This window comes from Pseudorhodoferax aquiterrae (genome assembly GCF_014652235.1).
GTDB lineage: Bacteria > Pseudomonadota > Gammaproteobacteria > Burkholderiales > Burkholderiaceae_C > Pseudorhodoferax > Pseudorhodoferax aquiterrae.
Genome location: NZ_BMYK01000003.1, coordinates 333989 through 389807 on the forward strand (window position 1 = coordinate 333989; position 55819 = coordinate 389807).

53 protein-coding genes (2 of these 53 cut by a window edge) are annotated in these 55819 nt (G+C 69.6%); 19 read left to right on the forward strand and 34 right to left on the reverse strand.

Annotation, left to right across the window (positions count from 1 at the left end):
• The 8 genes from IE209_RS06880 to IE209_RS06915 form a co-directional block, all read left to right on the forward strand.
• Nucleotides 1–422, forward strand: partial view of a cytochrome C assembly family protein gene (locus tag IE209_RS06880; RefSeq protein WP_189686216.1) — the 3' portion only. Its footprint begins 391 nt before the window's first position; 422 of the gene's 813 nt are visible here — the last part of the coding sequence; its start codon lies off the left edge, out of view; it ends in the stop codon at nucleotides 420–422.
• Nucleotides 419–640, forward strand: coding sequence for a PP0621 family protein (locus IE209_RS06885; RefSeq protein WP_189686217.1), 222 nt, complete (start codon nucleotides 419–421; stop codon nucleotides 638–640). Before IE209_RS06880 ends, IE209_RS06885 begins: the two co-directional genes overlap by 4 nt.
• 23 nt (nucleotides 641–663) lie before the next feature.
• The gene (locus IE209_RS06890; protein ID WP_229882717.1) at nucleotides 664–2364 is read left to right on the forward strand and encodes a sensor histidine kinase; all 1701 of its coding nucleotides are present in this window, start codon (nucleotides 664–666) and stop codon (nucleotides 2362–2364) included.
• Nucleotides 2365–2367: 3 nt separating this feature from the next.
• Nucleotides 2368–3804, forward strand: a complete 1437-nt coding sequence (locus IE209_RS06895; protein WP_189686218.1) for a sigma-54-dependent transcriptional regulator — start codon at nucleotides 2368–2370, stop codon at nucleotides 3802–3804.
• A complete protein-coding gene (gene ampD / locus IE209_RS06900) occupies nucleotides 3794–4387 on the forward strand; it encodes a 1,6-anhydro-N-acetylmuramyl-L-alanine amidase AmpD (protein WP_189686219.1) in 594 nt (197 codons plus the stop codon). The genes IE209_RS06895 and ampD overlap by 11 nt, the downstream gene beginning before the upstream one ends.
• Nucleotides 4388–4668: 281 nt before the next feature.
• Entirely contained in the window at nucleotides 4669–7608 is a 2940-nt protein-coding gene (locus tag IE209_RS06905; protein ID WP_189686220.1) for a ribonucleoside-diphosphate reductase subunit alpha, read from the forward strand.
• 162 nt (nucleotides 7609–7770) lie between these two features.
• Nucleotides 7771–9015: a ribonucleotide-diphosphate reductase subunit beta gene (locus tag IE209_RS06910; RefSeq protein WP_189686221.1), complete on the forward strand. Its 1245-nt coding sequence runs from the start codon at nucleotides 7771–7773 to the stop codon at nucleotides 9013–9015.
• Nucleotides 9016–9198: 183 nt separating this feature from the next.
• Nucleotides 9199–9720, forward strand: coding sequence for a histone (locus IE209_RS06915; protein ID WP_189686417.1), 522 nt, complete (start codon nucleotides 9199–9201; stop codon nucleotides 9718–9720).
• A 69-nt stretch (nucleotides 9721–9789) separates the two neighbouring features.
• Here IE209_RS06915 and IE209_RS06920 read toward each other — a convergent pair whose 3' ends face one another.
• The 7 genes from IE209_RS06920 to IE209_RS06950 form a co-directional block, all read right to left on the reverse strand.
• The gene (locus IE209_RS06920) at nucleotides 9790–10692 is read right to left on the reverse strand and encodes a carbohydrate kinase family protein (protein ID WP_189686222.1); all 903 of its coding nucleotides are present in this window, start codon (nucleotides 10690–10692) and stop codon (nucleotides 9790–9792) included.
• A 23-nt stretch (nucleotides 10693–10715) separates the two neighbouring features.
• Nucleotides 10716–11864: a zinc-ribbon and DUF3426 domain-containing protein gene (locus tag IE209_RS06925; protein ID WP_229882718.1), complete on the reverse strand. Its 1149-nt coding sequence runs from the start codon at nucleotides 11862–11864 to the stop codon at nucleotides 10716–10718.
• Nucleotides 11865–11923: 59 nt separating this feature from the next.
• On the reverse strand, nucleotides 11924–12823 hold the full coding sequence (gene prmA, locus IE209_RS06930; RefSeq protein ID WP_189686224.1) for a 50S ribosomal protein L11 methyltransferase: 900 nt from the start codon (nucleotides 12821–12823) through the stop codon (nucleotides 11924–11926).
• A gap of 5 nt (nucleotides 12824–12828) precedes the next feature.
• Complete coding sequence (gene accC, locus IE209_RS06935; protein ID WP_189686225.1) at nucleotides 12829–14178, reverse strand: acetyl-CoA carboxylase biotin carboxylase subunit; 1350 nt, start codon at nucleotides 14176–14178, stop codon at nucleotides 12829–12831.
• 8 nt (nucleotides 14179–14186) lie between these two features.
• On the reverse strand, nucleotides 14187–14651 hold the full coding sequence (gene accB, locus IE209_RS06940; RefSeq protein ID WP_189686226.1) for an acetyl-CoA carboxylase biotin carboxyl carrier protein: 465 nt from the start codon (nucleotides 14649–14651) through the stop codon (nucleotides 14187–14189).
• 123 nt (nucleotides 14652–14774) lie between these two features.
• Nucleotides 14775–15323 (reverse strand): TlpA family protein disulfide reductase, encoded by a 549-nt coding sequence (locus IE209_RS06945; protein ID WP_189686227.1) that lies wholly within the window; start codon nucleotides 15321–15323, stop codon nucleotides 14775–14777.
• Nucleotides 15320–15916 carry a hypothetical protein gene (locus IE209_RS06950; RefSeq protein WP_189686228.1) on the reverse strand — a complete coding sequence of 199 codons (597 nt, stop codon included), beginning with the start codon at nucleotides 15914–15916 and terminating at the stop codon, nucleotides 15320–15322. The genes IE209_RS06945 and IE209_RS06950 overlap by 4 nt, the downstream gene beginning before the upstream one ends.
• A 55-nt stretch (nucleotides 15917–15971) precedes the next feature.
• Here IE209_RS06950 and mpl point away from each other — a divergent pair, with 55 nt between their 5' ends.
• The gene (mpl, locus tag IE209_RS06955) at nucleotides 15972–17369 is read left to right on the forward strand and encodes a UDP-N-acetylmuramate:L-alanyl-gamma-D-glutamyl-meso-diaminopimelate ligase (protein ID WP_189686229.1); all 1398 of its coding nucleotides are present in this window, start codon (nucleotides 15972–15974) and stop codon (nucleotides 17367–17369) included.
• Here mpl and IE209_RS06960 read toward each other — a convergent pair.
• The 6 genes from IE209_RS06960 to IE209_RS06985 all read right to left on the reverse strand — a co-directional run bounded on the left by IE209_RS06960 (nucleotide 17363) and on the right by IE209_RS06985 (nucleotide 24438).
• Nucleotides 17363–17674, reverse strand: a complete 312-nt coding sequence (locus tag IE209_RS06960) for a hypothetical protein (RefSeq protein WP_189686230.1) — start codon at nucleotides 17672–17674, stop codon at nucleotides 17363–17365. The genes mpl and IE209_RS06960 overlap by 7 nt on opposite strands.
• A gap of 68 nt (nucleotides 17675–17742) precedes the next feature.
• On the reverse strand, nucleotides 17743–18861 hold the full coding sequence (locus tag IE209_RS06965; RefSeq protein WP_189686231.1) for a 3-deoxy-7-phosphoheptulonate synthase: 1119 nt from the start codon (nucleotides 18859–18861) through the stop codon (nucleotides 17743–17745).
• Between the two features lie 197 nt (nucleotides 18862–19058).
• Nucleotides 19059–20531 (reverse strand): metalloprotease TldD, encoded by a 1473-nt coding sequence (gene tldD / locus IE209_RS06970; RefSeq protein ID WP_189686232.1) that lies wholly within the window; start codon nucleotides 20529–20531, stop codon nucleotides 19059–19061.
• A 23-nt stretch (nucleotides 20532–20554) separates the two neighbouring features.
• Entirely contained in the window at nucleotides 20555–21709 is a 1155-nt protein-coding gene (gene rodA, locus IE209_RS06975; RefSeq protein ID WP_189686233.1) for a rod shape-determining protein RodA, read from the reverse strand.
• Between the two features lie 66 nt (nucleotides 21710–21775).
• Nucleotides 21776–23308, reverse strand: a complete 1533-nt coding sequence (locus IE209_RS06980; protein ID WP_189686234.1) for a GGDEF domain-containing protein — start codon at nucleotides 23306–23308, stop codon at nucleotides 21776–21778.
• 170 nt (nucleotides 23309–23478) lie between these two features.
• Nucleotides 23479–24438: a cyclase family protein gene (locus tag IE209_RS06985; RefSeq protein WP_189686235.1), complete on the reverse strand. Its 960-nt coding sequence runs from the start codon at nucleotides 24436–24438 to the stop codon at nucleotides 23479–23481.
• Between the two features lie 206 nt (nucleotides 24439–24644).
• Between IE209_RS06985 and IE209_RS06990 the strand changes: the two genes are divergently transcribed.
• From IE209_RS06990 to IE209_RS07035, 10 genes are all read left to right on the forward strand, one after another.
• A complete protein-coding gene (locus tag IE209_RS06990; RefSeq protein ID WP_189686236.1) occupies nucleotides 24645–25232 on the forward strand; it encodes a YqiA/YcfP family alpha/beta fold hydrolase in 588 nt (195 codons plus the stop codon).
• A 31-nt stretch (nucleotides 25233–25263) separates the two neighbouring features.
• Entirely contained in the window at nucleotides 25264–27321 is a 2058-nt protein-coding gene (locus tag IE209_RS06995; protein WP_189686237.1) for a ribonuclease catalytic domain-containing protein, read from the forward strand.
• The gene (locus IE209_RS07000) at nucleotides 27318–28187 is read left to right on the forward strand and encodes an energy transducer TonB (protein ID WP_189686238.1); all 870 of its coding nucleotides are present in this window, start codon (nucleotides 27318–27320) and stop codon (nucleotides 28185–28187) included. The genes IE209_RS06995 and IE209_RS07000 overlap by 4 nt, the downstream gene beginning before the upstream one ends.
• Nucleotides 28184–29017: a shikimate dehydrogenase gene (gene aroE / locus IE209_RS07005; protein ID WP_189686239.1), complete on the forward strand. Its 834-nt coding sequence runs from the start codon at nucleotides 28184–28186 to the stop codon at nucleotides 29015–29017. The genes IE209_RS07000 and aroE overlap by 4 nt, the downstream gene beginning before the upstream one ends.
• Nucleotides 29018–29734, forward strand: coding sequence for a monofunctional biosynthetic peptidoglycan transglycosylase (gene mtgA, locus IE209_RS07010; protein WP_189686240.1), 717 nt, complete (start codon nucleotides 29018–29020; stop codon nucleotides 29732–29734).
• On the forward strand, nucleotides 29731–30354 hold the full coding sequence (locus tag IE209_RS07015; RefSeq protein ID WP_189686241.1) for a lysophospholipid acyltransferase family protein: 624 nt from the start codon (nucleotides 29731–29733) through the stop codon (nucleotides 30352–30354). The genes mtgA and IE209_RS07015 overlap by 4 nt, the downstream gene beginning before the upstream one ends.
• Before the next feature lie 82 nt (nucleotides 30355–30436).
• Entirely contained in the window at nucleotides 30437–31420 is a 984-nt protein-coding gene (locus IE209_RS07020; protein ID WP_189686242.1) for a phosphatidate cytidylyltransferase, read from the forward strand.
• A 7-nt stretch (nucleotides 31421–31427) separates the two neighbouring features.
• Nucleotides 31428–31979 carry a crossover junction endodeoxyribonuclease RuvC gene (ruvC, locus tag IE209_RS07025; protein ID WP_189686243.1) on the forward strand — a complete coding sequence of 184 codons (552 nt, stop codon included), beginning with the start codon at nucleotides 31428–31430 and terminating at the stop codon, nucleotides 31977–31979.
• A 43-nt stretch (nucleotides 31980–32022) separates the two neighbouring features.
• Nucleotides 32023–32274, forward strand: coding sequence for a type II toxin-antitoxin system Phd/YefM family antitoxin (locus IE209_RS07030; RefSeq protein WP_145550798.1), 252 nt, complete (start codon nucleotides 32023–32025; stop codon nucleotides 32272–32274).
• Nucleotides 32271–32525: a Txe/YoeB family addiction module toxin gene (locus IE209_RS07035; protein WP_189686244.1), complete on the forward strand. Its 255-nt coding sequence runs from the start codon at nucleotides 32271–32273 to the stop codon at nucleotides 32523–32525. Before IE209_RS07030 ends, IE209_RS07035 begins: the two co-directional genes overlap by 4 nt.
• Before the next feature lie 266 nt (nucleotides 32526–32791).
• Here the strand turns inward: IE209_RS07035 and IE209_RS07040 are convergent, their stop codons facing one another.
• From IE209_RS07040 to dksA, 21 genes are all read right to left on the reverse strand, one after another.
• Entirely contained in the window at nucleotides 32792–32968 is a 177-nt protein-coding gene (locus tag IE209_RS07040) for a hypothetical protein (RefSeq protein WP_189686245.1), read from the reverse strand.
• A gap of 12 nt (nucleotides 32969–32980) precedes the next feature.
• Complete coding sequence (gene lpxC / locus IE209_RS07045) at nucleotides 32981–33904, reverse strand: UDP-3-O-acyl-N-acetylglucosamine deacetylase (RefSeq protein ID WP_189686246.1); 924 nt, start codon at nucleotides 33902–33904, stop codon at nucleotides 32981–32983.
• A 77-nt stretch (nucleotides 33905–33981) separates the two neighbouring features.
• On the reverse strand, nucleotides 33982–35199 hold the full coding sequence (gene ftsZ, locus IE209_RS07050; protein ID WP_189686247.1) for a cell division protein FtsZ: 1218 nt from the start codon (nucleotides 35197–35199) through the stop codon (nucleotides 33982–33984).
• A 193-nt stretch (nucleotides 35200–35392) separates the two neighbouring features.
• Entirely contained in the window at nucleotides 35393–36622 is a 1230-nt protein-coding gene (gene ftsA, locus IE209_RS07055; RefSeq protein ID WP_189686248.1) for a cell division protein FtsA, read from the reverse strand.
• A gap of 21 nt (nucleotides 36623–36643) precedes the next feature.
• Nucleotides 36644–37432 (reverse strand): cell division protein FtsQ/DivIB, encoded by a 789-nt coding sequence (locus tag IE209_RS07060; protein WP_189686249.1) that lies wholly within the window; start codon nucleotides 37430–37432, stop codon nucleotides 36644–36646.
• Nucleotides 37429–38403, reverse strand: coding sequence for a D-alanine--D-alanine ligase (locus tag IE209_RS07065; protein WP_189686250.1), 975 nt, complete (start codon nucleotides 38401–38403; stop codon nucleotides 37429–37431). Before IE209_RS07065 ends, IE209_RS07060 begins: the two co-directional genes overlap by 4 nt.
• Nucleotides 38400–39806, reverse strand: coding sequence for a UDP-N-acetylmuramate--L-alanine ligase (gene murC, locus IE209_RS07070; protein WP_189686251.1), 1407 nt, complete (start codon nucleotides 39804–39806; stop codon nucleotides 38400–38402). The genes IE209_RS07065 and murC overlap by 4 nt, the downstream gene beginning before the upstream one ends.
• Nucleotides 39807–39888: 82 nt before the next feature.
• On the reverse strand, nucleotides 39889–40962 hold the full coding sequence (gene murG, locus IE209_RS07075) for an undecaprenyldiphospho-muramoylpentapeptide beta-N-acetylglucosaminyltransferase (protein WP_373305297.1): 1074 nt from the start codon (nucleotides 40960–40962) through the stop codon (nucleotides 39889–39891).
• Entirely contained in the window at nucleotides 40959–42218 is a 1260-nt protein-coding gene (ftsW, locus tag IE209_RS07080; RefSeq protein ID WP_229882719.1) for a putative lipid II flippase FtsW, read from the reverse strand. Before ftsW ends, murG begins: the two co-directional genes overlap by 4 nt.
• Nucleotides 42215–43927 (reverse strand): UDP-N-acetylmuramoyl-L-alanine--D-glutamate ligase, encoded by a 1713-nt coding sequence (gene murD / locus IE209_RS07085; protein WP_189686252.1) that lies wholly within the window; start codon nucleotides 43925–43927, stop codon nucleotides 42215–42217. Before murD ends, ftsW begins: the two co-directional genes overlap by 4 nt.
• Nucleotides 43924–45102: a phospho-N-acetylmuramoyl-pentapeptide-transferase gene (gene mraY / locus IE209_RS07090; protein WP_189686253.1), complete on the reverse strand. Its 1179-nt coding sequence runs from the start codon at nucleotides 45100–45102 to the stop codon at nucleotides 43924–43926. Before mraY ends, murD begins: the two co-directional genes overlap by 4 nt.
• Complete coding sequence (locus tag IE209_RS07095) at nucleotides 45092–46474, reverse strand: UDP-N-acetylmuramoyl-tripeptide--D-alanyl-D-alanine ligase (RefSeq protein WP_189686254.1); 1383 nt, start codon at nucleotides 46472–46474, stop codon at nucleotides 45092–45094. The genes mraY and IE209_RS07095 overlap by 11 nt, the downstream gene beginning before the upstream one ends.
• Complete coding sequence (locus tag IE209_RS07100; RefSeq protein WP_189686255.1) at nucleotides 46468–47991, reverse strand: UDP-N-acetylmuramoyl-L-alanyl-D-glutamate--2,6-diaminopimelate ligase; 1524 nt, start codon at nucleotides 47989–47991, stop codon at nucleotides 46468–46470. Before IE209_RS07100 ends, IE209_RS07095 begins: the two co-directional genes overlap by 7 nt.
• Complete coding sequence (locus tag IE209_RS07105; RefSeq protein ID WP_189686256.1) at nucleotides 47991–49733, reverse strand: peptidoglycan D,D-transpeptidase FtsI family protein; 1743 nt, start codon at nucleotides 49731–49733, stop codon at nucleotides 47991–47993. The genes IE209_RS07100 and IE209_RS07105 overlap by 1 nt, the downstream gene beginning before the upstream one ends.
• Entirely contained in the window at nucleotides 49730–50071 is a 342-nt protein-coding gene (gene ftsL / locus IE209_RS07110; RefSeq protein ID WP_189686257.1) for a cell division protein FtsL, read from the reverse strand. The genes IE209_RS07105 and ftsL overlap by 4 nt, the downstream gene beginning before the upstream one ends.
• 94 nt (nucleotides 50072–50165) lie before the next feature.
• Nucleotides 50166–51107: a 16S rRNA (cytosine(1402)-N(4))-methyltransferase RsmH gene (gene rsmH, locus IE209_RS07115; RefSeq protein ID WP_189686258.1), complete on the reverse strand. Its 942-nt coding sequence runs from the start codon at nucleotides 51105–51107 to the stop codon at nucleotides 50166–50168.
• 9 nt (nucleotides 51108–51116) lie between these two features.
• Nucleotides 51117–51551: a division/cell wall cluster transcriptional repressor MraZ gene (gene mraZ / locus IE209_RS07120; RefSeq protein ID WP_189686259.1), complete on the reverse strand. Its 435-nt coding sequence runs from the start codon at nucleotides 51549–51551 to the stop codon at nucleotides 51117–51119.
• 282 nt (nucleotides 51552–51833) lie between these two features.
• Entirely contained in the window at nucleotides 51834–53192 is a 1359-nt protein-coding gene (hslU, locus tag IE209_RS07125) for an ATP-dependent protease ATPase subunit HslU (RefSeq protein WP_189686260.1), read from the reverse strand.
• A 4-nt stretch (nucleotides 53193–53196) separates the two neighbouring features.
• The gene (gene hslV / locus IE209_RS07130) at nucleotides 53197–53742 is read right to left on the reverse strand and encodes an ATP-dependent protease subunit HslV (RefSeq protein ID WP_145550764.1); all 546 of its coding nucleotides are present in this window, start codon (nucleotides 53740–53742) and stop codon (nucleotides 53197–53199) included.
• Between the two features lie 70 nt (nucleotides 53743–53812).
• The gene (locus IE209_RS07135; RefSeq protein WP_189686261.1) at nucleotides 53813–55366 is read right to left on the reverse strand and encodes an STAS domain-containing protein; all 1554 of its coding nucleotides are present in this window, start codon (nucleotides 55364–55366) and stop codon (nucleotides 53813–53815) included.
• A 30-nt stretch (nucleotides 55367–55396) separates the two neighbouring features.
• Nucleotides 55397–55819, reverse strand: the 3' portion of a protein-coding gene (gene dksA, locus IE209_RS07140) for an RNA polymerase-binding protein DksA (protein ID WP_145550905.1). It continues 180 nt past the right edge of the window; only the last 423 of its 603 coding nucleotides appear in the window; its start codon lies off the right edge, out of view; it ends in the stop codon at nucleotides 55397–55399.

Below are 55819 nucleotides of genomic sequence, written 5' to 3' on the forward strand. Positions count from 1 at the left end.
TCGCCTGCTACGGCCTGTTCGCCGCCGCCGTGCTGCACGCCTGGCTGATGCGCCGCAGCGAGCGTGCCATGCGCGACGCCGGCCCCTCGTTCAGCGGCGTGCCGCTGCTGACGCTGGAGCGGTTGACCTTCCGCTTCGTGCAGGCCGGCTTCGTGCTGCTGACGGCCACGCTGGCGGCCGGCTGGCTGTTCGGCGAATCGCTCTACGGTGCGGGCGCCGGCCGCTGGCGCTGGGACCACAAGACGGTGTTCTCGCTGCTGTCGTGGGTCAGCTTCGCGGTGCTGCTGATCGGCCGGGCGCGCTTCGGCTGGCGCGGCCGCACCGCCGTGCGCGTGCTCTATGCGGGCGCAGCGCTGCTGCTGCTGGCCTATGTGGGCTCGCGTTTCGTGCTCGAAGTCTTGATCGGCCGGGGAGCCGCATGAAGTTCCTGATCGTCCTCGCGGTGGTGGCCTTCGGCATCTGGCTGTGGCGCTCGCGCCGGCCACCGCCACCACCGGCCAAACCGCGCAGCCGCGCGAACCAGCCCGCCGAGATGGCGCGCTGCGCCGCCTGCGGCCTGCACCTGCCGCTGGCCGACGCCGAGCGCAGCCCGCGCGGCGTGTACTGCAGCAAAGAGCACCGGCGCCAGATCGAGGGCTGAGAAACTGTGAAGGCGAAGACGGCGTGACCGCCCTCGACGACGCCTGGCCACCGTCCGATTTCGATCCGCGCGCCACCATCCAGGCGCCCGTGGGCGACCTGGCCATGACACGCGCCTGGTACGGTTTCATGACCGCACGCGCCACGATCGCGCTGGCCCTGCTGCTGCTGCAGGCCACGCAGTACGCGTTGACGGGCACCGTGCCGGTCTGGGTGCTGGCCATGTGCGCGCTCTACCTGGCCAGCGCACTGGCCACGCGGCTGCTCGCGCGGCCCCGCCTGCCGCGCCACGCGCTGGAGCCGACCTGGCTGCTGACGGTGGGCATGGACGTGCTGGTCATCGCGCTGCTGCAGCTGTTCCAGTCCGGCACCGTCAGCTACACGCCCCTGCTGGGCGTTCCCGTGCTGCTGACGGCGGTGCTGGGCACGCGACCCATGGCCATCGGCATGGCGCTGGCCATCACCTTGCTGCTGTTGCTGGAAACCTGGTGGACATCCGCGCACGGCCAGGCCGAAAGCACGGGCCGCTACCTGCAGGCCGGCCTGGCCGGCCTGGGCTACCTGCTGCTGGCCTTCCTGGCCAACCAGCTGGCGGCCCGGCTCGTGCGCGAGGAGCAGCTCGCGCTCGCGGGGCTGCACGCCGCGCGGCTGCAAGCCCAGGTGAACCAGCTCGTGATGGAGACGCTGACGGACGGGGTCGTGGTGGTGGACGCGCAGACCCGCCTGCGCAGCGCCAACCCCGCGGCGCGCACGCTGCTGGGCCTGGACGCCGCGCAGCCGCCGGCGCTGGACGCGCAACCCAGCTGGACGCCGCTGCTCGAGCTGGCGCGCGCCACGTTCGACCAGGCCGCGCCGCAGGCGGCCGACCTGACGCTGCGCAGCGCCAGCCGCGGTGCCCGGCGCCTGCGCGTGCGCACGCGCATGACCGAGGCGCCGGGCCGCGCCCACGAACGGCTGTGCGTGATCTTCCTGCACGACCTGCGCGAGGCGGAGGCGCGCACGCGCACCGAGAAGATGGCGGCCATGGGACGCATGTCCGCCGCCGTCGCGCACGAGATCCGCAACCCGCTGGCCGCCATCGCCCAGGCCAATGCCCTGCTGGAGGAGGAGCTGCAGGCCCCCGGCCAGCGTCAGCTCACGCAGATGATCCGGCACAACGCCCAGCGCCTGTCCAAGATCGTCGACGAGGTGCTGGACGTGGCCCGCGTGCCCGAGGCCGGCCGCACGGCGCCGCCCAGCCTGCTGCTCGATGCCAACGTACAGGACATCTGTGCCGACTGGGTCCGGCGCGCGCCGCAACGCCGCCGCGTGCAGCTGGACCTGGCCACCGAGGGCTTGCCGGTGGATTTCGACAGCGAGCACCTGCGCCGCGTGCTGGTCAACCTGCTGGACAACGCGCTGCGCTACGCCAGCGAGCGGCCGGCCGCGATCCAGGTGACGACACGGTTGTCGGCCGAGCGCCAGTCCAGCCTGCAGGTCTGGAGCGACGGCGCACCGCTGGAGGAGTCGGTCGAGCGCCACCTGTTCGAGCCCTTCTTCTCCTCGGAGAGCCGCTCCAGCGGGCTGGGGCTGTACATTTGCCGCGAACTCTGCGAGCGCCACCGCGCCAGCATCGGCTACCAGCGCAGCGCGCGGCAGCTCGATGGCGCCAGCGTCCAGGGCAACGAGTTCTCCGTGCAGTTCCGTCCCCCGAAACCTGCAGACCGCACCACCGCCGCCCATTGAGCCATGCCGCCGCACCAGCCCGCCTCTTCCGCACACCCGCCCGCCAGCGTCCTGGTGGTGGACGACGAGCCTGACCTGCGCACGCTGTACGAACTTACGCTGCTGCGCGAGGGCCACCGCGTGGAGACGGCCGGCACCCTGGCCGAGGCGCAGGCGGCGCTGCAGCGCCAGCGCTTTCGCGCCGTCATCACCGACATGCGGCTGCCCGACGGTCTGGGCCTCGCGCTGCTGCAGGATCTGCGCGCGCAGCAGCGCCCCGAGCGCTGCATCGTGATCACGGCCTACGGCTCGGCCGAGAACGCCGTGGAGGCACTGAAGGCCGGCGCCTTCGACTACCTGACCAAGCCCGTGGACCTCAAGCAGTTCCGCGCGGTGGTCGCGTCGGCGCTGCAGGAGCACGATGCCGCGCCGCCGCGCCCGGTGGCACGCAGCAGCCAGCCCGAGGGCGCGGTCCATGCGGCACCGGCGCTGGACCGGCTGGTCGGCGAATCCGAGCCCATGCGCCAGGTCAAGCAGCGCATCCTCAAGGTGGCGCGCAGCATGGCGCCGGTGCTGGTGCGCGGCGAATCGGGCACCGGCAAGGAGCTCGTGGCCCAGGCCCTGCACGCGGCCAGCCACCGGGCCGCCGCGCCGCTCGTGGCCGTGAACTGCGGCGCCATCCCCGAGAACCTGCTGGAGGCCGAGTTCTTCGGCGCCAAGAAGGGTTCGTACACGGGCGCGCTGGCCGACCGGCTGGGCTACTTCCAGGCCGCGCGCGGCGGCACGCTGTTCCTGGACGAGATCGGCGACCTGCCGCTGGCCATGCAGTCCAAGCTGCTGCGCGCGATCCAGGAGCGCAGCGTGCGTCCGCTGGGCTCCACCCAGGAGGATGCGGTCGACGTGCGCATCGTGAGCGCCACCCACAAGGATCTGGCGGCCGAGGTCAAGGCCGGTCGCTTCCGCCAGGACCTGTACTACCGCCTCAACGTGATCGAGATCGTGGTGCCGCCGCTGCGCGAGCGGCGCGACGACCTGCCGGCGCTGTGCACGGCGCTGCTGGGCCGCATCGCGCACGAATCCGGCATGCCGGTGCCGCCGCCGTCCAGCGCGCTGCTGGCCGAGCTGCAGCTGCATCCGCTGGCCGGCAACGTGCGCGAGCTCGAGAACCTGCTGCACCGCGCCGTGGCCATGAGCGAGGGCGACGAGCTCAGCGCCGATTTCTCCGACAGCGGCAACCAGGCCCTGGCGCCGCTGCCGCCGCCCGAAGAGGCCACGCCCAGCGACCTGCAGGCCTACCTGGACCGGCAGGAGCGCGCCATCCTCGTGCGCGTGCTGCACGAGACGGGCTTCAACCGCACGGCGGCGGCGGCGCGGCTGGGCCTGTCGCTGCGGCAGATCCGCTACCGCATCGCGCGGCTCGCCATCGCCACACCGCAGGACAACGAACCGCATGACGAGTGACGCGCTGTGGCAGGACGGCTGGTACCGCTTCGCGCGGCACCAGCCCTCGCCCAACTTCGGCCCGCGGCCGGCCGGTGCGTACATCGACCTCGTGGTGCTGCACTCCATCAGCCTGCCGCCTGGGCAGTACGGCGGCGACGAGATCCTGGCCCTGTTCGACAACCGGCTGGACTGGGACGCCCATCCCTACTTCGCGCAGATCCGCGGCCTGCAGGTCTCGGCGCACTTCCTGATCCGCCGCGGCGGCGAACTCTGGCAGTTCGTCGACGCGGACGCACGCGCCTGGCACGCCGGACGCTCGCACTGGCGCGGCCGCGACGAGTGCAACGACGACTCCATCGGCATCGAACTCGAAGGCCTGGAGGGCGAGCATTTCGAGCCGGCCCAGTACGACACGCTGACCAGCCTGTGCACCGCGCTGGCCCAACGCTATCCGATCGCCCATGTGGCCGGCCACGAGCATGTGGCGCCCGGCCGCAAGCAGGACCCCGGCCCGGGTTTCGACTGGGCCGCGCTGCGCCAGGGCACGGGCTGGCCAGCCGACTGGTTCCCGCTTGCGGTGCGCGGATCCGCCCCCACCTGAAGACAGGCCCAGCAACCATGCCGCCTGCGGGGCGGAATGCGGCGCGATCCCGCATGAAACCTCATCTTTGCGCGACCATGGCGCACCGCTGCTGGCGTTGCGGCGGGTGTCGAAAAGCAACACACAAAAAGCTGCGCAACACGCTACCTGTAGTGGCTAGAATGCCGCCGGACCCTAGATATGGGGCCCTGCGCAAGACCCGTTCCGGGCGCGCCCGGCCCCGTCCGCGGTGACATCGCACCGCCAGATTTCGATCCCGTACCCAGCACCACAAGGAAGCCATGCAAACTGCAGCTCACCTCCCATCCGCCTCGCAACTGTCTCCCACGGCCGCCACCGCACGCGCCGCCACGGCCGACAGCACGGCGCCGAACGCGCTGGCGCACTACCAGATCATTCGCCGCAACGGCGCCGTCGTGCCGTTCGAGCCGAACAAGATCGCCGTGGCCATGATGAAGGCCTTCCTGGCCGTGCACGGCACCCAGGGTGCGGCCTCGGCCAGCGTGCGCGAGACGGTGGACGGCCTCACGCAGACGGTCACGCGCGCGCTGATGCGCTCGCGTCCGGGCGGCGGCACCTTCCACATCGAGGACGTGCAGGACCAGGTCGAGCTGGGCCTCATGCGCGGCGGCCACCACGAGATCGCCCGCGCCTACGTGCTGTACCGCGAGCGCCGTTCGCAGGAACGCCACCGCCAGGGCGAGCAGGAGCAAGCGGCCGCTGCGCCCACGCTGCATGTGCTGGACGGCGGCGAGCGCGTGGCGCTGAACCTGGCGGACCTGCAGCAGCTGATCGCCGATGCCTGCGCCGGTCTGGGCGCGGACGTCAAGCCCGAGCCCATCGTGGCCGAGACCATGCGCAACCTGTACGACGGCGTGCCGATCGAAGAGGTCTACAAGGCCGCCATCCTGGCCGCCCGCACGCTGATCGAGAAGGACCCGGACTACACCTACGCCACGGCCCGGTTGCTGCTGCACACCATCCTCAAGGAAGTGCTGGGCGAGGAAGTGCCGCGCGCCCAGATGGCCACGCGCTACGCCGACTACTTCCCGCTCTACATCAAGAAGGGCGTGGAGAACGAGCTGCTGGACGAGAAGCTGCTCCAGTACGACCTGGCCCGTCTGGGTTCGGCACTGAAGGCCGAGCGCGACGAGAAGTTCGACTACCTGGGCCTGCAGACCCTGTACGACCGCTACTTCCTGCACGTGCGCAAGACCCGCATCGAGTTGCCGCAGGCCTTCTTCATGCGCGTGGCCATGGGCCTGGCGCTGAACGAGATCGACCGTGAAGCCCGCGCCATCGAGTTCTACGAGGTGCTGTCCTCGTTCGACTTCATGTCCTCCACGCCCACGCTGTTCAACAGCGGCACGCTGCGCTCGCAGCTGTCCTCCTGCTACCTGACCACCGTGCCCGACGACCTGGACGGCATCTATGAGTCGATCAAGGAGAACGCGCTGCTGTCCAAGTTCGCGGGCGGTCTGGGCAACGACTGGACGCGCGTGCGTGCGCTGGGCAGCCACATCAAGGGCACGAACGGCGAATCGCAGGGCGTGGTGCCCTTCCTCAAGGTGGTCAACGACACGGCCGTGGCCGTGAACCAGGGCGGCAAGCGCAAGGGCGCGGTCTGCACCTACCTGGAGAGCTGGCACCTGGACATCGAGGAGTTCCTGGAGCTGCGCAAGAACACCGGCGACGACCGCCGCCGCACGCACGACATGAACACGGCCAACTGGATTCCGGATCTGTTCATGCGCCGCGTGATGGAAAAGGGCAACTGGACGCTGTTCTCGCCCTCCTCCGTGCCCGACCTGCACGACCTGTTCGGCGCCGAGTTCGAGCGCGCCTACGTGGCCTATGAAGAGAAGGCCGCGCGCGGCGAGATCAAGCCCAGCAAGACGGTCCCGGCGACCGACCTGTGGCGCAAGATGCTCTCGATGCTGTTCGAGACCGGCCACCCCTGGATCACGTTCAAGGACGCCTGCAACGTGCGCTCGCCGCAGCAGCACGTGGGCGTGGTGCACTCGTCCAACCTGTGCACCGAGATCACGCTGAACACCAGCGACACCGAAACCGCCGTCTGCAACCTGGGCTCGGTGAACTTGCTGCAGCACCTGAAGAACGGCGCCGTCGACCACGAAAAGCTCAAGAAGACGATCTCGACCGCGATGCGCATGCTCGACAACGTGATCGACATCAACTACTACGCCGTCAAGAAGGCGCGCGACTCCAATCTGCGCCACCGCCCCGTGGGCCTGGGCGTGATGGGCTTCCAGGACGCGCTGTACGAACTGCGCATCCCCTACGCCAGCGAAGCTGCCGTGCAGTTCGCCGACAACTCGATGGAAGCCGTGTGCTACTACGCCTACTGGGCCTCCACCGAACTGGCGGCCGAGCGCGGCAAGTACAGCAGCTTCAAGGGCTCGCTGTGGGACAAGGGCATCTTGCCGATGGACTCGCTGAACCTGCTCGAGCAGGCCCGCGGCGGCTACGTCGAGGTGGACCGCTCGTCCACGCTGGACTGGGACGGCCTGCGCGCCAAGATCAAGCAGGACGGCATGCGCAACTCCAACTGCGTGGCCATCGCGCCGACCGCGACCATCTCCAACATCATCGGCGTCGACGCCTCGATCGAACCCTGCTTCGGCAACCTGTCGGTGAAGTCCAACCTGTCGGGCGAGTTCACGGTCATCAACCACTACCTGGTGGCCGACCTCAAGCGCCTGAACCTGTGGGACGACGTGATGGTCATGGACCTCAAGCACTTCGACGGTTCGCTCGAGCCCATCGACCGCGTGCCGCAGGACATCAAGGCCCTGTACGCCACGGCCTTCGAGGTCGCGCCGCAGTGGCTGGTCGAGGCCGCGGCACGCCGCCAGAAGTGGATCGACCAGGCCCAGTCGCTGAACATCTACATGGCCGGTGCCTCGGGCAAGAAGCTGGACGACACCTACAAGCTGGCCTGGACGCGCGGCCTCAAGACCACCTACTACCTGCGCACGCGCAGCGCCACGCACGCCGAGAAATCGACCGTGGCACCGGGCCGTCTGAATGCGGTGTCGTCGGGTGCGAATGCCGCGCCAAGCATGAGCGCGCTCGATGCCGCAGCAGCCAAGGCACGTGCCCAGATGGAAGCGCAGATGAACGCGCCGCTGGCCGCATCGGCCGCGACCGATGTGAAGTTCTGCGGTGTGGACGACCCCACCTGCGAAGCCTGCCAATGAGCCTGCAGACACGGCCGCGATGAAGCGCTGAAGCGCAGTCCCGTCGCATCGCATGCGCAGCGCGGTTTTTGCGATGCACGGGAGCAACAAACATGCGCGGTGCCTGGGTGAAGCCTTTGCTTTTCAGGGCACCGCTTTCATAATCTCGGCACTGGAAAATCTATGCTTACCTGGGACGACGAAGTCAAGCCCTCCTCGCCATCGACGCAACACAGCGGGTCCACGGGACACCGCGAGGCAGCGGTCTCTCCCAATTCCGTGAATCCCCTTCCCGCCGCCGCAACGGCCGCGGTCCAAGCCCACAGCTTCAACGCACCCGCCGCATCGCGCCTGCCCGATGTGGCACTGCCGCCGGTGGCTGCACCGCGGGCTGCCGAAGGTGCGAGCGCACGCCGCGTGAACGCGGCCGACAAGCGCATCATCAACGGCCAGACCGACGTCAACCAGCTGGTGCCGTTCAAGTACAAGTGGGCCTGGGAAAAGTACCTCGCCACCTGCGCCAACCACTGGATGCCGCAGGAAGTGAACATGAACCGCGACATCGCGCTCTGGAAGGACCCGAACGGCCTGACGGAAGACGAGCGCCGCATCGTCAAGCGCAACCTCGGCTTCTTCGTGACGGCCGACTCGCTGGCCGCCAACAACATCGTGCTGGGCACCTACCGCCACATCACGGCGCCCGAGTGCCGCCAGTTCCTGCTGCGCCAGGCCTTCGAAGAGGCCATCCACACGCACGCCTACCAGTACATCGTCGAGTCGCTGGGCCTGGACGAGTCCGAGATCTTCAACGCCTACAACGAGGTGCAGTCGATCCGCGACAAGGACGAGTTCCTGATCCCCTTCATCGAGGCGATCATGGACCCGGACTTCAAGACCGGCACGCCCGAGAACGACCAGCGCCTGCTCAAGAGCCTGATCGTCTTCGCCTGCCTCATGGAAGGCCTGTTCTTCTACGTCGGCTTCACGCAGATCCTGGCGCTGGGCCGGCAGAACAAGATGACGGGTGCGGCCGAGCAGTACCAGTACATCCTGCGCGACGAGTCCATGCACTGCAACTTCGGCATCGACCTGATCAACCAGCTCAAGCTCGAGAACCCGCACCTGTGGACGCCCGAGTTCAAGGCCGAGATCAAGGCGCTGTTCGAGAAGGCCGTTGCGCTCGAGTACCGCTATGCCGAGGACACCATGCCGCGCGGCGTGCTGGGCATGAACGCTTCGATGTTCAAGGGCTACCTGCGCTACATCGCCAACCGGCGCGCCACGCAGATCGGCCTGGAGCCGCTGTTCCCGAACGAGGAGAACCCGTTCCCCTGGATGAGCGAGATGATCGATCTCAAGAAGGAACGCAACTTCTTCGAGACGCGCGTCATCGAGTACCAGTCCGGCGGCGCGCTGTCCTGGGACTGAGGACCACACACTACAACACCATGTTCCACCGCACGTCACGCCCTCCGAACCGCACCGACAGAGTGCGGGCGTGCACGTGTCCTGAATCCATGGCGCTGGGGCTTTTGGCCCCAACGCCATGCATCGCTTGTGGCGTACCAACGCGCCGCAAGTGCTCTTTGTAATCCGATCAAGGAGAACACCATGGCAACTGCGAAGAAACCGGCCGCGAAGAAGGCCGCCCCGGCAAAGAAGGCCGCCGCTCCGGCGAAGAAGGCCGCTCCGGCCAAGAAGGCTGCTCCGGCGAAGAAGGCCGCTGCACCGGCGAAGAAGGCCGCTCCGGCCAAGAAGGCTGCGCCCGCCAAGAAGGCCGCTCCGGCCAAGAAGGCTGCACCCGCCAAGAAGGCCGCTCCGGCCAAGAAGGCTGCACCCGCCAAGAAGGCCGCTCCGGCCAAGAAGGCCGCTCCGGCCAAGAAGGCTGCGCCCGCCAAGAAGGCTGCGCCCGCCAAGAAGGCCGCCGCTCCGGCCAAGAAGGCTGCTGCCAAGAAGGCCGCTCCGGCCAAGAAGGCGACCGCCAAGGCCGCCCCTGCCAAGAAGGCCGCTGCCAAGAAACCTGCGAAGAAAGCGGCCCCTGCGCCTGCTGCCGCTGCCCCTGCCGCCGCGTCCACGCAGACCACGCTGAACCCGCAGGCCGCCTGGCCCTTCCCGACGGCCAGCAAGCCCTGAGCCGTGCGTCGCAAGACGCATCCCAGCCCGGAGCCGCAAGGCCCCGGGCTTTTTCATTTCAAGAGGGGCTCACAGTCCCCAGGCCGCGCGGTCCACGCGGTAGTTCTGCGGCCCGCGGTGGGCGATCTTGAGGGCACCGATGCGGTTGCCCAGCTCCGCGCAACGCGCCAGCGGCCAGCCACGCTCCAGCCCGTACAGCAGCGCGCCGCGGTAGGCGTCGCCGCAGCCCGTGGGATCGACCAGTTCGGCGGCCTGCACCGGCGCGACCAGCTGGCGCTCGCCCTCGATCCAGACCTCGCTGCCCTCGCCACCCAGCGTGACGACCAGGCCTTGCACCTGGCGCGACAGCTCGGCGAAGCCAAGGCCGGTGCGCTCGCTGAGCATCTTGCCCTCGTAGTCGTTGACCGTGACCCAGCTGGCCAGCGAGACGAAGTGGCGCAGCGCGGCACCGTCGAACATCGGCAGGCCCTGGCCCGGGTCGAAGAGGAAGGGAATGCCGGCAGCCGCGAACTGCTCGGCATGCTGCAGCATGGCGTCGCGCCCGTCGGGCGAGACGATGCCCAGCTTGACATCGCTGCGCGCCGCGATGCGGGTCTGGTGGGCCTGCATCATGGCGCCCGGGTGGAAGGCCGTGATCTGGTTGTTGGCCTGGTCCGTCATGATCATGGCCTGGGCCGTGTAGCTGCCCTCCACCACGCGCACGTAGTCGGTGGCGATGCCATGGTCCTTCAGGTGCTGCAGGTAATCGGCGCCATCGGTGCCCAACGTGGCCATGGGCAGCGGCTCGCCGCCCAATTGCTGGAGCGCGTAGGCGATGTTGCCGGCACAGCCGCCGAAGTCGCGGCGCAGGGACGGCACCAGGAAGGACACGTTCAGGTTGTGGATCTGGTCGGGCAGGATCTGGTCGGAGAACTTGCCCTCAAACCGCATGATGGTGTCGAACGCGAGCGAGCCGCAGATGATGCTGGCCATGAAAACTCCTGGGAGGTGGAAGGTCAGGGATAGAAGGGGTCGAGCCGGTAGCCCACGACGCGCGCGCGGCCCGCATTGTCGGCGATCTGCAGGTCGGCACTGGCCGTCCACTCGCCGTGCGCATCCAGCGCCGCGGGGGGACTGCCGAGCTCTTGCGGCATCAGCACGCGGCGCAGCACGGGCTGCTCGGCGATGTCGGTCAGCGTCAGCGCGATGGCCGGCAGCGCCACCGCATGTGCGGCCCGGTTGCGCAGTGTCAGGCTGAGCCGGAAGCTGCCATCGCCCAGGGCCTGGAAGGCCGAGCCGTCGATGACGATGGCGTCGATGCGGCGCAGCGGCTCGACACGGCAGGACAGCGGTGCGCACAACACGCCCAGCAGCGGCCGCAGACCAGGTGCCGTGGCGGCCAGGCGGTCGCGCTCGTGCACGGCCCATTGCCACAGCAGCAGCACCGCGGCCAGGCCCGCAGCCAGGGACCAGAGCAGGCGTGTGCGCTGCGTGGTGGCGGGCAGCGCCACCGGCGGCACGGGCGCGGCATCGCGCAGGAACGAGAGTTCGGCATGCGCAGGATCCGGCGGCACAGGCCGCACCACGGGCGGCGCTGCCACCACGCGCGGCGGCAGCGGTGCGGGCCGCGGCGCGTCTTCGGCGGCCGCGCGCAGCGGCAAGGGCAAGGCGTGGTCGGCCTGGGCGCTGCGCAGCGGCGGTGGTGCCGAACCGGCGGCCAGCGACACCACGAGGCGGCCGGGCGGCTCGGCCGGCGCAGGGGCCGGTCCCGGCTCGGCGCTGACGCGTTGCAGCTCCGGCACCACGGTGGTCCCGGGCAGGCCGGAGGCCGGCTCCACGGCCGGCACGGCGGCTTGCGCCTGCACGTAGTCGGCCAGGTCCTGCTCCAGCGATGCGACGGAATCGGTCACCGGGATCTCGGCGGGCGCATGGGGCAGCCAGGGCGGCACATCGTCGTCGGCGACGGGCGGCTGCGCCTGGCGCGCGTCCGCCACCAGGTCCTCGGCTTCGGCAGGCTGTGGCGCCGGCTCGGGCACGGGCTCGGCCGCCGCCAGCGCCGCCGGGGCGGCCTCGTCCGGAGCACCCAGGTGCCGGGCGGCGTCGAAGACCTCGGCGCAGTGGCCGCAACGCACCCAGCCTTCGGAGATGCGCAGCTGATCTGGCACGACCCTGAAGCGGGTTCCGCATGCAGGGCAGCGCGTGATCAACTGGGCCATGGACGCGCTCAGCCCGGTGCGCCGCGCGTGGCTGTCATCAGGATCCAGCCGTCTTCCTCGTCGGAAACCTGCAGCGCCAGGTAGGGTGCATAGGCGGCCTTGAGCTCGTCGGCCTGGCGCGCGAGGATGCCGGCCAGCACCAGGGCACCGCCCGGCGCCACATGGGCGCTGAGCAGGGGTGCCAGCATCTTGAGCGGCGTGGCCAGGATGTTGGCCAGCACCACCTGGTAGGCGCCGCTGGCCGCATCGGGCAGGCCGGCGCGCAGCTGCACGCCATTGGCGCGGGCGTTGTCTCCGGTGGCCTGCACGGCCGCCTCGTCGATGTCGACGGCATCGACCTCGGTGGCGCCATGCTTGGCGGCCGCGATGGCCAGGATGCCGGAGCCGCAGCCGTAGTCCAGCACGCGGCCCCAGTCGCCGCCAGTGCCGCGGCCGGCGATCCAGCGCAGGCACATGCGCGTGGTCGGGTGCGTGCCCGTGCCGAAGGCCAGGCCCGGGTCCAGCCGCAGCACGCGCTGCGCCGCGGCCGGCGGCTCGTGCCAGGTCGGAACGATCCAGAAGGCCGGCGTGATCTCGACCGGCGCGAACTGCGATTGCGTGAGCCGCACCCAGTCCTCGTCCGGGACGGCGCTCACGCCCTGCAGCGTGCAACCGGCGAAGAAGTCCTGCGCCTGCAGCAGCAGAGCGGCCTCGTCGGCCAGCGCCTCGGTGGCGAACAAGGCCACCAGGCGCGAGCGCTGCCAGCCCTCGGCCGGCGGCGGCATGCCCGGCTCGCCGAACAGGGCCTGCTCGGCCGCGGTGTCGCCGTCGGCGTCCTCGACGCTGACGGACAGCGCGTCCAGCGCCTCCAGCGCATCGCTCAGGGTCTCGACCCGGTCCTCCGGGCACAGCAGGCGCAGTTCGAACATCGCGCTCACCGCTTGTGCTGCGCCAGCCACTCTTCCAGGTAGTGGATGTTGGTGCCGCCCGCCATGAACTTGGCGTCCACCATCAGCTCGCGGTGCAGCGGGATGTTGGTGTTGATGCCCTCGATGACGGTCTCGGCCAGCGCCGTGCGCATGCGTGCCATGGCCTGCTCGCGCGTGTCGCCGTGCACGATGATCTTGCCGATCATGGAGTCGTAGTTGGGCGGCACGAAGTAGTTGGCGTAGGCATGCGAGTCCACGCGCACGCCAGGCCCGCCCGGCGGGTGCCAGGTCGTGATGCGGCCCGGGGACGGGGTGAACTTGTACGGGTCTTCGGCGTTCACGCGGCACTCGATGGCGTGGCCGCGGATCTCGATCTGGCGCTGCGTGAACGGCAGCTTCTCGCCGAAGGCCACCATGATCTGCGTGCGCACCACGTCCACGCCCGTGATGAGTTCCGTCACCGGATGCTCGACCTGCACGCGCGTGTTCATCTCGATGAAATAGAACTCGCCGTTCTCGTACAGGAACTCGAAGGTGCCGGCGCCGCGGTAGCCGATGCGCTTGCAGGCCGTCACGCAGCGTTCGCCGATGCGTTCGATCAGCTTGCGCGGGATGCCGGGGGCGGGCGCTTCCTCGATGACCTTCTGATGGCGCCGCTGCATCGAGCAGTCGCGCTCGCCGAGGTACACGGCGTTCTTGTGCTTGTCCGCCAGCACCTGGATCTCCACGTGCCGCGGGTTCTGCAGGAACTTCTCCATGTAGACGGCCGGGTTGCCGAAGGCCACGCCGGCCTCGGCCTTGGTCATCTGCACCGCATTGACCAGCGCCGCCTCGGTGTGCACCACGCGCATGCCGCGCCCGCCACCGCCGCCGGCGGCCTTGATGATGACCGGGTAGCCGATGGTCTTGGCGATGCGGCGCATCTGCACCGGATCGTCGGGCAGTTCGCCGTCCGAGCCCGGCACGCAGGGCACGCCGGCCTTGATCATGGCCTGCTTGGCCGAGACCTTGTCACCCATCATGCGGATGTTCTCGGGCGTCGGGCCGATGAACTGGAAGCCGCTCTTCTCGACGCGCTCGGCGAAATCGGCGTTCTCGCTCAGGAAGCCGTAGCCGGGGTGGATGGCTTCGGCATCGGTGACCTCGGCGGCCGAGATGATGGCCGGCATGTTGAGGTAGCTCTGGGCCGAGGGCGCAGGACCGATGCAGACCGCCTCGTCGGCCAGGCGCACGTACTTGGCGTCGCGGTCGGCTTCGGAATAGACCATCACGGCCTTGATGCCGAGTTCGCGGCAGGCGCGCTGGATCCGGAGAGCAATCTCTCCCCGGTTCGCGACCAGGATCTTCTTGAACATGAGGCGGCTTATTCGATGACGAACAGCGGCTGGCCGTACTCGACGGCCTGGCCGTTCTCGCACAGGATCTGCGTGATCGTGCCGGCCTTGTCGGCCTCGATCTCGTTGAGGATCTTCATGGCCTCGATGATGCAGACCGTGTCGCCTTCCTTCACCGTGCTGCCGACCTCGACGAAGGCCTTGGCGCCGGGGCTGGGCGAACGGTAGAAGGTGCCAACCATGGGCGATTTGGCCACATGGCCCTTGATGGCCGGCGCTGCGGGCGCGGGCGCAGGAGCGGCTGCAGCCGCGGGTGCGGTGGCGGCCTCGGCCGCAGGCTGGGCGGCTTGTACGGGTGCGGCCACGTAGGCCACGGGGCCCGGGGGGACGCCCTTGACGATGCGGACCTTGCCCTCGGCTTCGGTGATTTCCAGCTCGGAGACGTTGGAGTCCGAGACCAGGTCGATCAAGGTCTTGAGTTTGCGTAAATCCATGAAGGCTCCTGTCGCCCAGACGAAAACGCTGGAATCTAACTCAAATCCAGCAAACTTTCGCCTATTGCAGGCAATTTAGACGTTCTTCGCCGATCAACGACGAAGTGAATTGCAGCGACGGACTTAGGAAGCGCGGATTTGCGCTGCCCACCGTTGCAAATCTTGGGGGGTGATTTGCCCTATTTTACGTTCGACCACATGTCCGGCCGCGTCCAGCACCAAAGTGAAGGGCAGGCCGCCGGCTTGGTTGCCGAGTTCCTTGACCACCGATAGGCCCGCCAGGCCCAGGATGCCGACCGGGAAACCGACGGGCGTCTTGTCCAGGAATTTCTGTACCGCTGCCGGTTTATCGACGGCGAGGCCGACGACTTGCCAGCCGTTGGGGCCATGTTGACGGAAGAAGGCGTCGATCATGGGCAGCTCCTCGACGCACGGCGGGCACCAGGGGGCCCAGAAATTGACCAGCAGCGCTCGCCCCCGGAAGTCGGCCATGGGCAGCTTGCCACCGTCCGGACGCTCGCTCTGCAGAGACCACAGGCCGGCGCTTTCGGGCGGAACCGCGGCACCGAAGCGGCGCGACCACCACGCCGCGCCGGCGCCGGCCACCAGGGCACAGGCGCCCGCGGCCAGCAGCACGCCACGCCGGGCCGCAGAGAAGGTCTGGTCCGTCATGCCGCAGCCTCCTCGACCACGAGCTTGCGCACGGCCTCGAGGCTGCCGCGTGGCGTGCGGCCTCGCGCATCGGGCTTCAAGGCACCGCGCAGGTCGCCCAGGTCGTGCACCAGCAGGTGAACGCCGATGGTCTCGCCGAGTTCGGCGCAGGAGCTGTGCAGGCTCAGGGCATCGACCGGGTCGCCCCGGAAGCCGGGCACGGTGCTGGGCTCGTAGCGCACGCCGCGGTCGATCAGCAGGATTTCGGCCGACTTGGGGTCGTCGCAGAACAGCTGCAGGTAGATGTCGGAGCGGCGCGTGGCCGTGCCGTACCACACGGCGCCAGCCAGGTGCGGGCGAAAAATCTCCAACCGCTCCATCCAGGTCAGAGCCAGCCGGCGCAGCGCCGCGAGCTCCCGGGGCTGTGTATCGGCGCAGAAGATGGCGATGTGCTCGCGCACCGCGTCCTCCAGCTCGTCGTTGCCCGGCAGCCGCGCGCGCGGCCCCAGGCCCAGCTGCTGGACGGCGCGGCGCTTCGCGGCGCCCCACTCCAGCCCGTCGTCGACCACCATGCGCGCTGCGACAGCCGCGATCTCTGCACTTGCGTTGTCCATGGGCGGATTGTGCGCCCCGTCCGAACAGCCCCTGCGCCACTCCTAGAATCCCGCGATGCACATCCATATCCTGGGCATCTGCGGCACCTTCATGGGCGGCCTGGCGGCGCTGGCGCGCAGCGCCGGCCACCGCGTGACCGGCTGCGATGCCGGCGTCTACCCCCCCATGAGCGACCAGCTCCGTGCGCTCGGCATCGAGCTGATCGAAGGCTTCGGCGCGGACCAGATGGCGCTGAAGCCCGACGTCTTCGTGGTCGGCAACGTGGTGTCCCGCGCACGCCTGCCCGACGGCACGCCCAAGTTTCCGCTCATGGAGGCCATCCTGGACGCGGGCGCGGCCTACACCAGCGGCCCGCAGTGGCTGGCCGAGCAGTTGCTGCAAGGCCGGCATGTGCTGGCCGTCGCCGGCACACACGGCAAGACCACCACCACCTCCATGCTGGCCTGGATCCTCGACTGCGCGCGCCTGAACCCCGGCTTCCTGGTCGGCGGCGTGCCATTGAATTTCGGCATCTCGGCCCGCCTCGGCGCGCCCGGTGGCTGCTTCGTGATCGAGGCCGACGAGTACGACACGGCCTTCTTCGACAAGCGCAGCAAGTTCGTGCACTACCGGCCGCGCACCGCCGTGCTGAACAACCTGGAGTTCGACCACGCCGACATCTTCGACGACCTGGCCGCCATCGAGCGCCAGTTCCACCACCTCGTGCGCACCGTGCCGGGCCGGGGCCGCGTGGTCGTCAACGCCGAGGAGAGCAGCCTCGCGCGCGTGCTGGCCCAGGGCTGCTGGAGCGAGACCGTGGGCTTCGGTGCAGGCGGGCGCTTCACGGCCGAAGGCACGGCCGAACAGTTCAGCGTGCTGGACCAGGGCCGGCCCGTCGCCCAGGTGCACTGGTCGCTCTCGGGCCTGCACAACCGCATGAACGCGCTGGCGGCGATCGCCGCGGCCGAGCACCTGGGCGTGGCGCCGGCCGTAGCGGCCGAGGCCCTGCAGCGTTTCGAGAACGTGCGCCGCCGCATGGAACTGCGCGGCGAGGTCGCGGCCGCCGGCGGCACGGTGCGCGTCTACGACGACTTCGCCCACCACCCCACGGCCATCCGGACCACGGTGGACGGCCTGCGCGCGCAGATCGGCCCCGCCGGCGGCCGCATCCTGGCCATCTTCGAGCCCCGCAGCAACACCATGAAGCTGGGCAGCATGAGTGCCAAGCTGCCCTGGAGCCTGGAATCGGCCGACCTGGCCTTTTGCCACGCCGCGGGGCTGGGCTGGAACCCGCGCGAGGCCCTGGCGGCCATGGGCGAGCGCCTGCAGGTGGCCGACAGCATCGACCAACTGCTCGTCCAGGTGCTGGCCGCCGTGCAACCGGGCGACCATCTGCTGTGCATGAGCAACGGTGGCTTCGGCGGCGTGCACACCCGCCTGCTCGACGCACTGAAGGCGCGCTTCACTCAGTAGCTGACGCTCAGCTGATCGAGATCCAGCCGCACGACGGGCTTGGCCAGCGCCGCGCTCGCCGCACGCGCGAAGCTGGAAAACCACTGCGGATCGGCCAGCAGCTCGGGGCCCGCTGCGCGCGCGATGGCGATCAGCTTGTCGGCCAGCAACACCTTGCCGGTGGCGCGCAGCGGCTCGCATTCCAGCTGCACGAACTGCGTGTCCAGCCAGCTGCGCGCCTGCTCCTGCAGCATGGGCGTCGCGTCTTCGAGGTCGAAACGCAATTCCTGGCCACCGGCCAGCCGCACGGACACTTCACTGCGCATGCTCGCTCCCTGCAAAGCGCCCAGCATCGCCGCGGAGCCGCACCGCCGCAATCGACGCAAACCCGACTTCAGCCGGCTGCACGGCGCTTGGCCACGGCCCGTGCCAAGGTGTCCAGCACGTCGACCGAAGGCTCCCAGCCCAGGCAGGCATCGGTGATGCTCTTGCCGTAGGCCAGCGCCTGCACGCTGTCCTTGCCCGGCGTGAACTTCTGCGCACCGGCCACGAGGTGGCTCTCCACCATGACGCCGAAGACCTGGCGCGATCCGCCCGCGATCTGGGCCGCGATGTCGCCGGCCACCTCGGCCTGCTTCTCGTGCTGCTTGCTGCTGTTGGCATGGCTGCAGTCCACCATGAGGCTCGGCTGCATGCCGGCGGCGGCCAGTTCCTTGCAGGCAGCGGCCACGCTGGCGGCGTCGTAGTTGGGCGCCTTGCCGCCGCGCAGGATCACATGGCAATCCTTGTTGCCGTTGGTCTGCACGATGGCGACCTGGCCGTTCTTGTGCACCGACAGGAAGTGGTGGCCGCGCGCAGCCGCCTGGATGGCATCGGTGGCGATGCGGATGTTGCCGTCCGTGCCGTTCTTGAAGCCGATCGGCGCCGACAGGCCGGAGGCCAGTTCGCGGTGCACCTGGCTTTCGGTCGTCCGCGCGCCGATCGCACCCCAGGCGATCAGGTCGCCGATGTACTGCGGCGAGATCACATCCAGAAATTCACTGCCGGCCGGCAGGCCCAGGCGGTTGATATCGGTCAAGAGCTGGCGTGCGATGCGCAGGCCTTCGTCGATGCGGTAGCTCTCGTCCAGGTAGGGATCGTTGATCAAACCCTTCCAGCCCACGGTGGTGCGCGGCTTCTCGAAGTAGACCCGCATGACGATCTCCAAATCGTCCGCGTACTTGTCGCGCAGCGGCTTCAAGCGGCGCGCGTACTCCAGCGCGGCGGCCGGATCGTGGATCGAACAGGGGCCGATGACGACCAGCAGGCGGTCGTCCTTGCCGGCCATGATGTCGTGGATGCGGGCCCGGGTGCGGCTGATCAGCGCCTCGACCGGCGTGCCGCGGATCGGGAAGAAGCGGATCAGATGTTCGGGAGGCGGGAGCACGTTGATGTCCTTGATGCGTTCGTCGTCGGTCTGGCTGGTTTTCTCGACGTTCGCGTACCAGGCGTCGGGGATCTGTTGCGTGCTCATGGTCTCTTCCGTTGGTTGAAATCGATGGGGCCAAAAAAAACCGCCGGTCCTTGCGGTACCGGCGGTTTTTGGAGGTTCTTTGCTAGCTGCTGTTTACGCGCGCGCCTCTCGTCCGCCGGATTCCGGGAACCAAAAGTAGGCAAAGTAAAAAGCGCGGGAGGCAGACATCGGGCGCGACTCTAGCACATCCCAACGGGTCAGGCCGTGCCGCCGACCGTGAGGCCGTCGATGCGCAGCGTGGGCTGGCCCACGCCGACCGGCACGCTCTGGCCTTCCTTGCCGCAGGTGCCCACGCCCGAGTCGAGCTTCATGTCGTTGCCGATCATGGACACGCGGGTCAGCGCATCCGGGCCGTTGCCGACCAGCGTCGCGCCCTTGACCGGGTACTGGATCTTGCCGTTTTCGACCCAGAAGGCCTCGCTCGCAGAGAACACGAACTTGCCCGAGGTGATGTCGACCTGGCCGCCGCCGAAGTTGCTCGCGTACAAGCCCTTCTTGATGCTGGCGATGATCTCGGCCGGGTCCTTGTCGCCGCCCAGCATGTAGGTGTTGGTCATGCGCGGCATCGGGATGTGGGCATAGCTCTCGCGCCGGCCGTTGCCCGTGGGCCGGACCTTCATGAGCCGCGCGTTCATGGCGTCCTGGATGTAGCCCTTCAAGATGCCGTCCTCGATCAGCACGTTGCGCTGGCTGGCGTTGCCCTCGTCGTCCACGTTGAGCGAGCCGCGGCGGTCGGCGATGGTGCCGTCGTCCAGCACGGTCACGCCCTTGGCGGCCACGCGCTGGCCGATGCGGCCGCTGAATGCGCTCGATCCCTTGCGGTTGAAGTCCCCTTCCAGCCCGTGGCCGATGGCCTCGTGCAGCAGGATGCCGGGCCAGCCCGCCCCCAGCACCACGGTCATCTCGCCGGCCGGCGCGGGGCGCGCGTCCAGGTTGGTCAGCGCGGCCTGGACGGCCTGGTTCACGTACTCGTCGATGCGCGCGGAATCGAAGTAGGCCAGGCCGAAGCGGCCGCCGCCGCCGCTGGAGCCGACCTCGCGGCGCGTCTGGCCGGCCACCTGGGCCTCGGCGATCACGGTGACCGACAGGCGCACGAGCGGCCGCACGTCGGCCGCCAGCGTGCCGTCGGCGCGCGCCACCAGCACCACGTCGTACTCGCTCGCCAGGCCAGCCATGACCTGCACCACGCGCGGGTCCTTGGCCCGGGCGCGTTGCTCCACCTGTTCGAGCAGCTTGACCTTGGCCGTGCTGTCCAGCGTGGCGATGGGGTCCAGACCGTCGTACAGCGAACGGCTGCCCGCGATCTTCTGCGCCGGCACCTTGGCACGCCTGCTCTGCGCGGCCGAGGAGATCGCGCGCACGGTGCGCGCGGCGTCCAGCAGCGAGGCCTCGGAAATGTCGTCGGAATAGGCGAAGGCGGTCTTCTCGCCGCTGACCGCGCGCACGCCCACACCCTGGTCGATGCTGAAGGAGCCCGTCTTGACGATGCCCTCCTCCAGGCTCCAGCCCTCGCTGCGCGTGTACTGGAAGTACAGGTCGGCATCGTCGACCTTGTGCGCCTGGATCTCGGCCAGCGCGCGCTGCAGGTGCGCGGGCGTGAGGCCGAAGGGATCGAGCAGCAGTTGCTGAGCGGTGGCGATGCGGGCCAGGGTGGGTTCGCGGGAAATCATCCGGTCATTCTAGGAAGGTGGACCTAGGTCTGCAGCAGGCGTTTGGATTTCGCGATGGACATCAGGATTCCGAGGCCCATGCCCAGCGTGACCATGGCCGTGCCGCCGTAGCTCACGAAGGGCAGCGGCACGCCCACCACGGGCAGCATGCCGCTGACCATGCCCATGTTGACGAAGGCGTAGGTGAAGAAGATCAGCGTCACGGCCCCGGCCAGAAGCCGCGAGAACAGCGTGGGCGCCTCCAGCGCGATGACCAGTCCGCGCAGGATCAGGAACACGAAGGCCAGGATCAGGAAACCGTTGCCGAGCAGGCCGAACTCCTCGGAATAGGCGGCGAAGATGAAGTCGGTCGTGCGCTCGGGAATGAACTCCAGGTGCGTTTGCGTGCCCTGCATGAAGCCCTTGCCGAACACGCCGCCCGAGCCGATCGCGATCATGCCCTGCAGGATGTGGAAGCCCTTGCCCAGCGGGTCGCGCGTGGGGTCCATCAGCGTGCAGATGCGCTGCTGCTGGTATTCGCGCAGCACCACCCAGCGCACGCCGTCCTGGCACAGGTCGGAGGAGAACCAGACCAGCAGGCCGATGCCGATCGCCCCCAGCAGCACCGGCGGCACGACCAGCCGCCAGGGCAGGCCGGCGAAGAAGATCACCGACATGCCCGCCGCCGCCACCAGGATGGACGTGCCCAGGTCGGGCTGGTGCATGATCAGCAGCACCGGCACGGCCAGCAGCACGAAGGCCACGACGAAGTCGAACGGCTGGCGGTGCCCCTCGCGCCGCTGGAACCACCAGGCCAGCATCAGCGGCGTGGCGATCTTGAGGATCTCGCTGGGCTGGATCACCACGCCCACGTTGATCCAGCGCGTCGCACCTTTCTTGGTGATGCCGAAGAACTCCACGCCCAGCAGCAGCACCACGCCCACCACGTAGACGGGCACGGCGAACTTCATGAGCTGCTGCGGCGGCACCTGGGCCACGACGAACAGGATGGCGCCGGCCAGCAGCATGTTGCGGCCGTGGTCGACGAAGCGCGTGCCATGGTCGTAGCCCGAGGAGTACATGGCCAGCAGGCCGGCCCCGCAGAGCAGCAGCACGGCGAAGGCCAGCAGCGCGTCGAAGCCGCGGAACAGCGGCAGCGCACGGCGCCACAGCGGAGGATTGTCGAGAACGGCGGCCATGGGAGAGAAAAAATCCGAGCGCGGATTATCCGGCGCGCGCGGCCCGCGGCGCGCACGGCGGCGCGATCACCCGCCCAAGACGCGGTTCTTGCCGGTCCGCTTGGCCAGGTACATGGCCGCGTCGGCACGCTTGAGCGCATCGGCCACGGCCTCTTCCTCGCCCAGCTGGGCCACGCCGGCGCTGAAGGTGATCAGCACCTTGTCCTTGCCGTTGAGGAAGTAGCGCGTGGTCAGTTCGCGCTGCAGGCGTGTGAGGATGGCGATGGCATCGGCCAGCACGGTGTCGGGCAGCACGATCACGAACTCCTCGCCACCGTAACGCGCGAGCGAATCCTGCGGCCGGATCGCCGCGCGCGCCACCTCGGTCAGGTGCAACAGGGCGTTGTCGCCGGCGTCGTGGCCGAGCTGGTCGTTCAGCCGCTTGAAGTTGTCCACGTCCAGCAGCGACACGCACAGCGCCTGGCTCTTGCGCCGCGCCGTGGCCACCTCGCGCTGCAGCGTCTCGTCCAGACCGCGGCGGTTGAGCACCCCGGTCAGCGCGTCGTGGCGGGCCAGCGCGCTCACGCGGTCCAGCTCCACATGCAGCTTGGTGATTTCCACCTCGGCCTCCTGGGTCTTGGCCCGCATGGCCTGCAGTTCGTCGCGCGAGTGCACGGTGTCGCGCGCCATCGCGCGCGTGGCAGCGATGGCTTCCTGCAGCACGGGGCCCAGCTCCTCGAACGAGGTCGCCTGTTCGATCTGCCGCGCGCAGTGTTCGATCTTGCTGTGGTAGGTGCTGCTGCTCTCGGTCATGAGCGACAGGCGGTCGACGAAGGTCGCCAGCAGCTGGCGCATCTGCAGCTGTGCCTCGTAGGCGCGGCCCTTGGCCTCGGTCTGCTTGAAGATGACGTCCTTGAGCCGGCGTTCCACGTCGTCGAGGCGGCGCAGGTTCAGTGGCGGCGTGGCCGCGTTGCGCAGCGCATCGATCTGGCCGCGCATCCAACGGTCGTCCACGCAGAGTTCGCCGATGTTCTCGAACACCAGGTTCAGCAGGCTCAGCAGGCCGTTGCGGATCTCGGCCTGGTCCTCGGCCGCGAACGACAGGCGCAGGGCGTAGTTGCCCAGCACCGAGCGCGCGTCGCGCAACTGGAGCTGGGGCCGGCGCAGCAGCTGCAGCACCTCGGCCGTCTGCTCGGCGAAGCGGTCGTCTTCCTTGCCCAGGGCCGGCTGCGCGCACTCGATCAGCCGCGCCACCTGCTCCAGCACCAGCGCGGCGGCCGCATCGGCCTGCGCATCGGCGGCCACCGGCTCCAGTGCGGCGAAGGAAGAAGGCCCGGCCGCGAAGCTGCCATAGGCCACCAGCGCGGCACCCACCTTGTCCCAGCTGCGCTGGCCAATGGCCGACTCCAGCAGGCCCAGCTGCTTCTCCTGACCCGGGTTGCGCGCGGGCATGGCGGCCGCGATCTGGCGCAGGGAATCGGACGGGAAGTAGGCCGGCGGCAGCGTGCCTGCCACCTCGTGGTAGAGCGTCTGGTAGTTCTCGGGCGTGGGCGGCAGGCGCTTCTCGGCCAGCCGCTTGAAGGCTTCTCTGGCGATTTCGCTGGGCGATCGGTCGAGCATGGGACGGCGGGCAGGCAGGGTCGAAGCGTGGCGCAGGGCGCACGGGTCCGCGATCCTACCGAATTCGGCCTCCAGCATCCAATTTGTGTGTACACACAACAGCCTGAAGGCGCCCTCCCAGCGCAGTGGCCGCGCCGCCCCTGGGGCGCGGCACCGCGTTCTCGCCCTGTCTATCGGATCGCGATCGGGTTCACGATCGCTTGCACGCCACCGGTCATCCGGCTGGCGCCCAGCACGAACATGAACTCCCAGGCCTTGTCCTTCACGAGCTCGGCCGTGTCCACGTTCTCGAGGATGTAGATGCCGTTCTTCGGGATCAGGATCTGGTGGATCTCGAAGATGCCCACGCCCTGCTCGAACGGAATCGCCTCCACGCCCCAGGTGTCGGCGCCCACGGCCACCACCTGCTTGCTGGCCAGGTACTCCGCACCCTCCTTGCCGACGCCGGGCTCGCCGCCGATGTAGCGCTTGTCGTCCTTGCCCACCAGGCTCAGCCAGCCGCTGTAGAACAGCACCACGTCGCCCTTGCGGATCTCCACGCCCTGGCGCGCGGCCTGCTCGTCGATTTCCTTGCGGTTGTAGGCCGTGCCCTCGGGCACGGGGTTCTTGCCGTAGTAGGCCGTCATGTCCAGCACCACGCCGCGCGTGACGATGGCCGGCACTTTCTCGATGCCCAGCTTGGTCAGGCCGTTGGCCTGCACGAACTCGCTGTTCTTGTTGCAGTTGTAGTAGACGTTGTCCACGCCGATGTGGCCCATGCCGTCGATCTGCGTGCCGGTGCCCACGTAACCCATGTAGATGTCGTCGTTGTAGTTGGTCTTGGTGTGGCCCAGGCCGATACCGCCCACCTGGCCAGGCTGGTTGATGACCAGCGCCCAGCTGCGCGGGCCGAAGGCCGGCGTCTTGGCATTGGTTTCCACGCCCAGGCGGTAGGTCTTGCCGGTCTTGACGAGCTTGGACGCGGCCAGCGCCAGCTCCGAAGTCAACAGGTTGCCGGCGCCGATCTCGTCGGCCGCACCCCATTTGGACTTGCACCAGTCGGGCTGTTGCGGCTGCTGCGCACAGGCCGGCAGCACCGCCAGGCTGGCCGTGGCCAACAGCAGCGGGATGAAACCTCGCTTGATTCCCATGTCGTCTCCTCCTTGGCGAGGGCCGGCAGATGGCTGAATGTCGATCGCCCCCGCGGGTCTCCTCGCGAACATGCCGGCGCACAGGGGCGGCGCATCATCGCCAGAAATCCCGGCGCTGGGAACGCTGCAAGATGCAAGCGGGCGTAACGCGGTGCACGCTGCCGCCACCGATGCTGCGTACCATCGCCTGCCAACCCCCATCCCCCATGCCACTCACCCACCTGCTCTACCTGCACGGCTTCCGCTCCTCGCCGCAATCGACCAAGGCCCGCCTCATGGCCGCACGTGTGCAGGCGCGGCACCCCACGCTGCGCTGGTGGTGCCCGCAGCTGCCGCCTTCGCCACGCCAGGCCATGGAGGCGGTGCTGGCCGGCGTGCAGGACTGGCCACGCGAGACCATGGCCGTGGTCGGCTCCTCGCTGGGCGGCTTCTACGCCACCTGCGTGGCAGCACACACCGGCTGCCGCGCCGTGCTGCTCAACCCTGCCGTGCATCCGGCGCGCGACCTGTCGCGCCACATCGGCGAGCACAGCGGCTGGCACGACCCGGCGCAGCGCTTCGTCTTCACGGCCGAGCATGTGGCCGAGCTGCGGGTGCTCGAGCAGGCCGCCGCCGCAGCCGACACCGCGCGCATGTTCGCTGTCGTGGCCAAGGGCGACGAGGTGCTGGACTGGCGCGAGATGGTGGCGCGCTATCCGCAGGCCCGCCTGCGGCTGCTCGAAGGCAGCGACCACGCCATCAGCGGGTTCCCCGAGTACATCGACGAAGTCTTCGAATTCCTGCTGGCCGGCTAGACCGGCATCCGCCTCGGGGACAATACGGCCCATGTACGCATTGTTCGAAGAAGCCGGCAAGTTCATGACCGGCCGGGTGCTGTCCGAGGCCGAGGCCTCGGCCCAGGTGGAGCTGGACAGCGGCAAGCGGGTCAAGGTCAAGGCCGCCAACCTGCTGCTCAAGTTCGACAAGCCCACGCCGCAGCAGCTGCTGGCCGAGGCCCGCGCGCAGGCCGAGTCCATCGAGCTCGAGCTGGCCTGGGAGTTCGCCAGCGAGGACGAGTTCGGTTTCGCCGACCTGGCCCGGGTCTATTTCAGCGACGACGCCACGCTGGCCCAGCAGGTCGGGGCGCTGCTGCGCCTGTTCGAGGCACCGCACTACTTCCGCCGCGCCGGCAAGGGGCGCTTCCGCAAGGCGCCGGCCGAACAGATCCAGCAGGCCCTGGCCGCCATCGAGAAAAAACGCCTGCTGCAGCTGCAGATCGACGACTGGGCCCAGGAGCTGGCCGAGGGCCGCTGCCCCGCGCCCATCCGCGACCAGCTCTACCGCATCCTGTTCAAGCCCGACAAGAACGGCCCCGAGTACAAGGCCGTGGTCGAGGCCGCGCGCGCCACGCAGCGTGCGCCGCTGGACCTGCTGCAGCGCGCCGGCGCGATCGACTCGCCCTACCAGTTCCACTGGCGGCGCTTCCTGTTCGAGCACTTCCCCAAGGGCACGGGCTTCGCGGCCCTGCAGGCGCCGGCCATCACCGACGAACTGCCGCTGGCCCCGGTGCGCGCCTACTCCATCGACGACTCGATGACCACCGAGATCGACGATGCGCTTTCGCTGCAGGGCCTGGGCACGGACGAGGTCACGGTGGGCATCCACATCGCCGCGCCGGGCCTGGCCATCGCGCCGGGCACGGCGATCGACCAGGTGGCGCGCGCCCGCCTGTCCACCGTCTACATGCCCGGGCACAAGCTGACCATGCTGCCCGACGAGGTGGTGCAGCGCTACTCGCTGCAGGAAGGGCGCGACTGCCCGGCCGTCTCGCTGTACGCGCGCTTCGACGCCCAGACGCTGGAGTTGCGCGGCACCGAGACGCGCCTGGAGCGCGTGCCGATCGCCGTGAACCTGCGCCACGACCAGCTCGACACGCTGATCACCGAGGACTGGCTGGCACAGGAGACGCCGCCGGCCCTGCCCGATCTGCCCGCCGGCGTGCAGCCGGCCGAGCTGGCCTTCCTGTACCGCCTGGCGCGCCACCTCAAGGCCCAGCGCGAAGTGGTGCGCGGCAAGCCCGAGACCTTCAACCGGCCCGACTACAACTTCCGTCTGGTCGAGAGCCCCGAAGCCCCGCTGGGCGACGAGCCGGCCGGCCGCGAGCGCGTGGAGATCAGCGTGCGCCAACGCGGCGCGCCGCTGGACCTGATCGTGGCGGAGGCCATGATCCTGGCCAACAGCAGCTGGGGCCAGTGGCTCGCGGCCTGTGGCGTGCCCGGCATCTACCGCAGCCAGACCAGCCTGGCGCCGGGCGTCAAGGTGCGCATGGGCACCAAGGCGCTGCCGCATGCCGGCATCGGCGTGCCGGCCTATGCCTGGAGCACCTCGCCGCTGCGCCGCTACACCGACCTCGTGAACCAGTGGCAGATCATCGCCTGCGCGCGCCACGGCAAGACGGCCGCGCTGGCCGCGCCGTTCAAGCCCAAGGACGCCGACCTGTTCTCCATCATCTCCAGCTTCGACGCGGCCTACAGCGCGTACAACGGCTTCCAGGGCGGCATGGAGCGTTTCTGGACGCTGATGTACCTGCAGCAGAACGGCATCACCGAGATCGACGGCCAGGTCATCAAGGACGGCCTGGTGCGCGCCGACAGCCTGCCGCTGGTGCTGGGCGTGATGGGCGCACAGGGCCTGCCGCGCGCCGCCCACGTGCGCGTGAAGCTGGGCGCCATCGACCTCATCACGCTGGACGTGGCCGGCACCGTGACCGAGCGGCTGGACCCGCTGGACGCGCCCACGGCCCCCGAGGAAGAGGCGGACGAGGAAGAAGCCACGGCCGGCCCCATTGCGATCGCCGTGGACATGGACGCCCCCGCCACCACCGAGGACGCGCCCACGCCATGAAGGCGCCGGCCTGGCTGCGCCGACTCAGCACGCTGCAGGCGGCGTTGCTGTTCTCGGTCGCCGCGCATGCCGCTCTGCTGGCCGTGCGCTTCGCCGATCCGGCCGCGTTCGACCGGCTGTTCCAGGACACGCCGCTGGAGGTCATCCTCGTCAACGCCAGGTCCGACGAGCGGCCCGACAAGGCCCAGGCCATCGCCCAGGCGTCCCTGGCCGGCGGCGGCGATGCCGCGGCCGGGCGCGCCACCTCGCCGCTGCCGCCCTCGCCACGCGCCGACATCGGCGATGCCGTGGAAGAGGCGCAGCGCCAGATCGAGGCCATGCACCAGCAGCAGACCCTGCTGCTGGCCCAGGTCACGCGCATGCTGGCCGCGCTGCCGCCGCCCGACCCGCGCAACGTCAGCGATTCGGCCGAGGCGCGCGAGCAGGACGAGCGCCGGCGCCAGCTGCTGCAGCACCTGGCCGAGATCGAGCGCCGCATCGAGATCGAGAACGCACGGCCCAAGCGCCGCGTGGTCAGCCCCTCCACGCGCGAGGAGGTCTACGCCGTCTACTACGACGCGCTGCGCCGCAAGGTGGAGGAGCGCGGCACGCAGAACTTCCCCGAGCACAACGGCCGCAAGCTCTACGGCGAGCTCGTCATGATCATCACCGTGGACCACCGCGGCCAGGTGCTGTCCACCGAGGTCGCCGAAAGCTCGGGCAACCGCCTGCTGGACCAGCGTGCCCAGGCCATCGCGCGCGCCGCCGGCCCCTATGGCGGCTTCACGCCGGCCATGCGCATGCAGGCCGACCAGATTCTCGTGGTCTCGCGCTTTCGCTTCGCGCGCGACGCCACGCTGCAAACCAATGTCAGCACACCTCCATGAGCTTTGATTACTGCGTGATGGGCAACCCCGTGGCCCACAGCCGCTCGCCCTGGATCCACGCCCGCTTCGCCGAACTGACGGGCCAGGCCATGGCCTACGACCGGCTGCATGTGGAGCTGGACGGCTTCCAGGCCGCCGTGCAGGACTTTCGCGCGCGGGGCGGCAAGGGCTGCAACGTGACCGTGCCGTTCAAGCTCGAAGCCGCGGCGCTGGCCACAGCGCATTCCGGCCGCGCCCGGCTGGCCCAGGCCTGCAACACGCTCCACTTCACGCCCGAGGGCATCTACGGCGACAACACCGACGGCGCCGGCCTGGTGCAGGACATCACGCAGCACGCGGGCCAGGCGATTGCCGGCCATGACCTGCTGCTGGTCGGCGCGGGCGGGGCCTCGGCCGGGGTGCTGGGTCCGCTGATCGAGGCCGGCGCCCGGCGCATCACGGTCGCCAACCGCACGGTCGCCAAGGCCCAGGCGCTGGTCGAGCGCCATGCGCCGCTGGCCGCGCCGCGCGGCTGCGTGCTGTCGGCCTGCGGACTTGACGATGCGCCCGGCCGGTACCACATCGTCGTCAACGCCAGCGCGAGCAGCCTGGCCGGTGCCGGCGTGCCCGTGGCCGCCGGCGTGCTGGCCGAAGGCGCGCTGGCCGTGGACATGATGTACGGCCCCGCAGCCGCCCCCTTCCTGGCTTGGGCACGCGCCCATGGCGCGCGTGCGCGCGACGGCCTGGGCATGCTGGTCGAGCAGGCGGCCGAATCCTTCGCGCTGTGGCGCGGCGTGCGCCCCCCCTCGGCCCAGGTGCTGGCCGAACTGCGCGCCATCGTGGACGCCTGAATGCGCCAGATCGGCCGCTGGCTGCTGTTGCTCGCCGTCGCCGCGCTCGCGCTGCAGCTGTTCTTCGTGGGCCGCATCGCGGCGATGGCCGTGCTCGCCCCACAGTCCACGGCCTTCCAGCGTTCCGAAGCCTGGCGCCTGGCGACCGGTGGCGGCAGCTTCCACTGGCGCCAGCAGTGGGTGGACGCCGACAGGATCTCGGACAACCTCAAGCGCGCCGTGATCGCCTCGGAAGACGCCGGCTTTCCCGACCATGACGGCGTGGACTGGCAGGCGATGGAGAAGGCCTGGGAGAAGAACGAGCAGGCGGCCGCCCGCGCCGCGACGCGCCCCAACGCCAAGCCGGCCAAGATCGTCGGCGGCTCCACCATCACCCAGCAGCTGGCCAAGAACCTGTTCCTGTCGGGCGAGCGCACGCTGCTGCGCAAGGGCCAGGAGTTCGTGCTGACCCTCATGCTCGAGGCCCTGCTGGACAAGCGCCGCATCCTCGAGATCTACCTCAACAGCGTGGAATGGGGCGAAGGCGTGTTCGGCGCCGAGGCCGCTGCGCGCCACTACTTCAAGAAGAGCGCGGCACAACTGACGGCCTACGAATCCGCGCGCCTGGCCGTGATGCTGCCGCGGCCGCGCTACTTCGAGAAGCTGCCGAACTCGGCCTACCTCGCCGGCCGCAGCCGAACCATCGTGGCCCGGATGGGCGATGTGCAGCTGCCATGAGAAGCGGCACGCGCGCCAAGATCGTCGGCTGGCTGCTGCTGGGCCTGGTGCGCCTGCTCACCGGCGCGCAGGCGCGCTGGTGGGGCTGCCCGCCCAAGGCCGAGCAGCGCATCTACTTCGCCAACCACCAGAGCCATGCCGACCTGGTCATGATCTGGGCCGCGCTGCCGGCCGAGCTGCGCGGCATCACGCGGCCCATCGCGGCCAAGGACTACTGGACCAAGACGCCGCTGCGCCAGTGGATCACCACGGCGGTGTTCAACGCCGTCTACGTGGACCGCGAGCGCACCGAAGGCCAGGATCCGCTGGCGCCGCTGGTGCAGGCGCTGGACGCGGGCGACTCCATCATCCTGTTCCCCGAGGGCACGCGCGGCCATGCCGAGGAACCGCAGGCCTTCAAGGCCGGGCTGTACAACCTGGCGCTGCGCTTTCCGCAGGTGGTGCTGGTGCCGGCCTGGATCCACAACGTGCAGCGCGTGATGCCCAAGGGCGAGGTCGTGCCCGTGCCCATCCTGTGCTCGGTGACCTTCGGGGCTCCCATGCAGCTGCAAGCCGATGAATCCCGCCAGGACTTCCTGGTCCGTGCGCGCGATGCGGTGATCGCGCTGCGAGATGTATGAGCGACGCGCCGGGCCGCCCCAAGCAAGCTCGCACCCCCTTGGGGGGTAGCGAACCTCGCGCAGCGGGGAGCGTGGGGGCGTCATGAGCGCCTGGCTGCGAAACCTCACCCCCTCGGAGCAGGTCGGCGCGCTGTTCGTGCTCGTGTTCGGCCTGCTGATCCTCGTGACGGGCACACTGGTCACGCTGTCGGTGCGCAGCCGCCACGAAACCGACGAGACGCGCGCGGCCTTCCATGCCGACTGGTGGGCGCTGCTCAAGACCAGCTGGTTCATGGTCAGCGTGTTCTGGGTCGGCTGGGTGCTGGGCGAAACCGCCGCCACCGTGCTCTTCGCACTGGTGGCCTTCCTCGCGCTGCGCGAGTTCATCACCTTGTCGCCGACGCGGCGCGGCGACCACCGCAGCCTGGTGCTGGCCTTCTTCGCCGTGCTGCCAGTGCAGTTCTGGCTCGTGGGCAGCAAGCACTTCGACCTGTTCACGGTGTTCATCCCGGTCTACGTGTTCCTGGCCATCCCGGTGGTCAGCGCGCTGGCGGACGACCCGCAGCGCTTTCTCGAACGCAATGCCAAGCTGCAATGGGGCATCATGGTCTGCGTCTACGGCATGAGCCACGTGCCGGCGCTGCTGCTGTTGAACCTGCGCCACTACGAGGGCCGCGGCGCCTTCCTGGTGTTCTTCCTGGTCTTCGTGGTGCAGACCTGCATGCTGGTGCAGCACCTTGCGGCGCGGCATTTCCCGCGCCCGCCGGCCGCGCCCCACGTGAGCCGCAGCTTCAACTGGACCAGCTGGGCCGTCGCCGTGCTGGCCGCCAGCAGCCTCGGGGTGGTGCTCTACGCGATCACGCCGTTCCGCCCGCTGGAGGCGCTGGCCATGGGTGCCATCGCCTGCGTGGCCGGCAGCATGGGCCATCTGGTCATGAAGGCGCTCAAGCGCGACCGCGGTGTCACCAACTGGGGGCCGCAGGGCCGCTCGGTCACGGGCGCCAATGGCCTGCTGGACCGCGTGGACGCGCTGTGCTTCGCGGCGCCGGTCTTCTTCCACTCTGCACGCTGGTACTTCGGCGCATGAACCCCGCATGAGGATTCTCGGCATCGATCCCGGCCTGCAATGCACCGGCTTCGGCGTGATCGACGCCGACGGCCCGCACCTGCACTACGTGGCCAGCGGCACGATCAAGACCATGGCCAGCGCGGCCATGGGCGACCTGCCGGCCCGGCTCAAGGTGCTGTTCGACGGCATCGGCGAGATCAACGAACGCTACGCGCCGCAGACGGCCGCCGTGGAGATCGTGTTCGTGAACGTGAACCCGCAATCCACGCTGCTGCTGGGCCAGGCGCGCGGCGCCTGTGTCACCGCGCTCGTGGCGCGCGAGCTGCCGGTGGCCGAGTACACCGCGCTGCAGATGAAAAAGGCCGTGGTCGGCAGCGGCCGGGCCGACAAGAGCCAGGTGCAGGAGATGGTCAAGCGCCTGCTGCAGCTGCCCGGCGTGCCCGGCAAGGACGCGGCCGATGCGCTGGGCATCGCGATCACGCACGCGCATGTGGGCCAGGCCATGGCACGCATCGCCCAGGCCGCGCCGCTCAAGCGCACGACGACGGGGATGTACCGGGGCGGGCGCGCGCGCTGAGCCGCAGATATGTACAATTAAACGTACATAAGGAGTGCCACCCATGGACGCCATCACCTATTCCTCCGCCCGCGCGAACCTGGCCCGTACGATGGACCGTGTCTGCGAAGATCACGAGGCCCTGATCATCACGCGCAATGGGGAGCAGTCGGTCGTGATGCTGTCACTGGAGGACTACCAGGCGCTGGAAGAAACGGCCTACCTGCTGCGCAACCCGAGCAATGCCAAGCGCTTGCTGGCAGCGACGGCCCAGTTGGCTGCGGGCAAGGGTGTGGAGCGCAGGCTGACCAAATGAAGCTCGTCTTCGCGGACGAAGCCTGGGAAGACTACCTGTACTGGCAAAAGCAGGACCGCAAGATGGTCGAGCGCATCAACAAGCTGATCGCCGAAGTGCAGCGCGAGCCGTTCTCCGGTGTCGGCAAGCCAGAACCCTTGAAGCATGCACTGTCGGGCTACTGGTCCCGTCGCATCAACGACGAGCACCGCATGGTCTACCGGGTGGAAGACGGCGCGCTGCTGCTGGCACAGCTGCGCTACCACTACTAGGAGCGCGGGCGGCAGAAATCCGGCCCCGCGCCGGGGCGAGTGGCGGTGCCAGCCGAGGCGTCGGCGAGGCCGTGTGGCCTGCCACACAACGAGCCGGCAACGAAGGCTGGCGCTGCCAATCGCCCCGGCCCGAAGGGTGCGGCCTGCAAGGGGGCGCATGCGTCGTTGCCGTCCTCGCGCAGGCGGCCAGCCTGCGCTTCGTCCGGCGCCTAGCCTGCGCCCCCTTGCAGGCCGCACGCGGGGCCGGATTTCTGCCGCCCGCGCTCCTAGGCAATGCGTTCGAGGATCAGCACCGCGAAAAAGCCCAGTGCCGCGAGGATGGTCCACTTGAGCGTGAGCAGCCCCCAACGCCGGTAGTGCGGCCGCCCGGTGCCGGCGTAGAACGCGAACATCACGCCCGCGGCCAGCAGCAGGAAGAAGATCGCCCAGCGGAACAGCAGCATCGGCCCGGCGACTCACCAGGCCCGCAGCGGCTGCGCGAAGCCCTTGGGCGCCTTGCGCTCGTCGTCGAAGCTGACGATCTCGTAGCACTCGGGGTGGGCCAGCAGTTCGCGCAGCAGCTTGTTGTTCATCGCATGGCCCGAACGGAAGGCGCTGTAGGCCGCCAGCAGCGGCTTGCCGACGATGTAGAGGTCACCCATGGCGTCCAGGATCTTGTGCTTGACGAACTCGTCGTCGTAGCGCAGCCCGTCGGCATTGAGCACCTTGTAGTCGTCCATCACGATGGCGTTGTCGAGACCGCCGCCCAGGGCCAGGCCGTTCGCGCGCATCATCTCCACGTCCTTGGTGAAGCCGAAGGTGCGCGCACGCGCGATGTCGCGCGCATAGGAGTCGGACGACATGTCGAACTCCACGCGCTGGCCCGTGCTGTCCACGGCCGGGTGGTGGAACTCGATCTCGAAGCTGAGCTTGAAGCCGTGGTAGGGCTCCAGCCGCGCCCACTTGAGGTTGGCGCCCTCGCCTTCGCGCACTTCCACGGGCTGCGTCACGCGGATGAAGCGGCGCGGCGCGCGCTGCAGCTCGATGCCCGCGCTCTGCAGCAGGAACACGAAGGACGCGGCCGAGCCGTCGAGGATCGGCACTTCCTCGGCGCTGATGTCCACGTACAGGTTGTCGATGCCCAGGCCGGCGCAGGCCGACATGAAGTGCTCCACCGTGTGCACCTTGGCACTGCCGTTGGCGATGGTGGAGGCCAGCCGCGTGTCGCTGACCGACTGGGCCGTGACGGGAATGTCCACGGGCTCGGGCAGGTCGACGCGGCGGAACACGATGCCGGTGTCGGGCTGGGCCGGGCGCAGCGTCAACTCCACACGCTGGCCGCTGTGCAGGCCCACGCCCACGGCCTTGGTGATGGATTTGAGGGTGCGTTGCGCAAGCATGGCCTGGATTTTAAAGGCGTGGTACCGACCTGCGCCTTGCAGGGCCATCGCGTTCGCGATGGCCCGCATTGCCAGGATCAATCGGCCTGCTTGCGCAGAAAGGCCGGGATCTCGTAGTCGTCCATGCCGCCCGAGGACAGCGCGTCCACGCGCGCCGTGGCCTGGGTGCGGTTCGGCGTGCGCCAGACCGCCGGGCCGCGCAGCGACTCGTAGTCGGGCTGCACGTTGCCCAGGCCGGCCATGCCGCTGGCCGCGGTCAGCGTGGGGATCGCGAAGCCCTGGTTGTCGGTGCCGGTGCGCTGCACCACCTGCAGTGGGGGCGCGGCACGGCGCTGGTTGCGCGCCAGGCCGGTGGCGACCACGGTCACGCGGATCTGGTCGCCCAGGCTTTCGTCGTAGGCCGTGCCGTAGATCACATGCGCTTCGGCCGAAGCGTAGGCGCGGATGGTGTTCATGGCCAGGCGCGATTCGGACAGCTTCAGCGAGCCCTTGGCCGCCGTGATCAGCACCAGCACGCCCTTGGCGCCGGACAGGTCGATGCCTTCCAGCAGCGGGCAGGCCACGGCCTGCTCGGCGGCGATGCGCGCGCGGTCCGGGCCGGCGGCCAGGGCCGTGCCCATCATGGCCTTGCCGGGCTCGCCCATCACGGTGCGCACGTCTTCGAAGTCGACGTTCACATGGCCGGGCACGTTGATGATTTCGGCGATGCCGCCGACGGCGTTCTTGAGCACGTCGTTGGCGTGGGCGAAGGCTTCGTCCTGCGTGGCGTCGTCGCCCATCACCTCGAGCAGCTTCTCGTTGAGCACCACGATCAGCGAGTCGACGTTGGCTTCGAGCTCGGCCAGGCCGGCGTCGGCGTTGGACATGCGCTTGGGACCTTCGAAGTCGAAGGGCTTGGTGATGACACCCACGGTCAGGATGCCCATCTCCTTGGCCACGCGTGCGATCACGGGCGCAGCGCCCGTGCCCGTGCCGCCGCCCATGCCGGCCGTGATGAACAGCATGTGCGCGCCGCTGATGGCCTGGCGGATGTCGTCGATCGCGGCCTCGGCCGACTCGCGGCCCTTTTCGGGCTTGCTGCCGGCGCCCAGGCCCGTGGTGCCGAGCTGGATGGTCTTGTGCGCGGCCGTGCGCGTGAGGGCCTGGGCATCGGTGTTGGCGCTGATGAACTCCACGCCTTGCACGCCGCAGCCGATCATGTGCTCGACCGCATTGCCACCGCCGCCGCCGACGCCGATGACCTTGATTTGGGTGCCGAGGTTGAACTCTTCGACTTCGATCATTTCGATGGGCATGTTCTTTTCCTTCAATCTCAAAAAATGTTGCAGTTGCCTGAGGTGTTCCGACGTTCTAGATGCTCTTGTGTCTTCGCTGCGGGGGCGGGTGCGGGCTTCGCCATCGGCCGCCATCCCCGGCATGCCAGGGGCCGGCGCGGGCCAGCCGGGCAGGCCAGTTCAGTTGGAGTGATCGGTGCGACATGGCCGGGCCTCAGAAGTTTCCGATGAACCAATCTTTGACACGGCCCATGGCGGTCTTCATCGAGCCCGCCTTCTGCGCCACCTTGTAGCCGCGCATGCGCGCCACGCGGCCCTCTTCGAGCAGGCCCATGACGGTGGCCGCGCGCGGCTGCGCCACCATGTCGGCCAGCGCGCTGGCGTACTTGGGCACGCCGCGCCGCACGGGCTTGAGGAAGATGTCCTCGCCGAGCTCGACCATGCCGGGCATGACCACACTGCCACCCGTCAGCACGATGCCCGAGGACAGCACCTCCTCGAAGCCCGACTCGCGGATGACCTGCTGCACGAGCGAGAAGATCTCTTCCACGCGCGGCTCGATCACGCCGGCCAGGGCCTGGCGGCTCAGCATGCGCGGGCCGCGGTCGCCCAGGCCCGGCACCTCGACCTGGGTGTCCGGGTCGGCCAGCAGCTGCTTGGCGCAGCCGTTCTCGACCTTGATGTCCTCGGCGTCCTTGGTCGGCGTGCGCAGCGCCATCGCGATGTCGCTGGTGATGAGGTCGCCCGCGATCGGGATCACGGCCGTGTGGCGGATCGCGCCGCCCGTGAAGATCGCCACGTCGGTGGTGCCCGCGCCGATGTCCACCAGCGCCACGCCGAGCTCGCGCTCGTCCTCGGTCAGCACCGACAGGCTGGAGGCCAGCGGGTTCAGCATGAGCTGGTCCACGTCCAGGCCGCAGCGGCGCACGCACTTGATGATGTTCTCGGCGGCGCTCTGGGCGCCCGTCACGATGTGGATCTTGGCCTCCAGCCGGATGCCGCTCATGCCGATCGGCTCCTTGACGTCCTGGCCGTCGATCACGAATTCCTGCGGCTCCACGAGCAAGAGACGCTGGTCGGTCGAGATGTTGATGGCCTTGGCCGTCTCGACCACGCGCGCCACGTCGGCCTGCGTGACCTCGCGGTCCTTCACGGCCACCATGCCCGCGGAGTTGATGCCGCGGATGTGGCTGCCCGTGATGCCCGTGTAGACATGGGCGATCTTGCAGTCGGCCATGAGCTCGGCCTCCTTCAAGGCCTGCTGGATGCTCTGCACGGTGGCGTCGATGTTGACGACCACGCCGCGCTTCAAGCCGTTGCTGGGCGCCACGCCGAAGCCGGCCAGCTTGAGGTCGCCGCCCGGCATGACCTCGGCCACCACGGCCATCACCTTGGCCGTGCCGATGTCCAGCCCCACCACCAGATCTTTGTATTCCTTCGCCATGTCGGTTCCTGTTGTTGGCGTCTATTTGCGTTTGGGCACGGCCGTCGTGACCGTGGTCACGCCGCGCAGCTTGAGGGCGAACCCGGTCGGGTAGCGCAGGTCGGCCGACTCGAGCGCATCCGCGCCGCGGCCGTACTGCTGCGCCACCGTGGGCAGGGTCTTCACGAAACGCTCGATGCGCTCGGTGATCTCCTCGGGCGTGCCGCGCCCCAGTTCCACCACGGCGCCCGAGCCGAGCTGCACGCGCCAGCTGCCACGGCCCGTGAGTTCCAGCTGCGCCACCTCGGCATCGAGCGGGTCGAACAGCGGGGCCAGCGTGCGGTACATGCCCAGGATCTGGTCCGACTCGCCATCCGGGCCCAGCAGGCGTGGCAGGTCGCTGCGGTGCACCTCGTCCACGTTGGCCTCGAACACCTCGCCGAAGCTGTTGAGCAGCTGCGAGCCGCTCTCCGGCCCCCAGTAGGCGGCGGCCTGGTGCTCCTGCAGCGTCACGCCCAGCCGGTTCGGGAATTCGCGGCGCACGGTGGCGCGGCGCACCCAGGGCACGGCCTCGAAGGCGCTGCGCGTTTCATCCAGGTTCACGGTGAAGAAAGTGCCGCGCAGGTGCGGCGCCACGTTGGCCTTGAGCGTGAGCACGTTGTTGTGCGTGACCTCGCCGCGCACCTCGATGCCGCCCAGTGCGAACACCGGCTGGCGCAGCACCCACAGGCACAGCGCGCCCAGCGACAGGGCGGCGAAGATCAGGAACAGCACCGAGGCGGTGATGTTCATGAGCTTGACGTCCATGGGCGCGGGCAGCGTGGCGTTCATGCGGCGGCGGCTCCCGGGGAATCGAGTGCGGCCGAGGCCAGCACGCGCAGGCACAGGTCGGGGTAAGCGATGCCGGACGCGCGCGCGGCCATGGGCACGAGCGAGTGGCCCGTCATGCCCGGCGAGGTGTTCATCTCCAGCAGGAAGGGCTTGCGGTCGCTGGCGCGGACCATGAGGTCGGCCCGGCCCCAGCCGCGGCAGCCCAGCGCGCGGTAGGAGGCCAGCACGATGCGCCGGATCTCCATCTCCTCGGCCTCGGGCAGACCGCTCGGGCACAGGTAGCGCACCTCGTCGGTGAAGTACTTGTTCTGGTAGTCGTAGGCGCCCTCGGGGGCCTGGATGCGGATCACGGGCAGCGCCTGGGCATCGGCGCCCGTGCCCAGCACGGCGCAGGTGACCTCTTCGCCCGCGATGAACTCCTCGCACAGCACGTCGGGGTCGTACTGGGCCGACAGGCGCACGGCGTCCAGCATCTGCGAGTAGCCCTGCACCTTGCTCACGCCGATGGACGAGCCCTCGCGCGGCGGCTTGACGATCAGCGGCAGGCCCAGCGCGTCGGGCACCTGGCGCACGTCGGCCAGTTCCTGGCTGCCGGGCTGCAGCACCACATGGCGCGGCGTGGGCAGGCCGCAGGCCTCCCAGATGCGCTTGGTCATGACCTTGTCCATGGCGATGCTGGAGGCCATGACGCCGGAACCCGTGTAGGGAATGCCCAGCAGCTCCAGCGCGCCCTGCACCGTGCCGTCCTCGCCGTGGCGGCCGTGCAGCGCGATGAAGCAGCGGGCGAAGCCGTCGGTCTTGAGTTCATGCAGGCCGCGCTCGGCCGGGTCGAAGGCGTGGGCGTCCACGCCGACCTGGCGCAGCGCGTCCAGCACGCCGTGGCCCGACAGCAGCGAAATCTCGCGCTCGGCCGAACTGCCGCCCATCAGGACCGCGACCTTGCCCATGCTGGCTGCCAAGCCCGTGCTCATGCCTTCACCCCCACCAGTTCCACGACCTTGGCCGGCACCCCACCAATGGAGCCCGCCCCCATGCACAGCACCACGTCGCCATCGCGCGCGTTGGCACGGATGGCCGCCGGCATCGCGCCGATCTCGTCCACGAACACCGGCTCGACCTTGCCGGCCACGCGCAGCGCGCGCGCCAGCGCACGGCCGTCGGCCGCGACGATGGGCGTCTCGCCGGCCGCATAGACCTCGGCCAGCAGCACGGCATCAGCCTCGCCGATGACCTTGACGAAGTCCTCGAAGCAATCGCGCGTGCGCGTGTAGCGGTGCGGCTGGAAGGCCAGCACCAGGCGGCGGCCCGGGTAGGCGCCGCGTGCGGCGGCCAACGTCACGGCCATCTCCACCGGATGGTGGCCGTAGTCCTCGATCACGGTGTAGTGGCCACCGCCCTCGGCCGGCAGCTCGCCGTAGCTCTGGAAGCGCCGGCCCACGCCCCGGAACTCGGCCAGGGCCTTGAGCACGGCGGCGTCCGCGATGTTGAGTTCCACGGCCACGGCGATCGCCGACAGCGCGTTGAGCACGTTGTGGCGGCCGGCCAGGTTCAGCACCACCTGCAGATCGGGCAGCGTCACGCCGTTGCGGCGCTGCACCGTGAAGTGCATCTGCGTGCCCACGGCCCGCACGTCCACGGCGCGCACCTGGGCCTCTTCGCCGAAGCCGTAGCTCGTGATCGGGCAGGTCACCTGGGGCACGATCTCGCGCACGGCCGCATCGTCCGTGCACAGGATGGCCGTGCCGTAGAACGGCATGCGGTGCAGGAAGTCGACGAACGCGCCCTTGAGCCGGCCGAAGTCGTGGCCGTAGGTCTCCATGTGGTCGGCGTCGATGTTGGTCACGACGGCCATCACGGGCAGCAGGTTCAGGAACGAGGCATCGGACTCGTCGGCCTCCACCACGATGTAGTCGCCGCTGCCCAGCTTGGCGTTGGCGCCCGCGCTGTTGAGCCTGCCGCCGATCACGAAGGTCGGGTCCAGGCCGGCCTCGGCCAGCACGCTGGCCACGAGGCTGGTGGTGGTGGTCTTGCCATGCGTGCCGGCGATCGCGATGCCCTGCTTCAGGCGCATGAGTTCGGCCAGCATCAGCGCGCGCGGCACCACCGGGATGCGCATGGCGCGGGCCTGCTGCACCTCGGGGTTGTCGGCCTGCACGGCGGTCGAGGTGACGACCGCGTCGGCGCCGGCCACGTGGGCCGCGTCGTGGCCGACGAAGGTCTGGATGCCCAGGCCGGCCAGGCGGCGCAGCGTGGCGCTGTCGGACATGTCCGAGCCCGAGATCTGGTAGCCCAGGTTGCGCAGGACTTCGGCGATGCCGCTCATGCCGGCGCCGCCCACGCCGACGAAGTGGATGTGACGGATCGCGTGTTTCATCGCGCGGCACCTCCCGAACGCTGCGCCACTTCGTGGGCCCCGCAGTGCTCGACGAAGTGGATGGAATGACGGATGGCGTGCTTCATGCGCGGGCCAATGCTTCGATCTGGTCGGCGACACGTGCGGCCGCCTGGGGTTTCGCCAATGCGCGCGCCTTGGCCGCCATGGCCTGCAGTGCGTCGCGCGAGAGTCCGGCCAGCAGCTGTGCCAGCCGGCTCGGGTTGAGTTCGGTCTGCGGCAGGTGCATGCCGGCACCCTGGCCGGCCAGCCACTGCGCGTTGTCGCGTTGGTGCGCCGTGGTGCTCACGATCAGCGGCACCAGCACCGCGGCCACGCCCGCGGCGCACAGTTCGCTGACCGTCACGGCGCCGGCCCGGCAGACCACCACGTCGCAATCGGCCAGGGCCTGGGCCATGTCCTCGATGAAGGGCACGGCCTGGGCCGTGACGCCGGCGGCCGCATAGGCCTGGGCCACGGCCGCGTCGTTGCCCTGGCCGCACTGGTGCAGCACCTGGGGCCGCTGGGCGGGGTCCATCGCGGCCAGCGCCTGCGGCAGGCATTCGTTGAGCACGCGCGCGCCCAGGCTGCCGCCGACCACCAGCACGCGCAGCGGGCCGCTGCGGCCGGCGAAGCGCTGGGCCGGCGCCGGCAGCGCCTCGATCTCGCGCCGCACCGGGTTGCCCGTGACCTGCGACTTCTTGACGCGCGCCACGTCCGGGCCGTCGAAGCCGAAGGCAACGAAGTCCGCCACGGGCAGCAGCGCCTTGTTGCTCATGAGCAGGGCCGCGTCGGCATTGACCAGGGCCAGCGGCTTGCCGAGCGCGGCCGCCATCAGCCCGCCCGGGAAGCAGACGTAGCCGCCCATGCCGAGCACCACGTCGGCGCGGCGCCGGCGCAGGATCTGCAGGCAGGACCAGAAGGCACCCAGCATGCGCATGCCGCCGGTCAGCGTGTGCACGAGGCCCTTGCCGCGCAGACCCGAAAAGCCGATGGCGTCCAGCGCGATGCCCGAGGGCGGCACGAGGCGGTTCTCCATCCCCGTGCGCGTGCCCAGCCAGCTGACGGTCCAGCCGCGCGCTTGCAGCTCGCGCGCCACCGCCAGGCCCGGCATCACGTGCCCGCCCGTTCCTGCCGCCATGACCACCAGATGCGTCACAGGCCGCGGCCTCCGTGCATGAGTTGCCGGCTTTCGTAGTCGACCCGCAGCACCACCGCGATGGCCACCACGTTGAGCAGGATGGCCGAGCCGCCGAAGCTCATGAGCGGCAGCGTGAGCCCCTTGGTCGGCAGCGCGCCCAGGTTCACGCCCATGTTGATGAAGGCCTGAAAGCCCATCCACACGCCGATGCCCTGGGCCGCGAGGCCGGAGAACACGCGGTCCAGCGCGATGGCCTGGCGGCCGATGTGCATGATGCGGCGGATCAGCCAGTAGAACAGCACGATCACGCAGACCACGCCGACCAGCCCGAACTCCTCGCCGATCACCGCGAGCAGGAAGTCGGTGTGGGCCTCGGGCAGCCAGTGCAGCTTCTCGACGCTGCCGCCCAGCCCCACGCCGAAGACCTCGCCGCGGCCGATGGCGATCAGCGAGTGCGACAGCTGGTAGCCCTTGCCCAGCGCGTGCTTCTCGTCCCAGGGGTTGAGGTAGGCGAAGATCCGCTCGCGCCGCCATTCGGAGGTCAGGATCATGAGGCTGAAGGCGGTCAGCAGCACGGCCGCGATCAGGAAGAACATGCGCGCGTTGACGCCGCCCAGGAACAGGATGCCCATGGCGACGATGGCGATCACCATGAAGGCGCCCATGTCGGGCTCCAGCAGCAGCAGCACACCGACCAGCGCGATGGCCACGCCCATGGGCAGCACGGCGCGCCAGAAGTTCTCCTTCACTTCCATCTTGCGGACCATGTAGGCCGAGGCATAGAACACCACCGCGAGCTTGGCCAGTTCGGAGGGCTGGAAGTTCATGATGCCGATGGAGATCCAGCGCCGCGCACCGTTGACGCCCTTGCCGATGAACGGCACCAACACCAGCACCAGCAGCGCGACCGAGAACACGAACAGCCAGCCCGAGTACTTCTCCCAGGTCTGCATCGGCACCTGGAAGGCCAGCAGCGCGAAGACGAAGGCCACGCCGATGGCGATGGCATGGCGCACCAGGAAGTGGGTCTGGGTGTAGTTCTTGAAGCGCGGGTTGTCCGGCATCGCGATGGAGGCCGAATACACCATGACCAGCCCCCAGGCCAGCAGTGCCACGCAGACCCACAGCAGCGTCTGGTCGAAGCCCAGCACGCGCACGGGCGTGGCGCGCGTCTGGGCATAGCCGCCCAGACCCAGGCGCACGGGCAGCGCGTCGGCGGCGGCCTGCGGCAGGCCGCGGAACCAGTTGGGCAGGCGCAGGAATGGCAGATTCACAGGGAGCCCTCCATGCCGACACCGGCGGCATCGGCCAGCACGCCCACCGCGGCGCGGAAGACCTCGGCGCGGTGCTCGTAGTTGCGGAACATGTCGAAGCTGGCGCAGGCCGGCGACATCAGCACGGCGTCGCCGGGCTGGGCTCGCTCGGTGGCCAGGCGCACGGCGTCTTCCATGCTGGCGGCATCGACCAAGGCGACGCCGGCCTCGGCCAGCGCGGCGCGGATCAAGGGCGCGTCGCGGCCGATCAGCACCACGGCGCGTGCGAACGCGGCCACGGGCGGCGCCAGCGGCGCGAAGTCCTGGCCCTTGCCGTCGCCGCCCAGGATCGCGACCACGCGGCGCTCCGCGCCCAGACCGTTCAGCGCGGCGACGGTGGCGCCCACGTTGGTGCCCTTGCTGTCGTCGAAGTACTCGATGTCCTCAATGAGGGCGACGGGCTCCACGCGGTGCGGCTCGCCACGGTACTCGCGCAGCCCGTAGAGCATGGGCGCCAGCGCGCAGCCGGCGGACTGGGCCAGCGCCAGCGCGGCCAGCGCGTTCACGGCGTTGTGGCGGCCGCGGATGCGCAGCGCATCGGCCGGCATCAGGCGCTGCAGGCTCAGCTCCTCGGGCGCCTCGGAGCGCTTGCGCTTCAAGCCATCGCTCTCGCGCGCACGCACCAACCAGGCGATGCCGTTGACGACCTCCAGGCCCCAGTCGCCCGGGCGCTGCGGCAGGTCGGCGCCGAAGCTCTGGTAGTCGCGCGGCACCGGCCTGGCCTTGGAGCCCTTGGGCACCACCGGCTTGGGCAGCATGGCCATGACCTCGGCGTCGTCGCGGTTGAGCAGCATCAGCGTGCGTGCGCCGAAGATGCGCGCCTTGGCCTGGGCGTAGGCGGCCATGCTGCCGTGCCAGTCCAGGTGGTCCTGTGTGAGGTTGAGCACCGTCGCGGCCGTCGGCTCGAACCGGCTGCAGGCGTCGAGCTGGAAGCTGGACAGCTCCAGCACCCAGACCTCGGGCAGGTCGTCGGCGGCGATGCGCGCGGCCAGCGTGTCCAGCAGCGTGGGGCCGATGTTGCCGGCCACGGCCACGCGCTTGCCGGCGCGCTCGACCAATTGACCCGTCAGCGAGGTCACGGTGGTCTTGCCGTTGGTGCCGGTGATGGCCAGCACGGCAGGGCGGTAGCCGGTCTCCACCGGCGGCGGCGCGATGGGCGGCAGGCTGCTGTCGTCGTCATCGGCCAGTGCGGGCGCGGCCGGCGGCGGGGCCGATTCGGACGGTGCGGTGTCATCGGACGGCGCGGCGTGGATGGGTTCTTCGGCCTGCTCCGACTCTTGCGCTTCCTGTTCCGGGGCGTCTTCGGCCTCGGCTGGCACTTCCGCGTCGCGCAGGTCCTCGATCGCCTGCGCGAACAGGTCGAGTTCGCCGCCGACGACGAGGCCGATGGCGCGCGCGGCATCCAGCACCGGCGCCAGCTGCGCGGGCGACAGGCCGGGCGAGCGGTAGACGGCGCGCACGTCCTGGCCCTCGACGAGGGCGGCGCTGAACGGGCCCGCGACGAAGCGCACCTGCGGCAGCTCGGCCTGCAGCGGGCCCAGCTGCGGCGGCGCCTCGCGCGTGTCGGCCACGGTCACGCGCGCACCGTGGGCGGCGCACCAGCGCGCCATCGCCAGCCCGGAAGCGCCCAGGCCCAGGATCAGCACGGAGAGGTCTTGCAGGTGCTTCATCGGAGTTTCAGCGTCGACAGGCCGATGAGGCACAGCAGCATGGTCACGATCCAGAAGCGCACGACCACCTGCGTCTCCTTCCAACCGCTCTTCTCGAAGTGGTGGTGCAGCGGCGCCATCTTGAGGATGCGCCGGCCCACGCCGTACTTCTTGCGCGTGTACTTGAACCAGCTGACCTGGATGATCACGGACAGCGCCTCGACCACGAAGATGCCGCCCATGATGGCCAGCACGATCTCCTGGCGCACGATCACGGCGATGGTGCCGAGCGCACCGCCGAGCGCCAGCGCACCCACGTCGCCCATGAAGACCTGGGCCGGATGGGCGTTGAACCACAGGAAGGCCAGGCCCGCCCCCGACATTGCGGCGCAGAAGATCATGAGTTCGCCCGCACCCGCGATGTTGGGCAGCAGCAGGTACCGGGCGAACACGGCGTTGCCGGTCACATAGCAGAACAGGCCCAGCGCCGCCCCGACCAGGATCACGGGCATGATGGCCAGGCCGTCCAGCCCGTCGGTCAGGTTCACGGCGTTGGACGCGCCGACGATCACCAGGTAGGTCATGACCACGAAGCCCAGGACGCCCAGCGGGTAGCTGACCTCCTTGAAGAACGGCACCTGCAGGCCGGCCTTGGGCGGCAGGCTCAGGTCGAAGCCGGACTGCACCCAGGCCATGAACAGCTCGAACACGCGCTGGTTGGAGTTCTCGGAGATCGAGAACACCAGGTAGACCGCGGCCACCAGCCCGATCAGCGACTGCCACAGGTACTTCTCGCGCGAGCGCATGCCCTCGGGGTCCTTGCGCACGACCTTGCGCCAGTCGTCGACCCAGCCGATCGCGCCGAAACCGAAGGTGACCAGCATCACGATCCAGACGAAGCGGTTGGACAGGTCGAACCAGAGCAGCGTGGACAGCGCGATCGACAGCAGGATCAGCACCCCGCCCATGGTCGGCGTGCCGCTCTTGGCCAGATGCGCCTCGATGCCGTAGCCGCGGATGGGCTGGCCGATCTTGAGCGCGCGCAGCTTGCGGATCACGAACGGCCCCATGCCGATGCCGATGACCAGGGCCGTCATCGCGGCCATGACCGCACGGAAGGTGATGTACTGGAACACGCGCAGGAAGCTCAGTTCCGGCGACAGCGTCTGCAGCCATTGGGCCAGGCTAAGCAGCATGGGCGCCCTCCTGCTGCAGTGCCTCGACCACGCGCTCCATCTTCATGAAGCGCGAACCCTTGACCAGCACGCTGGCCACCTGCGGCGCGAGCGCGCGGGCGGCTTCGATCAGCGCCTGCGCGTCGTCGAAATGCCGGCCGCCGGCACCGAAGGCCGCCACGCTGCCTGCGCTCTGCACGCCCAGCGCGAGCAGGTGCTCGATGCCGGCCGCGCGCGCCTGTTCGCCGGCCTCGGCGTGAAAGCGCGGGCCGGCGTCGCCGACCTCGCCCATGTCGCCCAGCACCAGGAGGCGCGGGCCCGGCAGCGCGGCCAGCACGGCGATCGCGGCCGCCACGGAGTCGGGGTTGGCGTTGTAGCTGTCGTCCACCAGCGTGCGGCCACCCGCCAGCGCGAGCGCACGCGAGCGGCCCTTGACCGGCTCGAAGGCAGCCAGGCCTGCGGCGATGGACGCGATGGGCACGCCGGCCGCCAGCGCGCAGGCCGTGGCGGCCAGCGCGTTCTGCACGTTGTGCCGGCCCGCGATGCGCAGGCGCAGCGCGAAACCGCCCTGCGGCGTGTGCACGCGCACCTGCCAGGCGCCGCCGGACCAGCGCGGCTCGTCGGCGCGGACTTCGGCGCCCGGTGCGTCCAGGCCGAAGGTGATGGCGCGGCGCTGGCCGGCCATCGCGCGCCACAGCGGCAGGTAGGTGTCGCCGGCCGGCAGCACCACGGTGCCGCTGGGCGGCAGCGCAGCGATCACGCTGCCGTTCTCGCGCGCCACGGCCTCGACCGTGGCCATGAATTCCATGTGCTCGCGCTGCGCGTTGTTGACCACGGCCACCGTGGGCTGGGCGATGGCGGCCAGCTGGGCGATCTCGCCCGGGTGGTTCATGCCCAGCTCGACCACGCCCAGGCGGTGGCCGGCGCGCAGGCGCAGCAGCGTGAGCGGCAGGCCGATGTCGTTGTTGAGGTTGCCCTGCGTGGCGAAAGCGCCCTCGCCAGCCGCCGCGCGCAGGATGGCCGCAACCATCTGCGTGACCGTGGTCTTGCCATTGCTGCCCGTCACGGCCACCAGCGGCAGCGTGAACTGGGCGCGCCAGCCACGCGCGAGCTGGCCCAGCGCGGCGATGGTGTCGTCGACCTCGATGCAGGGCAGGCCGTGCGCCGCGAAGCCGCCGCTGGCGCCGCGCAGGCACAGCGCGGCCGTGGCACCGGCGGCCTTGGCCTCGCGCAGCATGCCGTTGGCGTCGAAGCGCTCGCCGCGGATCGCGACGAACAGGTCGCCTGGGGCCAGCGAGCGCGTGTCGCTGTGCACGCGCGCGCAGCGCACGGCGCCGTCGCCGTGCAATTCGCCGCCGGGGATCCAGGCCAGGGCCTGGCGCAGGCTCAGCATGCGGCACCTCCGGCGGTCCGGGAGGTGCGCGCGGCCAGCGCGGCTTCGGCCTGCGTGCGGTCGGAGAACGGCAGCTTGGCGCCGGCGATCTCCTGGGTGGTCTCATGGCCCTTGCCGGCCAGCAGCACCACGTCGTGGGCGGCGGCCTGGGCCAGGGTTTCGGCGATGGCGCGGGCGCGGTCGGCCTGCACCTGTGCGCGGGCGCGCTCGGTGAGGCCCGCAAGAATCTGCTCGATGATGCTCTCCGGGGTTTCCTGCCGGGGGTTGTCGCTGGTCACCACCACGCGGTCGGCGGCACGCTCGGCCACGGCGCCCATCAGCGGGCGCTTGCCGGCGTCGCGGTTGCCACCGCAGCCGAACACGCACCAGAGCCGGCCGCCGCGGGCCTGGGCCAGTGGGCGCAGGGCCCGCAGCGCCTGTTCGAGCGCGTCGGGCGTGTGGGCGTAGTCGATGGCCACCAGCGGCTGGCCGTCCAGCGCGATGCGCTCCATGCGGCCGGGAACGGGCAGCAGCGCCTGGCAGGCCGCAACGGCCGCCGGCAGCGCATGGCCCAGCGCACGCAGGGCGGCGATAACGCCCAGCAGGTTGTTGACGTTGTACTGGCCGATCAAGGGCGTGGCCAGTCGCAGGTGTTGCGCGCCTTCGCGCACCGTGAAGGCCAGGCCGCCGGCGGCGTAGCCAATCTCGGTGGCGACCAGGCGCGCGGCGCCCTGGGCCGAGACGGTCCACAGGTCCAGCGCGCCACCAGCCAACTGGTCGGCCAGGCCGCGGCCATGGGCATCGTCGACGTTGACGACGGCGGCCTGCAGGCCCGGCCAGGCGAACAATTCGGCCTTGGCCTCCCAATAGGCGGCCATGGAGCCGTGGTAGTCCAGGTGGTCCTGCGTGAAGTTCGTGAAGATGGCCACGCGGATGCGCGTGCCATCGAGCCGGCGCTCGGCGATGCCGATGGACGAAGCCTCGATGGCGCAGGCCGCCAGGCCGGTGTCCACGAACTCGCGCAGCCGCGCCTGCAGCAGCACCGGGTCGGGCGTGGTCATGCCCGTGGAGACCAGGGCCGGCGGCACGCCCGTGCCCAGCGTGCCGACCACGGCGCAGCCGCTGGGCACCTGGCCCGCGGCCAGCTGGGCCTGGCCCAGCGCCTGGGCCAGCCACCAGGCGGTGGAGGTCTTGCCGTTGGTCCCCGTCACGGCCAGCAGGTCCAGCGCCTGCGAAGGGTGTTCGTAGTAGGCCGCGGCGATCGGGCCGGAGCCGGCCTTCAGGCCCGCGAAGGTGGCCACGGCCTCGCCGTCGAAGCCGTAGGCCTCGCTGCCCGCGCGCTCGACCAGGCAGGCGGCCGCGCCCTGGGCCAGGGCCTGCGGCACGAAGCGCCGGCCGTCCGTGGCCGCGCCGGGCCAGGCGATGAAGCCGTCGCCCGGGCCGACCTGGCGGCTGTCGGTGTGCAGCACGCCCGTGACACGGCCGCGCAGCCAGGCGGCGCAGTCCTGCACGGTGGCGATGCTGGCCGGTGCTGGCATCAGAACGACTCCTCCACGGTGGTGGCGACCACCTGGGGCTTGACGGCCATGTCGGGCTGCACGCCCATCATGCGCAGGGTCTGCTGCACGACCTCGCTGAACACCGGGGCGGCCACGGTGCCACCGTAGTAGGTGCCGTTGCTGGGCTCGTCCACCATCACGCCGACGATGATGCGGGGCTTGTCGATGGGCGCCATGCCTGTGAACCACGCGCGGTACTTGCCGACGGCATAGCCCTTGCCGGCCTGCTTGCGCGCCGTGCCCGACTTGCCGCCCACCGAATAGCCCACGGTCTGCGCCAGCTGGCCCGTGCCACCGGGGCCGGCCGCCATCTGCAGCATGCGGCGCACGGCAGCGGCGTTCTTGGCCGAGAACACCTGCGTGCCGACGGCCGGCTCGCTGTGCTTGAGCATGGTGACGGGGATGATGGAGCCGTCGTGCGCGAAGGCCGTGTACGACTGCACCATCTGGAACAGCGAGGCCGACAGGCCGTAGCCGTAGGCCATGGTCGCCTGCTCGACGGGCTTCCAGCTCTTCCAGGGCCGCAGCCGGCCCGTGACGGCGCCGGGGAACTGCACCTGGGGCTTCTGGCCGTAGCCCAGCGCCGTGAAGGTGTCCCACATCTCGTGCGGCGTCATCTTCTGGGCGATCTTGAGCGCGCCGACGTTGGACGATTTCTGGATCACGCCCTCCACGGTCAGCGTGCCGTAGTTGTGCGTGTCGCTGATCGTGAAGCCACCGATCTGGAAACGCCCCGGGTTGGTCTCGATGATGGTCTGCGGCGTGACGCGGCCGGCCTCCAGCGCCATGGCGGCCGTGATCGGCTTCATGGTCGAGCCCGGCTCGAAGGTGTCGGTGATGGCCCGGTTGCGCAGCTGCTCGCCGGTCAGGTTGCGGCGCTGGTCCGGCACGTAGCTGGGGTAGTTGGCCAGCGCCAGCACCTCGCCCGTGATGGCGTCCAGCACCACGACGCTGCCGGCCTTGGCCTTGTGCTGGGCCACGGCGTCGCGCAGCTTCTGGTAGGCGAAGAATTGCACCTTGCTGTCGATGGACAGCTGGATGTCGCGCCCGTCCACGGGCGGCACCTCGTCGCCGATGTCCTCGACCACGCGGCCGAGCCGGTCCTTGATCACGCGGCGCGAGCCGGCCTTGCCCAGCAGCTCGTGCTGGAAGGCCAGCTCCACGCCCTCCTGGCCCTGGTCTTCCACGTTGGTGAAGCCGACCACGTGGGCGGCGGACTCGCCCTCGGGGTAGTGGCGCTTGTACTCGGGGCGCTCGTGGACGCCCTTGATCTTGAGCGCCATGATCTGCTGGGCGATCGGTGCATCGACCTGGCGGCGCAGCCAGACGAAGGTCTTGTCCTCGTCCTCCAGGCGCTTGTTGAGGTCGGCGATGGGCATGTCCAGCAGCTTGGCCAGCTGGCGCAGCTTGGCCGGGTCGCGGTCCACCTCCTCGGGGATGGCCCAGATGCTGGCCGCCACCACGCTGCCCGCGAGCAGCAGGCCGTTGCGGTCCAGCACGCGGCCGCGGCTGGCCGGCAGCTCCAGCGTGCGCATGAAGCGCACCTTGCCCTGGCGCTGGAAGAAGTCGTTCTCGATGACCTGGATGTAGGCGGCGCGCGCGGTCAGGCCGAGAAAGCCCAGGGCCAGCGCGGCCACGACGAACTTGCTGCGCCAGACCGGCGTCTTGCCGGCCAGCAGCGGACTGGAGGTGTAGCGCACGCTACGGCTGTTGCGGCTCATCGCCGGGCTCCCGGACGTTGCGGCGCCGAGGCCGCCGAGGCCGCGGGAGCCGCGGGCAGCGGGATCAGGGCGCCGGTGCTGGCACTGACGTATTGCGTGATGGCCGGCGTGGTGGTGCGCATCTGCAGCTGCTCCTTGGCCAGCTTTTCCACGCGCAGCGGCGTGGCCTGGCCCCGGCGCTCGACCTGCAGGCGGTCGAACTCCACGTCGAGCCGGCGCGCGAGCCGCGTCTCGCGGTCCAGCTGCACCGTGAGGTTGCGCGACTCGTACTGCGTGCGCACGAGGTACATGGCGCTGGCCAGCACGGCCAGCAGCAGCACGAGGTTCAGGCGCGTCATAGGGCCCCCACGCTTGTCACTGCGTGTACTGCGCTGCCCCCCGAGGGGGTCGCGTTCCGCCTTGGGGCGGCCCGGCGGCAGAACTTCGCTTCGCTCATGCGCCCGTCCTCTCCGCCACGCGCATGACCGCGCTGCGCGCGCGCGGGTTGGCGGCGACCTCGGCGGCCGAGGGCATCACGCGGCCCAGCGACTTGAGCGGCATGGCCGTGCCCTTGCCCAGCATCCAGTCGGGCGAACGGCGGTCCACCGTCTCCTTGGCATGGCGCGCGATGAACTGCTTGACGATGCGGTCCTCCAGCGAGTGGAAGCTGATCACCGCCAGCCGGCCGCCCGGCGCCAGCACGCGCAACGCGCCATTCAGCGCCTGTTGCAGCTCTTCAAGCTCGGCGTTGATGTGAATCCGAAGAGCCTGAAATGTGCGCGTTGCAGGGTCCTTGCCCGGCTCGCGGGTTTTGACCGCGCCAGCCACGAGTTGGGCCAGCTCGGCGGTGGTTGAAACAGGGCCCCGTTCCTGTCGGCGAGCAACAATCGCCTTTGCAATCGGAACAGCAAACCGTTCTTCGCCATAGTCACGAATCACCTCCGCGATGGTTGTGGTGTCGGCCGTGGCAAGCCACTCGGCCACGCTAGCGCCGCGCGTCGTGTCCATGCGCATGTCCAGCGGTCCATCGGCACGGAAGCTGAAGCCCCGCGCCGGATCGTCGATCTGGGGCGAGCTGACCCCGATGTCCATCAGCACGCCGGCCACGCTGGCCTCGGGCAGCTCGCCCAGCGCGTGGAAGGCCTCGTGCCGGATCGAAAAGCGCGGATCGGTGATCTGCGCAGCAGCGGCAACGGCCTCGGGGTCGCGGTCGAATGCGACCAGCCGGTCGTTGGGGCCCAGCCGCGTCAGCAACAGCCGGCTGTGGCCGCCGCGGCCGAAGGTCGCGTCCACGAAGGTGCGTGCCGCACCCGGTGCCGGCTGTGCCTGCTTGTTGAAAAGAGCCTCGACTGCTTCGTTCAACAAGACGGTGGTGTGAATCCATGAGGTTTCCACCGTCTGCCCTTAAAAAGCGATGTCCTTGAACGCCTCGGGCGGCGCGGCCTTCATGGCCTCGGCTTCCTTGGCCAGGTAGGTCGGCTTGTCCCACAGCTCCAGGTGGTTGCCCATGCCCAGCAGCATGGTGTCTTTGGTGATGCCGACCGCCTCGCGCAGTTCGGGCGCGATCAGCACGCGGCCGCTGGCGTCCATGTCAACGTCCATGGCGTTGCCCAGGAAGATGCGCTTCCACCAGTGGGCCTCGGCCGGCAGGGCTGCGATGCGCGCGCGAAACAGCTCCCATTCGGGCCGGGGATAGACCATGAGACAGCCGTGGGGATGGCGGGTGATGGTCAATGCACCCTTGCCGCCGGCCTCCGATTCGAGCGCAGGCCGATACCGGGTCGGCATGGATAGCCGACCCTTTGCATCGAGACTGAGCGACGAAGGCCCTTGAAACACCGCGCACCACCTTGGGTTCGTGCCGGGGAAATTTGGGCTGAAATAGCCCCTCCACCCCACAAAACTGCACCTTTTCCCACTGTAGCACCAAACGCACGGGCCACCCGATGGGTGGCCCGTCTTTTTGTAATCAAATCAATGACTTAGCTAGCAGAATCGCAGCGCCATAAAAGGGTAAAAATCGTTAAAAAAGAAGTACTTAGCACGAATATTCAATGTACGTGTTGAGCTTCTCGACTTCGACCCACTGGCTGCATACACAGGTACGCCCTGGTACGCGTTTCACAGGATATAGCGCGACAGATCCTCGTCGCGGCTCAGCGCCTCCAGACGTGCATTGACGTAGGCGGCATCGACGACGACCGTCTGTCCGCCCAGTTTGGCAGCCTCGAAGCTGACCTCGTCCAGCAGCCGCTCGAGCACCGTGGACAGGCGGCGCGCGCCGATGTTCTCGGTGCGTTCGTTGACCTCGTAGGCGATGTGGGCCAGCCGCGTGACGCCCTCGGGCGTGAACTCCAGCGTGACGTTCTCGGTCGCCAGCAGCGCCTGGTACTGGCGCACCAGCGAGGCGTGGGTCTGCGTGAGGATGGCCTCGAAGTCCTGGACCGACAGCGACTGCAGTTCCACCCGGATCGGAAAGCGCCCCTGCAGCTCGGGGATCAGGTCGCTGGGCTTGGACAGATGGAACGCGCCCGAGGCGATGAACAGGATGTGGTCGGTCCGCACCACGCCGTACTTGGTCGTCACGGCCGTGCCCTCGACCAGCGGCAGCAGGTCGCGCTGCACGCCCTGGCGCGAGACCTCGCCGGCCTGCCCTTCGCTGCGCGAGGTGACCTTGTCGATCTCGTCGATGAAGACGATGCCGTTCTGCTCGGCGTTGTGCACGGCCTCGAGCTTGATCTCCTCCTCGTTGACGAGCTTGGCGGCTTCTTCCTCGGTCAAGAGCTTCATGGCCTCGCCGATGCGCAGCTTGCGCGTCTTGCGCTTGTGCTGGCCCATCTGGCTGAACATGCCGCGCAGCTGCTCGGTCATCTCCTCCATGCCGGGCGGGCCCATGATCTCCAGCGGCTGCTTGGCGTCGGCCACGTCGATCTCGATCTCCTTGTCGTCCAGCTGGTGCTCGCGCAGTTTCTTGCGGAAGGCCTGGCGCGCGGTGCTGTCGGCCGGCTTCTCGGCCGGGCTGCCGGCGGAAAAGCCGAAGGAGGCCTCGGTGGCCGGCACGCGCGCGGGCGGCAGCAGCACGTCGAGCACGCGCTCCTCGGCCGCGCCCTCGGCGCGCGTGCGCACCTTGCGCATGGCCTGCTCGCGCGTCTGCTTGACGGCCGAGTCGACCAGGTCGCGGACGATGGAGTCCACGTCCTTGCCGACATAGCCGACTTCGGTGAACTTGGTCGCCTCGACCTTGATGAATGGCGCATCGGCCAGCTTGGCCAGGCGCCGCGCGATCTCGGTCTTGCCCACGCCCGTGGGACCGATCATGAGGATGTTCTTGGGCGTGATCTCCACGCGCAGCTTCTCTTCGACCTGCTGGCGGCGCCAGCGGTTGCGCAGTGCGATGGCCACGGCGCGCTTGGCGTCCTTCTGGCCGACGATGTGGCGATCGAGTTCGGAGACGATCTCCTGGGGAGTCATGGACGACATGGGCTTACAGAACCTCGACCGTGTGGTGCATGTTGGTGTAGATGCAGACCTCGCCTGCGATCGCGAGCGACTTGCGCACGATGTCCTCGGCCGAGAGCTCGGTGTTGTGCAGCAGCGCGATGGCGGCGGACTGGGCGTAGGCGCCGCCCGAGCCGATGGCCACGATGCCGTGCTCGGGCTCGAGCACGTCGCCGTTGCCGGTGATGATCAGCGAGGCCGTGTGGTCGGCCACGGCCAGCATCGCTTCAAGGCGGCGCAGCACGCGGTCGGTGCGCCAGTCCTTGGTGAGTTCGATGGCGGCGCGCGTCAACTGGCCCTGGTGCTTCTCGAGCTTGGCCTCGAAGCGCTCGAACAGCGTGAAGGCATCGGCCGTCGCGCCGGCGAAGCCGGCCAGCACCTTGCCCTGGTGCAGCTTGCGCACCTTGCGGGCCGAGCCCTTGACGACGATGTTGCCCAGCGTGACCTGGCCGTCCCCGCCGATGGCGACCTGGACGCCCTGGGGTGTGGACCGGCGCACGCTGACGATGGTGGTACCGTGAAATTGCTCCATCGTGTGGACCTGGGGTTGGATCGGTGAAAAACAAGCGGCCGGCGCGCAGCGCCGGCCGGCACGGCCGCCGTCAGTGGCTGCGCGGCACGAGGGTGGCGTGGTCGGCCAGGCCGATCACATGGAAGAAGATGGCCACGAGCCGGTGCAGCCCGCGGAACTCCAAACGCTGGCCGGCGGCCTGCTGGGCTGCGGCCCAGTTCAGCACCGAGCCGGCGGCGGCGAAGTCGATGCGCACGAGATCCGCGCAATCGACGACCAGCGGCAGACCGGCGGCGGGCGGCACGGCCACGGACGCCAGCGCACCCTGCGCATCGCCGGTCACCTCGCCAGCGAGCCGCGCGGCGGGCGCCACGGCCTGGCCGGCCGGTGCGGTGCCCGGCCCGCTGTCCTGCGGCGCGACCAGGCTGCACCGGGCATCCTCCCAGGCCGGCGGTGCCACTTCGTAGGTGATGCAATGGTCGAGCGCGACGAGGTCGAACTCCTCGGGCCGCTGTGTCAGCCGCAGCCAGGCCAGGCGCAGGCGCCACCAGGCCACGGGCTGGGCGCGCTGCCCCGACACGGTGTGGTGGCGCAGCAGCTGCTCCAGGCGCAGGTTGCCGCGGACCGACACGCGCAGCGGCCGGTCCGCCAACTGCGACAGCAGGTCGGCCAACGGGCCGAGCGCGGGCGGCTGCACCGCGTCGAGGGCACCCCAGTCCAGTTGCACGGTGTCGCCGCGGAAGCCGGCGACCTGCACCGCCAGCGCCGTGACCTGGGCCGCATCCAGCAACGCCGGCGCCGCCCAGGCGAGCGGGGCGTCGATGCCCGAACCCGCGCGGCCCGGCCCGCCAATCGCACTCCAGGCCGGGGCCTGGCGCTGGTGGCGCACCTGGAAATCGACGGCCATGGCCTCGAAGCGGCCTTGCTGCGCGGTGGCGCGGTACAAGTCGAACAAGGCCGCCCAGGCGCGCAGTGCCAAGGGCACCGGCGTCTGCGCCTGGGCCAAAGCCAGCAAGGCCGCCTCGCAACCGGCGTCGTCGCCGTTGGCGAAGCGGATCGCCGCCTCCTCCAGCCCAGGGTCGGACACGAACTCGCCCCCCTGGACGGAGGCACCCAGCGACCAGTCCACATCCGGCAACATGTCTTCGGGCGGTGCCTCGGCCAGCAGCGCCTCGCGCGGCTGGACGTCCGTGGCGGCGAAATCGGTGACGCGGGCTTCGGCCGGCTGCGGCTCGGCGTTGACGGTGGGCGAGAACTGCGGCGCAGGGGCCGCATCGCGTGGCGGCTGCCACTGCGGATGCGCCATCTGCGCCTCGATCTCGTCGATCTTCTTGAGCGTGCCTTCGCGCTGGCCGGCGCCAGCGGGCTGGCTGCTGTCGAAGAAGCCCGAATCGTCGAGCGCCAGGGGCGTGACGGAGGCGCCGACGGCGCCACGCTGGCGCAGCTTGCGCAGCTGGTCGAACTCACGCTTGCGCACGAAGTCGTTCGCGCGCTTGCGCTCGATCATCTCCTTGAGCACATGCTTGTTGTACTGGCTGTCGCGTTCGTCCAGCTGGTCCAGCTCGGACCAGTTGACCGTCGGGTTGCGAACGAACTTGACGACCTTGGACAGCAGTCCGCCGGGCGGAGGCGTGTCTTGGGCCATGGGCGTGGCGGAAAAAAGCCGGGCGGGACCTCAGTCGCCGAACATCTTCTGCTTGAGCTCGCGGCGCTGCTGCGCTTCCAGCGACAGCGTGGCCGTGGGCCGGGCCAGCAGGCGGCCGACGCCGATGGGCTCGCCGGTCTCGTCGCAGTAGCCGTAGTCGCCGGCGTCGATGCGGGCGATGGACTGCTCGATCTTCTTGAGCAGCTTGCGCTCGCGGTCGCGCGTGCGCAGTTCCAGCGCGTGCTCTTCCTCGATGGTGGCGCGGTCGGCCGGGTCGGGCACGACCACGGTGTCCTCGCGCAAATGCTCGGTGGTCTCACCGGCGTTGTTGAGCATGTCCTGCTTGAGCGCGACCAGCTTGAGGCGGAAGAAGGCCTGCTGCTTCTCGTTCATGTACTCCGAGTCGGGCATGGACAGGACTTCGGCGTCGGTCAGCTCCTCGGCCGACTTGGT

What these genes read in the sequence shown, in the direction of transcription:
- IE209_RS06885 (WP_189686217.1), top strand. Translation starts at nt 419, where the DNA reads ATGAAGTTCCTGATCGTCCTCGCGGTGGTGGCCTTCGGCATCTGGCTG.
- IE209_RS06895 (WP_189686218.1), top strand. Translation starts at nt 2,368, where the DNA reads ATGCCGCCGCACCAGCCCGCCTCTTCCGCACACCCGCCCGCCAGCGTC.
- ampD (WP_189686219.1), top strand. Translation starts at nt 3,794, where the DNA reads ATGACGAGTGACGCGCTGTGGCAGGACGGCTGGTACCGCTTCGCGCGG.
- IE209_RS06905 (WP_189686220.1), top strand. Translation starts at nt 4,669, where the DNA reads ATGCAAACTGCAGCTCACCTCCCATCCGCCTCGCAACTGTCTCCCACG.
- IE209_RS06910 (WP_189686221.1), top strand. Translation starts at nt 7,771, where the DNA reads ATGCTTACCTGGGACGACGAAGTCAAGCCCTCCTCGCCATCGACGCAA.
- IE209_RS06915 (WP_189686417.1), top strand. Translation starts at nt 9,199, where the DNA reads ATGGCAACTGCGAAGAAACCGGCCGCGAAGAAGGCCGCCCCGGCAAAG.
- IE209_RS06920 (WP_189686222.1), bottom strand. Translation starts at nt 10,692, where the DNA reads ATGGCCAGCATCATCTGCGGCTCGCTCGCGTTCGACACCATCATGCGG.
- prmA (WP_189686224.1), bottom strand. Translation starts at nt 12,823, where the DNA reads ATGTTCGAACTGCGCCTGCTGTGCCCGGAGGACCGGGTCGAGACCCTG.
- accC (WP_189686225.1), bottom strand. Translation starts at nt 14,178, where the DNA reads ATGTTCAAGAAGATCCTGGTCGCGAACCGGGGAGAGATTGCTCTCCGG.
- accB (WP_189686226.1), bottom strand. Translation starts at nt 14,651, where the DNA reads ATGGATTTACGCAAACTCAAGACCTTGATCGACCTGGTCTCGGACTCC.
- IE209_RS06945 (WP_189686227.1), bottom strand. Translation starts at nt 15,323, where the DNA reads ATGACGGACCAGACCTTCTCTGCGGCCCGGCGTGGCGTGCTGCTGGCC.
- IE209_RS06950 (WP_189686228.1), bottom strand. Translation starts at nt 15,916, where the DNA reads ATGGACAACGCAAGTGCAGAGATCGCGGCTGTCGCAGCGCGCATGGTG.
- mpl (WP_189686229.1), top strand. Translation starts at nt 15,972, where the DNA reads ATGCACATCCATATCCTGGGCATCTGCGGCACCTTCATGGGCGGCCTG.
- IE209_RS06960 (WP_189686230.1), bottom strand. Translation starts at nt 17,674, where the DNA reads ATGCGCAGTGAAGTGTCCGTGCGGCTGGCCGGTGGCCAGGAATTGCGT.
- IE209_RS06965 (WP_189686231.1), bottom strand. Translation starts at nt 18,861, where the DNA reads ATGAGCACGCAACAGATCCCCGACGCCTGGTACGCGAACGTCGAGAAA.
- tldD (WP_189686232.1), bottom strand. Translation starts at nt 20,531, where the DNA reads ATGATTTCCCGCGAACCCACCCTGGCCCGCATCGCCACCGCTCAGCAA.
- rodA (WP_189686233.1), bottom strand. Translation starts at nt 21,709, where the DNA reads ATGGCCGCCGTTCTCGACAATCCTCCGCTGTGGCGCCGTGCGCTGCCG.
- IE209_RS06980 (WP_189686234.1), bottom strand. Translation starts at nt 23,308, where the DNA reads ATGCTCGACCGATCGCCCAGCGAAATCGCCAGAGAAGCCTTCAAGCGG.
- IE209_RS06985 (WP_189686235.1), bottom strand. Translation starts at nt 24,438, where the DNA reads ATGGGAATCAAGCGAGGTTTCATCCCGCTGCTGTTGGCCACGGCCAGC.
- IE209_RS06990 (WP_189686236.1), top strand. Translation starts at nt 24,645, where the DNA reads ATGCCACTCACCCACCTGCTCTACCTGCACGGCTTCCGCTCCTCGCCG.
- IE209_RS06995 (WP_189686237.1), top strand. Translation starts at nt 25,264, where the DNA reads ATGTACGCATTGTTCGAAGAAGCCGGCAAGTTCATGACCGGCCGGGTG.
- IE209_RS07000 (WP_189686238.1), top strand. Translation starts at nt 27,318, where the DNA reads ATGAAGGCGCCGGCCTGGCTGCGCCGACTCAGCACGCTGCAGGCGGCG.
- aroE (WP_189686239.1), top strand. Translation starts at nt 28,184, where the DNA reads ATGAGCTTTGATTACTGCGTGATGGGCAACCCCGTGGCCCACAGCCGC.
- mtgA (WP_189686240.1), top strand. Translation starts at nt 29,018, where the DNA reads ATGCGCCAGATCGGCCGCTGGCTGCTGTTGCTCGCCGTCGCCGCGCTC.
- IE209_RS07015 (WP_189686241.1), top strand. Translation starts at nt 29,731, where the DNA reads ATGAGAAGCGGCACGCGCGCCAAGATCGTCGGCTGGCTGCTGCTGGGC.
- IE209_RS07020 (WP_189686242.1), top strand. Translation starts at nt 30,437, where the DNA reads ATGAGCGCCTGGCTGCGAAACCTCACCCCCTCGGAGCAGGTCGGCGCG.
- ruvC (WP_189686243.1), top strand. Translation starts at nt 31,428, where the DNA reads ATGAGGATTCTCGGCATCGATCCCGGCCTGCAATGCACCGGCTTCGGC.
- IE209_RS07030 (WP_145550798.1), top strand. Translation starts at nt 32,023, where the DNA reads ATGGACGCCATCACCTATTCCTCCGCCCGCGCGAACCTGGCCCGTACG.
- IE209_RS07035 (WP_189686244.1), top strand. Translation starts at nt 32,271, where the DNA reads ATGAAGCTCGTCTTCGCGGACGAAGCCTGGGAAGACTACCTGTACTGG.
- IE209_RS07040 (WP_189686245.1), bottom strand. Translation starts at nt 32,968, where the DNA reads ATGCTGCTGTTCCGCTGGGCGATCTTCTTCCTGCTGCTGGCCGCGGGC.
- lpxC (WP_189686246.1), bottom strand. Translation starts at nt 33,904, where the DNA reads ATGCTTGCGCAACGCACCCTCAAATCCATCACCAAGGCCGTGGGCGTG.
- ftsZ (WP_189686247.1), bottom strand. Translation starts at nt 35,199, where the DNA reads ATGCCCATCGAAATGATCGAAGTCGAAGAGTTCAACCTCGGCACCCAA.
- ftsA (WP_189686248.1), bottom strand. Translation starts at nt 36,622, where the DNA reads ATGGCGAAGGAATACAAAGATCTGGTGGTGGGGCTGGACATCGGCACG.
- IE209_RS07060 (WP_189686249.1), bottom strand. Translation starts at nt 37,432, where the DNA reads ATGAACGCCACGCTGCCCGCGCCCATGGACGTCAAGCTCATGAACATC.
- IE209_RS07065 (WP_189686250.1), bottom strand. Translation starts at nt 38,403, where the DNA reads ATGAGCACGGGCTTGGCAGCCAGCATGGGCAAGGTCGCGGTCCTGATG.
- murC (WP_189686251.1), bottom strand. Translation starts at nt 39,806, where the DNA reads ATGAAACACGCGATCCGTCACATCCACTTCGTCGGCGTGGGCGGCGCC.
- murD (WP_189686252.1), bottom strand. Translation starts at nt 43,927, where the DNA reads ATGAAGCACCTGCAAGACCTCTCCGTGCTGATCCTGGGCCTGGGCGCT.
- mraY (WP_189686253.1), bottom strand. Translation starts at nt 45,102, where the DNA reads ATGCTGCTTAGCCTGGCCCAATGGCTGCAGACGCTGTCGCCGGAACTG.
- IE209_RS07095 (WP_189686254.1), bottom strand. Translation starts at nt 46,474, where the DNA reads ATGCTGAGCCTGCGCCAGGCCCTGGCCTGGATCCCCGGCGGCGAATTG.
- IE209_RS07100 (WP_189686255.1), bottom strand. Translation starts at nt 47,991, where the DNA reads ATGCCAGCACCGGCCAGCATCGCCACCGTGCAGGACTGCGCCGCCTGG.
- IE209_RS07105 (WP_189686256.1), bottom strand. Translation starts at nt 49,733, where the DNA reads ATGAGCCGCAACAGCCGTAGCGTGCGCTACACCTCCAGTCCGCTGCTG.
- ftsL (WP_189686257.1), bottom strand. Translation starts at nt 50,071, where the DNA reads ATGACGCGCCTGAACCTCGTGCTGCTGCTGGCCGTGCTGGCCAGCGCC.
- hslU (WP_189686260.1), bottom strand. Translation starts at nt 53,192, where the DNA reads ATGTCGTCCATGACTCCCCAGGAGATCGTCTCCGAACTCGATCGCCAC.
- hslV (WP_145550764.1), bottom strand. Translation starts at nt 53,742, where the DNA reads ATGGAGCAATTTCACGGTACCACCATCGTCAGCGTGCGCCGGTCCACA.
- IE209_RS07135 (WP_189686261.1), bottom strand. Translation starts at nt 55,366, where the DNA reads ATGGCCCAAGACACGCCTCCGCCCGGCGGACTGCTGTCCAAGGTCGTC.